Annotated in this window: 57 protein-coding genes (2 of these 57 only partly in view); 23 read left to right on the top strand and 34 right to left on the bottom strand. The window is 73.5% G+C overall.

Annotated features, from left to right (window positions below; translation table 11 throughout):
* The 17 genes from O2W15_RS03085 to O2W15_RS03005 all read right to left on the bottom strand — a co-directional run.
* Positions 1-325: the beginning of a flagellar hook-length control protein FliK gene (locus O2W15_RS03085; RefSeq protein ID WP_269178328.1), read on the bottom strand. 1,121 nt of this gene lie to the left of the window's left edge; 325 of the gene's 1,446 nt are visible here — the first part of the coding sequence; the start codon lies at positions 323-325; the stop codon falls past the left edge of the window.
* On the bottom strand, positions 322-1,272 hold the full coding sequence (locus tag O2W15_RS03080; protein ID WP_269178327.1) for a transglycosylase SLT domain-containing protein: 951 nt from the start codon (positions 1,270-1,272) through the stop codon (positions 322-324). The genes O2W15_RS03085 and O2W15_RS03080 overlap by 4 nt, the downstream gene beginning before the upstream one ends.
* Positions 1,260-1,715: a flagellar export protein FliJ gene (locus tag O2W15_RS03075; RefSeq protein WP_269161654.1), complete on the bottom strand. Its 456-nt coding sequence runs from the start codon at positions 1,713-1,715 to the stop codon at positions 1,260-1,262. The genes O2W15_RS03080 and O2W15_RS03075 overlap by 13 nt, the downstream gene beginning before the upstream one ends.
* 10 nt (positions 1,716-1,725) lie before the next feature.
* The gene (locus tag O2W15_RS03070; RefSeq protein ID WP_269178326.1) at positions 1,726-3,054 is read right to left on the bottom strand and encodes a FliI/YscN family ATPase; all 1,329 of its coding nucleotides are present in this window, start codon (positions 3,052-3,054) and stop codon (positions 1,726-1,728) included.
* Positions 3,051-3,920, bottom strand: a complete 870-nt coding sequence (locus tag O2W15_RS03065; protein ID WP_269178325.1) for a FliH/SctL family protein — start codon at positions 3,918-3,920, stop codon at positions 3,051-3,053. Before O2W15_RS03065 ends, O2W15_RS03070 begins: the two co-directional genes overlap by 4 nt.
* A complete protein-coding gene (gene fliG, locus O2W15_RS03060) occupies positions 3,904-4,980 on the bottom strand; it encodes a flagellar motor switch protein FliG (RefSeq protein WP_269161657.1) in 1,077 nt (358 codons plus the stop codon). The genes O2W15_RS03065 and fliG overlap by 17 nt, the downstream gene beginning before the upstream one ends.
* 148 nt (positions 4,981-5,128) lie before the next feature.
* Complete coding sequence (fliF, locus tag O2W15_RS03055; RefSeq protein ID WP_269178324.1) at positions 5,129-6,682, bottom strand: flagellar basal-body MS-ring/collar protein FliF; 1,554 nt, start codon at positions 6,680-6,682, stop codon at positions 5,129-5,131.
* Positions 6,682-7,008: a flagellar hook-basal body complex protein FliE gene (locus tag O2W15_RS03050; protein ID WP_269161659.1), complete on the bottom strand. Its 327-nt coding sequence runs from the start codon at positions 7,006-7,008 to the stop codon at positions 6,682-6,684. The genes fliF and O2W15_RS03050 overlap by 1 nt, the downstream gene beginning before the upstream one ends.
* Positions 7,009-7,010: 2 nt before the next feature.
* On the bottom strand, positions 7,011-7,415 hold the full coding sequence (locus tag O2W15_RS03045) for a flagellar basal body rod protein FlgC (protein ID WP_269161660.1): 405 nt from the start codon (positions 7,413-7,415) through the stop codon (positions 7,011-7,013).
* Positions 7,415-7,744, bottom strand: a complete 330-nt coding sequence (locus O2W15_RS03040) for a flagellar basal body rod protein FlgB (RefSeq protein WP_269161661.1) — start codon at positions 7,742-7,744, stop codon at positions 7,415-7,417. Before O2W15_RS03040 ends, O2W15_RS03045 begins: the two co-directional genes overlap by 1 nt.
* A gap of 280 nt (positions 7,745-8,024) precedes the next feature.
* Positions 8,025-8,402, bottom strand: a complete 378-nt coding sequence (locus O2W15_RS03035; RefSeq protein WP_269161662.1) for a hypothetical protein — start codon at positions 8,400-8,402, stop codon at positions 8,025-8,027.
* The gene (gene fliS, locus O2W15_RS03030) at positions 8,399-8,785 is read right to left on the bottom strand and encodes a flagellar export chaperone FliS (RefSeq protein ID WP_269161663.1); all 387 of its coding nucleotides are present in this window, start codon (positions 8,783-8,785) and stop codon (positions 8,399-8,401) included. Before fliS ends, O2W15_RS03035 begins: the two co-directional genes overlap by 4 nt.
* 41 nt (positions 8,786-8,826) lie before the next feature.
* Positions 8,827-10,185 carry a flagellar filament capping protein FliD gene (gene fliD, locus O2W15_RS03025; protein WP_269161664.1) on the bottom strand — a complete coding sequence of 453 codons (1,359 nt, stop codon included), beginning with the start codon at positions 10,183-10,185 and terminating at the stop codon, positions 8,827-8,829.
* A 109-nt stretch (positions 10,186-10,294) separates the two neighbouring features.
* Positions 10,295-11,464: a flagellin N-terminal helical domain-containing protein gene (locus tag O2W15_RS03020; RefSeq protein WP_269161665.1), complete on the bottom strand. Its 1,170-nt coding sequence runs from the start codon at positions 11,462-11,464 to the stop codon at positions 10,295-10,297.
* 224 nt (positions 11,465-11,688) lie between these two features.
* The gene (locus O2W15_RS03015) at positions 11,689-12,858 is read right to left on the bottom strand and encodes a flagellin N-terminal helical domain-containing protein (protein WP_269178323.1); all 1,170 of its coding nucleotides are present in this window, start codon (positions 12,856-12,858) and stop codon (positions 11,689-11,691) included.
* A gap of 129 nt (positions 12,859-12,987) precedes the next feature.
* Positions 12,988-13,809 carry a flagellin N-terminal helical domain-containing protein gene (locus tag O2W15_RS03010; RefSeq protein WP_269178322.1) on the bottom strand — a complete coding sequence of 274 codons (822 nt, stop codon included), beginning with the start codon at positions 13,807-13,809 and terminating at the stop codon, positions 12,988-12,990.
* 134 nt (positions 13,810-13,943) lie between these two features.
* Complete coding sequence (locus O2W15_RS03005) at positions 13,944-14,867, bottom strand: sigma-70 family RNA polymerase sigma factor (protein WP_269178321.1); 924 nt, start codon at positions 14,865-14,867, stop codon at positions 13,944-13,946.
* Positions 14,868-15,052: 185 nt separating this feature from the next.
* Here O2W15_RS03005 and O2W15_RS03000 point away from each other — a divergent pair, with 185 nt between their 5' ends.
* From O2W15_RS03000 to O2W15_RS02965, 8 genes are all read left to right on the top strand, one after another.
* Complete coding sequence (locus O2W15_RS03000; protein WP_269161669.1) at positions 15,053-15,541, top strand: flagellar protein FlgN; 489 nt, start codon at positions 15,053-15,055, stop codon at positions 15,539-15,541.
* On the top strand, positions 15,538-16,962 hold the full coding sequence (gene flgK / locus O2W15_RS02995) for a flagellar hook-associated protein FlgK (protein WP_269161670.1): 1,425 nt from the start codon (positions 15,538-15,540) through the stop codon (positions 16,960-16,962). Before O2W15_RS03000 ends, flgK begins: the two co-directional genes overlap by 4 nt.
* Before the next feature lie 4 nt (positions 16,963-16,966).
* Complete coding sequence (gene flgL / locus O2W15_RS02990) at positions 16,967-17,878, top strand: flagellar hook-associated protein FlgL (RefSeq protein WP_269178320.1); 912 nt, start codon at positions 16,967-16,969, stop codon at positions 17,876-17,878.
* A gap of 142 nt (positions 17,879-18,020) precedes the next feature.
* Entirely contained in the window at positions 18,021-18,269 is a 249-nt protein-coding gene (gene csrA, locus O2W15_RS02985; RefSeq protein ID WP_269161672.1) for a carbon storage regulator CsrA, read from the top strand.
* A 142-nt stretch (positions 18,270-18,411) separates the two neighbouring features.
* Positions 18,412-18,999, top strand: coding sequence for a hypothetical protein (locus tag O2W15_RS02980; RefSeq protein WP_269178319.1), 588 nt, complete (start codon positions 18,412-18,414; stop codon positions 18,997-18,999).
* A gap of 104 nt (positions 19,000-19,103) precedes the next feature.
* Entirely contained in the window at positions 19,104-20,201 is a 1,098-nt protein-coding gene (locus tag O2W15_RS02975; RefSeq protein WP_269161674.1) for a flagellar biosynthesis protein FliA, read from the top strand.
* Positions 20,202-20,398: 197 nt separating this feature from the next.
* A complete protein-coding gene (locus O2W15_RS02970) occupies positions 20,399-20,746 on the top strand; it encodes a hypothetical protein (RefSeq protein WP_036332933.1) in 348 nt (115 codons plus the stop codon).
* Positions 20,743-21,504 (top strand): hypothetical protein, encoded by a 762-nt coding sequence (locus O2W15_RS02965; RefSeq protein WP_269178318.1) that lies wholly within the window; start codon positions 20,743-20,745, stop codon positions 21,502-21,504. Before O2W15_RS02970 ends, O2W15_RS02965 begins: the two co-directional genes overlap by 4 nt.
* 25 nt (positions 21,505-21,529) lie before the next feature.
* On the opposite strand, the gene O2W15_RS02960 is transcribed toward O2W15_RS02965, so the two are convergent.
* The 3 genes from O2W15_RS02960 to O2W15_RS02950 all read right to left on the bottom strand — a co-directional run bounded on the left by O2W15_RS02960 (position 21,530) and on the right by O2W15_RS02950 (position 26,440).
* Positions 21,530-23,440: an NlpC/P60 family protein gene (locus O2W15_RS02960; RefSeq protein ID WP_269178317.1), complete on the bottom strand. Its 1,911-nt coding sequence runs from the start codon at positions 23,438-23,440 to the stop codon at positions 21,530-21,532.
* 191 nt (positions 23,441-23,631) lie between these two features.
* Positions 23,632-24,933, bottom strand: coding sequence for a citrate synthase (locus O2W15_RS02955; RefSeq protein WP_269161678.1), 1,302 nt, complete (start codon positions 24,931-24,933; stop codon positions 23,632-23,634).
* Between the two features lie 103 nt (positions 24,934-25,036).
* Entirely contained in the window at positions 25,037-26,440 is a 1,404-nt protein-coding gene (locus O2W15_RS02950) for a class II fumarate hydratase (protein ID WP_036332927.1), read from the bottom strand.
* An 89-nt stretch (positions 26,441-26,529) separates the two neighbouring features.
* On the opposite strand from O2W15_RS02950, the gene O2W15_RS02945 reads away from it, so the two are divergent.
* On the top strand, positions 26,530-27,189 hold the full coding sequence (locus tag O2W15_RS02945; protein WP_269178316.1) for a DUF1707 SHOCT-like domain-containing protein: 660 nt from the start codon (positions 26,530-26,532) through the stop codon (positions 27,187-27,189).
* 24 nt (positions 27,190-27,213) lie between these two features.
* Here the strand turns inward: O2W15_RS02945 and glpX are convergent, their stop codons facing one another.
* Positions 27,214-28,269 carry a class II fructose-bisphosphatase gene (glpX, locus tag O2W15_RS02940; protein ID WP_269161681.1) on the bottom strand — a complete coding sequence of 352 codons (1,056 nt, stop codon included), beginning with the start codon at positions 28,267-28,269 and terminating at the stop codon, positions 27,214-27,216.
* 70 nt (positions 28,270-28,339) lie between these two features.
* Between glpX and O2W15_RS02935 the strand changes: the two genes are divergently transcribed.
* Positions 28,340-29,002 (top strand): DUF4245 domain-containing protein, encoded by a 663-nt coding sequence (locus O2W15_RS02935; RefSeq protein WP_269178315.1) that lies wholly within the window; start codon positions 28,340-28,342, stop codon positions 29,000-29,002.
* Here the strand turns inward: O2W15_RS02935 and O2W15_RS02930 are convergent.
* From O2W15_RS02930 to O2W15_RS02915, 4 genes are all read right to left on the bottom strand, one after another.
* Positions 28,999-29,220, bottom strand: a complete 222-nt coding sequence (locus O2W15_RS02930; RefSeq protein ID WP_036332921.1) for an exodeoxyribonuclease VII small subunit — start codon at positions 29,218-29,220, stop codon at positions 28,999-29,001. The two genes, O2W15_RS02935 and O2W15_RS02930, sit on opposite strands and share 4 nt — an antisense overlap.
* A complete protein-coding gene (xseA, locus tag O2W15_RS02925) occupies positions 29,217-30,452 on the bottom strand; it encodes an exodeoxyribonuclease VII large subunit (RefSeq protein WP_269178314.1) in 1,236 nt (411 codons plus the stop codon). Before xseA ends, O2W15_RS02930 begins: the two co-directional genes overlap by 4 nt.
* 79 nt (positions 30,453-30,531) lie before the next feature.
* On the bottom strand, positions 30,532-31,176 hold the full coding sequence (locus tag O2W15_RS02920) for a M15 family metallopeptidase (RefSeq protein ID WP_269178313.1): 645 nt from the start codon (positions 31,174-31,176) through the stop codon (positions 30,532-30,534).
* Positions 31,177-31,423: 247 nt separating this feature from the next.
* Entirely contained in the window at positions 31,424-32,569 is a 1,146-nt protein-coding gene (locus O2W15_RS02915; protein ID WP_269161685.1) for a lipid droplet-associated protein, read from the bottom strand.
* A gap of 155 nt (positions 32,570-32,724) precedes the next feature.
* Between O2W15_RS02915 and O2W15_RS02910 the strand changes: the two genes are divergently transcribed.
* Positions 32,725-33,696 (top strand): 4-hydroxy-3-methylbut-2-enyl diphosphate reductase, encoded by a 972-nt coding sequence (locus O2W15_RS02910; RefSeq protein WP_269165996.1) that lies wholly within the window; start codon positions 32,725-32,727, stop codon positions 33,694-33,696.
* Between the two features lie 85 nt (positions 33,697-33,781).
* Here O2W15_RS02910 and O2W15_RS02905 read toward each other — a convergent pair whose 3' ends face one another.
* Positions 33,782-34,363 carry a DUF6542 domain-containing protein gene (locus O2W15_RS02905; protein ID WP_269178312.1) on the bottom strand — a complete coding sequence of 194 codons (582 nt, stop codon included), beginning with the start codon at positions 34,361-34,363 and terminating at the stop codon, positions 33,782-33,784.
* 403 nt (positions 34,364-34,766) lie between these two features.
* Here O2W15_RS02905 and O2W15_RS02900 point away from each other — a divergent pair, with 403 nt between their 5' ends.
* The gene (locus O2W15_RS02900) at positions 34,767-35,762 is read left to right on the top strand and encodes a YihY/virulence factor BrkB family protein (RefSeq protein WP_269178311.1); all 996 of its coding nucleotides are present in this window, start codon (positions 34,767-34,769) and stop codon (positions 35,760-35,762) included.
* Positions 35,763-35,790: 28 nt separating this feature from the next.
* Here the strand turns inward: O2W15_RS02900 and O2W15_RS02895 are convergent, their stop codons facing one another.
* The 4 genes from O2W15_RS02895 to O2W15_RS02880 all read right to left on the bottom strand — a co-directional run bounded on the left by O2W15_RS02895 (position 35,791) and on the right by O2W15_RS02880 (position 39,804).
* Entirely contained in the window at positions 35,791-36,861 is a 1,071-nt protein-coding gene (locus O2W15_RS02895; protein WP_269161689.1) for a DNA recombination protein RmuC, read from the bottom strand.
* Positions 36,862-36,918: 57 nt separating this feature from the next.
* A complete protein-coding gene (locus O2W15_RS02890) occupies positions 36,919-37,452 on the bottom strand; it encodes a methylated-DNA--[protein]-cysteine S-methyltransferase (protein ID WP_269178310.1) in 534 nt (177 codons plus the stop codon).
* A complete protein-coding gene (locus O2W15_RS02885; protein WP_269178309.1) occupies positions 37,449-38,951 on the bottom strand; it encodes an Ada metal-binding domain-containing protein in 1,503 nt (500 codons plus the stop codon). The genes O2W15_RS02890 and O2W15_RS02885 overlap by 4 nt, the downstream gene beginning before the upstream one ends.
* Before the next feature lie 79 nt (positions 38,952-39,030).
* A complete protein-coding gene (locus tag O2W15_RS02880; protein WP_269178308.1) occupies positions 39,031-39,804 on the bottom strand; it encodes a TetR/AcrR family transcriptional regulator in 774 nt (257 codons plus the stop codon).
* 103 nt (positions 39,805-39,907) lie between these two features.
* Here O2W15_RS02880 and O2W15_RS02875 point away from each other — a divergent pair, with 103 nt between their 5' ends.
* The 7 genes from O2W15_RS02875 (at position 39,908) to O2W15_RS02845 (ending at position 46,791) form a co-directional block, all read left to right on the top strand.
* Complete coding sequence (locus O2W15_RS02875; RefSeq protein WP_269178307.1) at positions 39,908-40,873, top strand: ABC transporter ATP-binding protein; 966 nt, start codon at positions 39,908-39,910, stop codon at positions 40,871-40,873.
* A complete protein-coding gene (locus tag O2W15_RS02870; RefSeq protein WP_269178306.1) occupies positions 40,870-41,697 on the top strand; it encodes an ABC transporter permease in 828 nt (275 codons plus the stop codon). Before O2W15_RS02875 ends, O2W15_RS02870 begins: the two co-directional genes overlap by 4 nt.
* Positions 41,698-41,796: 99 nt before the next feature.
* On the top strand, positions 41,797-42,699 hold the full coding sequence (locus O2W15_RS02865) for an ABC transporter ATP-binding protein (protein WP_269178305.1): 903 nt from the start codon (positions 41,797-41,799) through the stop codon (positions 42,697-42,699).
* Complete coding sequence (locus tag O2W15_RS02860) at positions 42,696-43,520, top strand: ABC transporter permease (protein WP_269178304.1); 825 nt, start codon at positions 42,696-42,698, stop codon at positions 43,518-43,520. The genes O2W15_RS02865 and O2W15_RS02860 overlap by 4 nt, the downstream gene beginning before the upstream one ends.
* The gene (locus tag O2W15_RS02855; protein ID WP_269178303.1) at positions 43,517-44,755 is read left to right on the top strand and encodes a sensor histidine kinase; all 1,239 of its coding nucleotides are present in this window, start codon (positions 43,517-43,519) and stop codon (positions 44,753-44,755) included. The genes O2W15_RS02860 and O2W15_RS02855 overlap by 4 nt, the downstream gene beginning before the upstream one ends.
* 82 nt (positions 44,756-44,837) lie before the next feature.
* Entirely contained in the window at positions 44,838-45,458 is a 621-nt protein-coding gene (locus O2W15_RS02850; RefSeq protein ID WP_442928854.1) for a response regulator, read from the top strand.
* A gap of 133 nt (positions 45,459-45,591) precedes the next feature.
* Positions 45,592-46,791, top strand: a complete 1,200-nt coding sequence (locus O2W15_RS02845; protein WP_269178302.1) for an HNH endonuclease signature motif containing protein — start codon at positions 45,592-45,594, stop codon at positions 46,789-46,791.
* A 42-nt stretch (positions 46,792-46,833) separates the two neighbouring features.
* Here the strand turns inward: O2W15_RS02845 and O2W15_RS02840 are convergent, their stop codons facing one another.
* Entirely contained in the window at positions 46,834-47,193 is a 360-nt protein-coding gene (locus tag O2W15_RS02840; RefSeq protein WP_269178301.1) for a cupin domain-containing protein, read from the bottom strand.
* A gap of 132 nt (positions 47,194-47,325) precedes the next feature.
* Here O2W15_RS02840 and ychF point away from each other — a divergent pair, with 132 nt between their 5' ends.
* On the top strand, positions 47,326-48,399 hold the full coding sequence (ychF, locus tag O2W15_RS02835; protein ID WP_269164978.1) for a redox-regulated ATPase YchF: 1,074 nt from the start codon (positions 47,326-47,328) through the stop codon (positions 48,397-48,399).
* Between the two features lie 129 nt (positions 48,400-48,528).
* A complete protein-coding gene (locus O2W15_RS02830) occupies positions 48,529-49,872 on the top strand; it encodes a GntP family permease (protein ID WP_269164977.1) in 1,344 nt (447 codons plus the stop codon).
* Between the two features lie 123 nt (positions 49,873-49,995).
* Here the strand turns inward: O2W15_RS02830 and O2W15_RS02825 are convergent, their stop codons facing one another.
* Positions 49,996-50,478: a hypothetical protein gene (locus O2W15_RS02825; protein WP_269164975.1), complete on the bottom strand. Its 483-nt coding sequence runs from the start codon at positions 50,476-50,478 to the stop codon at positions 49,996-49,998.
* Between the two features lie 139 nt (positions 50,479-50,617).
* On the opposite strand from O2W15_RS02825, the gene O2W15_RS02820 reads away from it, so the two are divergent.
* The gene (locus O2W15_RS02820) at positions 50,618-51,469 is read left to right on the top strand and encodes a mechanosensitive ion channel family protein (protein ID WP_269178300.1); all 852 of its coding nucleotides are present in this window, start codon (positions 50,618-50,620) and stop codon (positions 51,467-51,469) included.
* 13 nt (positions 51,470-51,482) lie between these two features.
* On the opposite strand, the gene O2W15_RS02815 is transcribed toward O2W15_RS02820, so the two are convergent.
* Together O2W15_RS02815 and O2W15_RS02810 are read right to left on the bottom strand one after the other, a co-directional pair.
* Positions 51,483-52,289 (bottom strand): LmeA family phospholipid-binding protein, encoded by an 807-nt coding sequence (locus O2W15_RS02815; protein ID WP_269178299.1) that lies wholly within the window; start codon positions 52,287-52,289, stop codon positions 51,483-51,485.
* Positions 52,286-54,676, bottom strand: a complete 2,391-nt coding sequence (locus tag O2W15_RS02810; RefSeq protein ID WP_269164972.1) for an MMPL family transporter — start codon at positions 54,674-54,676, stop codon at positions 52,286-52,288. The genes O2W15_RS02815 and O2W15_RS02810 overlap by 4 nt, the downstream gene beginning before the upstream one ends.
* 93 nt (positions 54,677-54,769) lie before the next feature.
* Here O2W15_RS02810 and O2W15_RS02805 point away from each other — a divergent pair, with 93 nt between their 5' ends.
* Positions 54,770-55,283, top strand: the 5' portion of a protein-coding gene (locus tag O2W15_RS02805) for a hypothetical protein (protein ID WP_269178298.1). The gene runs 29 nt beyond the window's last position; only the first 514 of its 543 coding nucleotides appear in the window; it begins with the start codon at positions 54,770-54,772; the stop codon falls past the right edge of the window.

The following is a 55,283-nucleotide window of genomic DNA, read 5'->3' as shown; positions in this document are numbered from 1 at the left end:
CAGCGTCGGCCGCCGGTGCGTCGACGTCGGCGGCCGGCGCCTCGGACGGCCGGTCGGGGCGGTCGACGGCCGGGCGGTCGGGCCGGTCGACGGTCGGGCGGTCGGGCGACCGGACGGCGGACCGGTCCGAGGCGCGCTCGGCCGCGCGGTCGGCGGCCCGCTGGGACGACCGGGACGGTGCGCGCTCGCTGCCGAGCGCGTCGTCGAGGGCGCTGGCGAACGCCGGTGCCCGGTCGCTGCCGGAGGACCGGCCGGTGGAGCCGTGGGTGGCGGCACCGGAGCGGGCCGGGGCCGAGATCACCGGCAGGGTGGTCGTGCTGGTCATGCGTAGGCCTCCGCGGCTCTGGTGACCTTCTGGACGTAGGACTGCGTCTCGGCGTAGGGCGGGATGCCGCCGTGGCGCTGCACCGTGCCCGGGCCGGCGTTGTAGGCGGCGAGCGCCAGCTCGGTGGAGCCGAACTGCTTGGTCAGCTGGCTCAGGTAGCGGGCGGCGCCGTCGATCGAGGACGCCGGGTCGGTGGCGTTCACGCCGAGCCCCTTGGCGGTGGCGGGCATGAACTGCATCAGCCCGGTGGCGCCCGCGGACGACACGGCGGAGCTGTTGAAACCGGACTCGGTCTTGGCGACCGCGGCCAGGAGGGCGGGGGAGACCCCGTGCCGGGCGCCGGCCTGGGTGAACAGGTCGGCGTACGGCACCCCGGCGAGGCCGCCGCCGGCAGCTGCCGTGACCGGCGAGGTGGTCGTGCTCTCCGGCAGCACCCGGCGGATGAGGGTCGGCTTGCCGACGTCCTGCACCTTGACCACGTCGCCCTCCTGCGGGGCGGCGATCATCTTGCCGCCGCCGATGTAGAGCCCGACGTGGTCGATGCCCGGCCGGGAGGGCGTGTTGTCGAAGAACACCAGGTCGCCGGGCTGGGCCTCGGCCAGGGAGGCGACCGGCCGGCCGGCGGTGGCCTGCTGGGACGACGTGCGCGGGATGCTGATGCCGAGGTCGGCATAGACGCGCTGGGTGAAGCCCGAGCAGTCCAGGCCGGTCGCCGGGTCGGTGCCGCCCCACTTGTAGGGGACGCCGAGGTACTTGGTGGCCGCGCCGACCACCTCGGCACCGGTGCCGGTCGCTGCGGTGGTCGCCGCGGTGGCGCTCGTGGGGCTGCTGCCGGTGAGGCCGGCGGCGGAGGCCGCGCTGGTCCAGGCGGCGTTCTGGGTCACCGGGGGCGCGAAACGCGCCTGGATCTGCCCGATCCGGCTGTGCACCGCGGTCAGTCCGTCCACGTCGTCTCCTCCTCCCTGCTCGTCCTGGTGCTGTGCTGGCGGGTGACCAGGTCGTCGACCACCCGTTCCTCGGCGGCGTCGGCCGCTGCCTGCAGGGCCGCCACGTGCCGCTCGCGCAGCCGTTCGAGTCCCTTGGTGCGCTGTGCGGCGGCGGTCCACCGGGCGCGGACCAGTTCCGCCTGCTCGGCGCGTGCGACGGCCACTGACCGTGCAGCAGACACATCGGCAGCCGCGGCGGCCGATGCGACCATCGCGGCGATGAAGGCCGCGCCGGTCGGGTGCCCGGGCAGCGCGCGCTGGGTCAGTGCGGCGACGTCGCGCTCGACGCGCTCGGCCGCCTCGGTCGCCTCGCGGGCGGCCTGGGCCGAGGCGAGTGCGGCGGCCCGCTCCTCGGTCCGGCGCAGCTTCAGCACCGGTTCCAGCCGGAAGGCCGGCTGCTTCACCGCGGGTCGCTCACGCCGTGGTGGCGATCGCGTGCAGTCGGGCGAACGCCTCGGGGGCCGAGGTCGGGTCGTCCACGGCCTGCCGCAGGAAGGCGTCGATCTGCGGCACCAGCCGGCGGGCCCGGTCGACGAGCGGGTCGGAACCGCTCTGGTAGGCGCCGATCTCGATCAGCTCCCGCACGTCGCGCAGCGCCGCCATCATCCGGCGGACCTCCCGGGCGTCGGTCATCTGCGGCGACGGGACGATCGTGGTGGCGACCCGGGAGATCGACTCCAGCACGTCGATGGCCGGGAAGTGCCCGGCGGTGGCGAGCTTGCGGGTGAGCACGACGTGCCCGTCGAGGATCGACCGGGCGGTGTCGGCGATCGGCTCGTTGTGGTCGTCACCCTCCACCAGCACGGTGTAGAGGCCGGTGATCGAGCCGGTGGTGGACGTGCCCGCCTTCTCCAGCAGCTTCGGCATCATCGCGAAGACGCTCGGCGGGTACCCGCGGGTGGCCGGTGGCTCGCCGGCGGAGAGCCCGACCTCCCGCTGCGCCATCGCCGTGCGGGTGATCGAGTCCATCATCAGCAGCACGTCGCGGCCCTGGTCGCGGAAGCCCTCGGCGATCCGGGTGGCGACGAACGCCGCCTTCAACCGCACCAGCGGTGGCTCGTCGGAGGTGGCGACGACGACGACGGTGTTCGCCATCCCCTCCGGGCCGAGGTCCTCCTCGAGGAACTCCCGGACCTCGCGGCCGCGCTCACCGATCAGCCCGATCACGCGTACGTCGGCGTCGGTGCCCCGGGTGATCTGGCTCATCAGCGTCGACTTGCCGACGCCGGACCCGGCGAAGATGCCCAGCCGCTGGCCGCGGCCGACCGGGACGAGGGTGTCCAGTGCCCGGACGCCGGTGGCGAGCTGCCGGCTCACCCGCGCCCGGGTCAGCGCGTTGGGCGTCTGGCTGGTGAGGTCGACGTACCGGATTGCGTTGCCCAGTGGCGGGCCGCCGTCCATCGGCCGGCCGAGCCCGTCGAGCACCCGGCCGAGCAGTGCCTCGCCCACCGGAACCTGCAGGGGCATGCCGGTGGCCCGCACCCGGGCGCCGGAGCGGACACCGGAGAGGTCGCCCAGCGGCATGCAGGTGAGCCGGTCCCGCTGCACGGCGACCACCTCGGCCAGCAGCGGCTGGGGGCCGGTGCGGACCTCGACCAGGTCGCCGACGGCGGCCGAGACGCCCTCGACGCTGAGGGTGAGCCCCATCGCGCCGGTGACGATGCCGGTCAGCTGGGGACGGGCGGCAGCGCGCGCCCGGTCGATCAAGTCGTTGCTGTCCAGGGCGTCGACGGCGGTCCTCACGAGCGGAGCACCTCGCGGACGCGGTCCAGCGCCGCACTCAGCTGGGCGTCGACCCGCTGGGTGCCGGCCTCGGCCACCGCGCCGGCCCGCTCGACGGCGTCGTCACCGCGGACGGTGACCGACGCGGGCAGCTGGGCCAGCGCCTCGGCCGGGACCTCGGCGAGGTCGTCGGGGTGCAGCCGGACGACGACCGGCACGTCGTCGGGGCACAGGGTCATGGCCCGGCGCAACGCGTCCAGGCCGGGCTCGGCGGCCACGGCCAGTTCTCGGCCGAACAGGTCGCCGACCAGGATGACGACGGCGTCCAGGATGCTGTCCCGCAGCTCGTCGACCACCGGGGCGGCGGTGCCGTCCAGGCGCTCGACGGCGGCGCCCATGGCCGCGGTGGCCGAGGCCAGCCGACGCTCCCAGCGGGCCTGCACCTCGGCGAGCCGCTCCTCGGCGGCCTGCTCGGCCGCGCGGACGACCTGCTCGGCGGCGAGCACGCCCTCGGCGTGGCCGGCCGCCCAGCCCTCCCGGCGGGCCTCCGCCCGCAGTCGGGCCAGCTGCTCGGCGTAGACCTCGCCCAGCCGGAGCCCGACCCGGGTGGTGGCGGCCTGGTCGCTGTGCGCCGCCGTCGGGTGCGCCGTCCCGGGGTCGACCGAAGCGGCGGGGGGGACGACGGAGGGCGCCCGGGGCGCCCGAGGTGGGGGGACCGGTGCAGCCGGGGCTGGTGCAACGGCGTCCTGCGCGGCGGGGCGCACCGCCGACGGCCGTCCCCACACCGGCGCACCCTGGGGCACGCGCTGGTAGGGGACGGCGCCGGCCGCCGGCGCCCCGCGCAGCAGCAACGTCTCCCGTCCGCTGCCGTCAGGCGACGAAGTCATCCTCACCGCCCCGCGAGATGGTCAGTGCGCCCTGCTCCTCGAGGGTGCGGATGACCGCCACGATCTTGGCCTGGGCCTCCTCGACCGTCCGGGTGCGGACCGGGCCGAGCAGCTCGATCTCCTCGAGCAGGTTCTCCCCGGCACGCTCGGAGAGGTTGCGGACCACCTTGTCCCGGACGTCCTGCTTGACGCCCTTGAGCGCGGTGGCCAGGTCGTTGGCCTCGACGTCGCGCAGCACCAGCTGCAGCGACCGGTCGTCGATGGTGACGATGTCTTCAAAGACGAACATCTGCGAGCGGATCCGCTCGGCCAGCTCCGGGTCGCTGTTCTCCAGCCACTCCAGGATCGAGCGCTCGGTGGGCCGCGAGGAGCGGTTGATGATCTCCACCAGCGTCTCCACGCCACCGACCGTGGCCATGTCCTGGTAGGCCAGCAGCGACCCCATCCGGCGGCCGAGCTCCTCCTCGACCATCCGGACCATCTCCGGGGCGGTGCGGTCCATCAGCGCGATGCGGTAGGCGACGTCGGCCTGCTGGTCCGGCGGGAAGCCCGAGAGCACCTCGGCCGACTGCGGTGCGGGCAGGTGCGCCAGCACCAGGGCGACCACCTGCGGGTGCTCGTCCTTGAGGAAGGTGACCAGCTGCCGGACGTCGCTGTTGCGCAGCGAGGCGAAGGGCAGCTCGGTGTAGACGACGTTGAGCCGGGAGAGGATGCCGTCGGCCTTCTCCTCGCCCAGCCCGGCGGCGAGCACCTCGCGGGCGAACTCGATGCCGCCGGTGCCGACGAAGCGGCGGGCCTGCATGAGGGTGTGGAACTCCCCGAGCACGTCGTCGACGTCGGTGCCACTGACCCGCTGCAGGCCCATGAGCTCGCCGGTCAGCTTCTCGACCTCGGAGGGGCGCATCTGGGCGAGCACGGCCCCGGCCTCCTCCTTGGTCAGCTGGGCCAGGAACACCGCGGCCTTGCGCAGCCCCGGCAGCTCCTTGCGGGGCTTGGCGAGCTGGGCGGGCGACGTCGTCGCCGGTACCCCGACGAGCTGTTCGACGCTGGCGATGCTCACTGCTCAGCTCCCTTCGCGATGCTCACGGCAGTCCTCTTGTCCCTGGACGCCACCGGCGTCCACCCCCTGCATCGGCAGTCCGGGGCCCCACCCGGCAGGGCTCCCGGGAGTGTCCGGGCCCCGCCGGGGGAGGCCCCGGACCGTGTGCTCACTTGGCGTCGGCGAACCAGCCGCGCAGCATCGTGGCGACCTCGTCGGGACGGTCGCTGACCATCTCCGAGATCTCGCCCCGCACGCGCTCACGCTGCTGGGCCTCGATCAGCGCCGCCCGGTCGTCGAGGGCCGCGTCCCGGACGCTCTCGACCTGGATGCGCTCGTCGACCTCGTCGTCCTCGTACTCCTCGTACTCCTCGCGGTTGCGCCGCGAGCGCAGCCACACGATGAGCACCAGCAGGGCGATGCCGAGGGCGATGCCACCGGTCTTGATCATCGACCACATCTGGGCGGTCTTCTCCGCCTCCTGGGCGGTCGCCAGGTCGGCGGCAGCCTGCTCGGCGGCGGTCTGGTCGAAGGCCATCGCGGCGACCGTGATGGCGTCACCGCGGGCGACGTCGAGGCCGACCGCGTTGCCGATCAGGTCCTGGACCTGCGCCTGGTTCAGCGCGCCGGCCGCGGCCTGGTCCATCACCACGGAGACGGTCAGCCGCTCGACGGCACCGGGCGCCCCGGCGACCGTCTCCACGGTCTTGTCCACGGCGTTGTTCCGGGTGGCGGTCTCCTTGTCGTACGCGGACTCGCCGTTGCCGTTGACCCCGAGGTCCTCGGCGCCCAGCACCCCGCCGACGGCTGCGCCGGCGCCGGTGTAGCTCTCGACGGTGGTGCTCTCCGACAGCGCCGGGGTGTCGGCGTTGTAGTCGTAGCTCTCGATCGTGGTGTCCCGCTTGGAGAAGTCCAGGTCAGCACGGACGGAGACGACGGCGTTGCCCGGGCCAGCGACCCGGTCGAGGATCTGCTGGGCGTTGGCCGCCAGCCGCCCCTCGAACTCCTGCTCCATCTGCGACTGGGCGTCCCCGGCGGCGGAGGAGGCGCCCTCCCCGGCGGCGGAGAGGACCGCGCCGGTGGAGTCGGCGACCGTGACGTCGGCCGGGTCCATCTTCTCGATGCTGGAGGAGACCAGGTGGGTGACCGCCTGCACCTGCTCGCCGGCGAGGCTGGTGCCGGGGGCGAGGTCCAGCAGGACCGAGGCGGTCGGCTTGCCCTCCTCGGTGGCGAAGACGTCGTCCTTGGGCAGCGCGACGTGCACCACTGCGGACCGGACGCCGTCCAGCGCCTTGAGGGTGGTGGCGAGCTCCCCCTCCAGCGCACGCTGGTAGGAGACCTGCTGCTGGAACTCGCTGGTGGTGATGCCCTGCTCGTCGAGCAGGGAGTAGCCGGTCTCGTCGCCGGCCGGCAGGCCCTGGCCGCTCATCGCCAGACGCAGGTCGTAGACGGCGTCCTTGGCCACCATGATCGTCTGGCCGCCGTCGGTGAGCTCGTAGGCGACGCCCTGGGCGTTGAGCTCCTCCACGATCGCCGAGGCGTCGGTGGAGGCCAGGTTGCTGAACAGCGGCGACAGCGTGGGCGCGGTGACCCACCGGGTGAAGAAGAAGCCGCCGAGCAGCAGCCCGGCCAGGAGCAGACCGATGACGATCTTCTGGCCGGCGCTGATCGTGGCCAGCAGCGTGCGGACCCGCTCGAGCGGGCCGTTGAGCGCGGCGGGCATCAGATCTGCATCCGCATGATCTCGGTGAACGCCGCGACCGCGGAGTTCTTCAGGGTCACCACGGTGTCAGTGGCCAGCCGGGCCTCGGTGCTGGCGATCGTGTAGTCGTGCGCGTCCTGCAGGTCGCCGGTGGCGGCCTGCAGCGCGAGGGCGTCCGCCTTGCCCTGCACGGCGTTCAGCGAGTCGATCGAGCCGCTGAGGACGGCGGCGAAGCCACCGTCGCCGGAGACCGACCGGGGTGCGGCGGCCGAGGCGGCACCGGAGACCCCGGTGACGTCGGTGATCCCGGGCATCCCGATGGAGATGCCGGCGATGGGTGAGGTCATGGTCAGCCCTTCCCGAGCTGGAGGGCCTGCTGGTAGGCCTCGGTGGCGCTCCTGATGGTGGCCAGGTTGGCCTGGTAGCCGCGCTGGGCCATGAGCAGCTGGGTCATCTGGTCGCCGAGGTCGATGTCCGGGTAGCGGACGTAGCCCTCGTCGTCGGCCAGGGGGTTGGTCGGCTCGTAGACCAGCCGGCCCTCGGCGCTGCCGAGCTCGGTGCCGGCGACGCGCACGCCGCCCTGGCCGGAGCCGTACTGGACCGCCTCGGCGACGATCATGCGTTCCCGGAAGGCGTCCTCGCCCGGGGCGTTGACCGTGTTGATGTTGGCCATGTTGTCCGCGACGGCGTCCATCCACTTGCGGTGGACGAACAGCGACGAGCCGCCGATGCGCAGCGTGTCGAAGACCGCCATCACTGGGTCCGCAGGGCGGAGCGCAGCAGGGCGTACTTGCCGTCCAGGGCGCTGATCGACAGCTGGTAGCGCAGCCCGGTCTCGGTCGCCATGACCGTCTCGGTGTCCAGGTTGACGTTGTTGCCGTCGGTCCGGGTCGGGTCCATCGAGCGGGTGACGGTGCGCTGGCCGCCCGCCGGGACCTGACCGTTGACGATCTCGGCCTGCAGGGTGGACTCGAAGTCGACCCGGCCGGCGAGGAAGCCCGGCGTCTGGATGTTGGCGATGTTGTCGGCGGTCACCCGCTGGCGCTGCTGCAGCCCGGTGAGGGATGCGTGCAGCGCCGTCATGGTCGAGTCGGTGATCACCGGACGCCCAGCAGGGAGCGACGGAGCACGAGGTACCTCCGGGTACGGCGAGTTGCGCGCACAGGCGATGCCTGCGAGCGAAGGGGCCGCCGATCCGTGGCGAGGTGGTGCATTCCGTGCAGTTCTGTCATCGGCAGTCAGCGCCGCGTTGATGACCATGTGCACTCGATCGAGCGCACGAGGTGACAGAACGCGAACGTCCCCCGGGGCCGAAGTCGCGACTTCGGTCCCGGGGGACGGGGAGTGCGGTGGTGCTGCGGGGCTAGAGCACCCGGTCGATGAAGGAGGCGACCGGCCGGGTCGGTGCGTAGGACATCCGGGCGGCGACGTCCCGCTGCTTCTGCGACTGGGTGATCCGCTCGACCAGCGCCTCGGCGACCGCCAGTTGGTGCTGCAGCAGCCGGGCGGCCCGCTCGCGGAGGTCGTCGGGCAGCGGGCCCAGGTTGCTCGGCGGGATCCAGTCGGTCGACCGTCGTCCCCAGGCCGCGATCTCCTCGGCCCGGCCGCGGGCGAGGGTCTCCTCGGCCTGGTAGACGTCGCCCTCGAGCGCGTCGAGCACCGCCGGCCAGTTCCGGGCCTCGCCGACCAGCGCGGGGACGTCCCCGACCCGGTTGCGCCCGGCGGCCGGGCCGCCGGTCATGCGGGAGCCGCTGCGAGGGAGGCCGCGGCCTCCCGCCACGCGTCGCGCAACGGCTCGACGATCTTGCGGCAGTCGGCGACCCGGCGGAGGTCGCCCTTCACGATCGCGGAGCCGAGCTCGGTGATCAGCCAGTTGTAGAGGGCGGCCAGCCGGGGAGCGCCCTCCCAGGCGTCGACCTGCAGGCTCTCCAGCAGACCGAAGACGACGTCCTGGGCGTGCTGCAGCTGCTCGGTCGCCGCCTCGCGGTCGCCGGCGGTCAGGGCGGTGTGGCCGCGCTCCAGGTCCAGGGCGAGTCGGTCGTACAGCATCACCAGCAGTCGCTGCGGGGAAGCGGTCGTGACCGTGTCACCCAGGTAGCGGGCGCGGAGGGAAGCGGTGCTCATCGGTTCGGGGCTCCAGGGGAAGACGCGGCGGCGGGTCGGGACTACTTGGAGGAGGACCAGGAGGGCAGCCCGGCGATCTGTGAACTGAGCCAGGCCGCCTGGTTCTGCATCGAGCTCAGTGCGGTCTCCATCGCGGTGAACTGTCGGGTCAGCGTGGTCTTGCGCATCTCGAGCCGGATGTCCCAGGCGGCGATCCGGTCCTCGAGGTCCTTGGCGAGGGAGTCCCCGCTCTTGGCGAGCAGCACCAGCGACCCGGTGGTGCTGTCGCTGGCGCCCTTGGCCAGCACCTCCAGCTGTGCGGCGAAGCCGACCGGGGAGGTGACGTCGTCGGCGTTGCCGCTGATCCCGTCGGTGCCGGCGCTGACGATCTTCTTCTCGCTGAGCAGCGCCTGCGTCGCGGCCGGGTCGCTGCTCAGTGCCTTGGTGAAGACCGCCTTGTCGAAGGTGAGCTGGCCGTCGCGGGTCAGCTCGATGCCGACCGTCGACGCCGACTTCCCGCCGACGGCGCTGGAGACGACGCTGAGGATCTGGGTCGACAGGCCGCGCAGCGTGCTGTCGCCCTTGAGGATCGCCGAGGTGCTCTCCGCGTCGGTGTAGGAGGAGACCGCGGAGAGCAGGGAGTTGGCCGCATCGACGAGGCTCTGCACCTTGGTGGCCGTCGCATCCGGGTCCTTGGCCACCGTCACGGTGGCTGCGGCGTCCTTCTTGCTGACCGTGAACGTGCTCCCGGGGAGCACGTCGGTGAAGGTGTTCGTCGACGAGGTCACGTCGTAGCCCGCGGTCGCGTCCCCGACCCGGAGCTTGGCGTCGGCGCCGGTGGTGAGCGCCGTGACGGCGACGTCCCCGGTCACGGTGAAGGTCCCGGCCGCACCCGAGGTCTTGGAGGTGAGCTGGAGCCGGACGCCGGCGCCGGTGTCGACGGCCACGGCGGTGACGCCCGCGGTGGAGGCGTTGATGGCCTTGACGGCGTCGTTGACCGTCTGGCCGGCGGTCAGCGTGACGCCGACCCCGGCGATGGTCAGGGTGGTCGGGCCGGTCGGGTTCAACGCGGTGTCGGCGGTGGCCCAGCTGCCGGTGCTGTAGACGGAGTGGGTCGCCGCCAGGCTCGTGACGGTGAAGCTCAGCGACCCGGTGGCCGCGCCGGTGGAGGCGGTCGCGGTCACGGAGGGGTCCGAGCTGCTCGCCTTGGTCGAGGTCCAGGCGGTGGCGTCGGTGAGCGCGGCTGCGGCGGTGCGCAGGGCGTCGAACCGGGTGTTGACCGCGCGGTAGGCGGCGGCGTCGGACTGGGTGGCGGACAGCTGCTGCCTGAGCAGCGTCTGCGGGTTCGCCTCCACCTTCATCAGCTCGCTGATCATCGTCTTGTAGTCGATGCCCGAGATGAGGCCCGTGCTCACGCTCATGCCCGCCATGCCGGTACCTCCGTGGTTCGGGGATCAGGGGTGGAACGCCAGTGAGGGGGGAGGCCCGAGGGCCTCCCCCCTCACCGGGTGTTCAGGTGGTGCGGGTGGATCAGCCCAGCAGCTTCAGGATGCCCTGGGGCGCCTGGTTGGCCTGGGCCAGCATCGCGGTGCCGGCCTGGGTCAGGATCTGCGTGCGGGTGAAGTTGGTCATCTCCTGAGCCATGTCCGTGTCGCGGATCCGGCTCTCCGACGCCGACAGGTTCTCGACGGCGACGTTGAGGTTGTTGACCGTGTGCTCGAACCGGTTCTGGATGGCACCCAGGTCGGCGCGAGTGGTGGAGACCGACTTGATGGCCTCGTCGATCTTGCCGATCGCCTCGGAGGCGCCCGAGGCGACGGTGAAGGACACCGTCGCGTCGGCCAGGTCCTGGGCGGTCGGGGTGGCGCCGGGGTCGGTGCCGGTGAAGGTGACGCCGGTGCCGCCGTCGGCCACGGTCACCGCGCCGGTGCCGAAGGTGGCGTCGGCGGCGGTCTGCAGCCGGGCCAGGGACTGGGCCGCGGACTCGGCGGCGTCGTACTTGACCGAGGCCAGGTCCAGGCTCTTGCCGCCGTAGGAGATCGACCCGTTGAGGGCGTCGAAGTCCGCGGTGGTCAGCGCAGCGGTGGCCGTGAGGGTGGCCACCGATGCCTGGTTGGCAGCGGCGGCGGTCGTGGTCGAGCCGGCGGTGCCACCGGTGCTGGCCGCCGACACGTCGACACCGTCGACGCCCAGACCCTGGGCGCCCATGGCGGTGCCGATGCTGACGCCGATGGTCTCCCCGGCGTTGGCACCCACCTGGAAGGTGGTGTTGTACTTGCCGTCCAGCAGCTGCTTGCCGTTGAAGTTCGTCGTGGACGCGATGCGGTCCAGCTCGGACTTGAGCTGGCCGATCTCGGACTGGATGTTCTTCTTGGCGTCGCCGTTCAGCGAGCCCTCGTTGGAGGCCTGGACGGACAGGTCGCGCATGCGCTGCAGGATCTTGTGCGTCTCGGTGAGCGCACCTTCAGCGGTCTGCACGACCGAGATGCCGTCCTGGGTGTTGCGGACGGCCATCTTGAGGCCGCCGATCTGCGAGCGGAGGCCCTCGGAGATGGCCAGGCCCGCTGCGTCGTCGGCGGCGCGGTTGATGCGGAAGCCGGAGGAGAGCTTCTCCAGCGACTTGCTCATCTGACTGTCGGTGACCGACAGGTTGCGGTACGAGTTCATCGCCGCGATGTTGTTGTTGACGCTCAGACCCATGGTGTTCCTCCGTGGAAGTGGGTTTCAGGAGATCCGCTGCATCCGTGCTGCGGGGTGTTGCAGTGCCAGGATCGGCGGGTGCGGGGCCGGTCTTGACCTGAAACCGGGAGGAACTTCCGGAGGGCACGGGTCGGGTCCGTCGTGCTGCCGAGTGCCCGGGCAGCAGTGAGGGGGGAGGCAGGGCCTCCCCCCTCACCGGGTGCTGCTCAGGTGCTGCGGGTGGGTCAGCCCAGCAGGCGCAGGATGCCCTGGGGTGCCTGGTTGGCCTGGGCCAGCATCGCGGTGCCGGCCTGGGTCAGGATCTGGGCGCGGGTGAAGTTGGTCATCTCCGACGCCATGTCCGTGTCGCGGATCCGGCTCTCCGACGCGGTCAGGTTCTCGACGGCGACGTTGAGGTTGTTGACCGTGTGCTCGAACCGGTTCTGGATGGCACCCAGGTCGGCGCGGGTGGTGGAGACCGTCTTGATGGCCTCGTCGATCTTGCCGATCGCCACGGAGGCGCCCGAGGCGACGGTGAAGGACACCGTCGCGTCGGCCAGCTGCTGGGCGGTCGGGGTGGCGCCGGGGGCGACGCCGGTGAAGGTGACACCGGTGCCGCCGTCGGCCACGTCCACCGCGCCGGTGCCGAAGGTGGCGTCGGCGGCGGACTGCAGCCGGGCCAGGGACTGGCCCGCGGTCTCGGTGCTGTCGTACTTGACCGAGGCCAGGTCCAGGCTCTTGCCGTTGTAGGAGATCGAGCCGTTGAGGGCGTCGAAGTCCGCGGTGGTGAGGGCAGCGGTGGCCGTGAGGGTGGCCACCGAGGCGGTGCTGGCCGCAGCAGCGGTCGTGGTGGAGCCGGCGGTGCCGCCGGTGGCAGGCGCCGAGACGTCCACGCCGTCGACGCCCAGGCCCTGGGCACCCATGTTGGTGCTGATGCTGACGCCGATGGTCTCCCCGGCGTTGGCACCGACCTGGAAGCTGGTGTTGTACTTGCCGTCCAGCAGGCTCTTGCCGTTGAAGCTCGTCGTGGACGCGATCCGGTCCAGCTCGCTCTTGAGCTGGCCCACCTCGGACTGGATGTTCTTCTTGGCGTCGGCGTTGAGCGAGCCCTCGTTGGAGGCCTGGACGGACAGGTCGCGCATCCGCTGCAGGATCTTGTGCGTCTCGGTGAGCGCACCTTCCGCGGTCTGCACGACCGAGATGCCGTCCTGGGTGTTGCGGACGGCGACCTTCACGCCACCGATCTGCGAGCGGAGGCCCTCGGAGATGGCCAGACCGGCAGCGTCGTCGGCGGCGCGGTTGATGCGGAAGCCGGAGGAGAGCTTCTCCAGCGACTTGCTCATCTGGCTGTCGGTGACCGACAGGTTGCGGTACGAGTTCAGCGCCGCGATGTTGTTGTTCACGGTCAGACCCATGAGGGGTTCCTCCTTGGAAGGGGTGACCGCGGCATCCGTGCCGCGGTCGTCGTACCCCTGTCAACGGAGTGGCCCGGCGGGTCCTTGAGGGCCTCCCGGCGATGTCCCCCGAACGGGTGGGTCACCCGTTCAGCGCAGCAGTTGCAGCACCCCACGCGGCGACTGGTTCGCCTGGGCCGCCATCGCCGTGCCGGCCTGGGTGAGGATCGACGCCCGGCTCATCGTGGTCGTCTCCGCGGCGATGTCGGCGTCCCGGATCCGGCTCTCCGAGGCCGTGGTGTTGTCCAGCGCCACCCCGACCTTGGCGATGTTGTGCTCGAACCGGTTCTGCACGGCGCCCAGGTCAGCGCGGGCCGTGGAGACCTGCCCGATCGCGGCGTCGATCGCCGCCAGCGCCGTGGACGGTCCGGTGGGAGAGGTGACGTCCACGCCGGCGACGCCCAGGCCGGCGGCGTCCATCGCCGGCCCGAAGCCGACGGTGATCGTGTGTCCCACGTCCGCGCCGACCTGGAAGACCCCGCGGTAGCTGCCGTCCAGGAGCTCCTGGCCGTTGAAGGACGTCGTCCCCGCGATCCGGTCGAGCTCGGCCCGCAGCTGCCCCATCTCGGTCTGCACGTTCGCCCGGGCGGCGTCGTCCAGGCCACCGGTGTTCGCCGCCTGGACGGCGAGGTCCCGCATCCGGTGCAGCAGTGAGTGGGCCTCGGTGAGCGCGCCCTCGGCGGTCTGCAGCACCGAGATGCCGTCCTGGCTGTTGCGCAGCGCGACCCTGAGCCCGCCGATCTGGGTGCGCAGGCCCTCGGCGATCCCGAGGCTGGCGGCGTCGTCGGCGGCGCGGTTGATCCGCGAGCCGGAGGAGAGCCGCTCGATCGACGTGGTCAGTTGTCGGTCGGCGACGCCGAGTGTCCGGGCGGAGTTCAGCCCGGCGATGTTGCTGTTGACGACCAGGCTCATGCGGGCCCTCCGTGGACCGGGAACGAGAAGGAACCGCCGCAGCCGTGCGGCGGGATCGATCTCTTCTACGGTCCGGCGGGTCGGGTCTCAACCCGAACGGGTGAGGTCCGCGGTGCGGATGTGACTCAGGTGGCTCAGGCGGGCAGGGCGGCCGCGCCGCGTTCGGGGACCACCCAGTCGTGCCGGGCCCGGCCGCGCGGCTGGGGCACCGGGAACGGGGGAGGGGTCGGCGTGGCCCGGCCGGCGGTCTGCCGGGCGGCGACCCGCTCGACGTAGGCGCGCTGCTGGTTGCGGGCGCGCACCCCACCGTCGGCGGCGACGGCGGTGCCGTCCCACACCTCGCTCATCGCGGCGTGCAGCAGGGTGAGTGCCCGGGCCCGCATCTGCGAGACGCGGGAGAGGGTGACGCCGAGGGAGTCGGCGATGTCGGTGAGCGACTCGTCGCCGAAGAAGTTCCGCTCCACCACCTCGTCGAGCCGGTCGGGGAGGGCGCGGATCGCCTCGTGCAGGTGCCGGGCTCGCTCGCCGCGCAGCAGTGCGCGCTCCGGGGAGTCGCCGGTGTCGGGCAGGTCCAGGGACCCGCCCTCGGTGCCGGTCTCGGCGTCCATGCTGACCATCACGGCGCGGTGCACGTCGATCTGCAGCGAGTCCAGCTCTGAGCGCTGGACGCCCAGGCTGGTGGCCAGCTCCTCCTTCGTCGGCGGCCGGCCCAGGCTGATCGTCAGGGCGTCGGTCGCCGCGTCCGTGCGTCGCGCTGCGGCCCGGACCGAGCGGCTGGCCCAGTCGCCGGAGCGCAGCTCGTCCAGGACGGCGCCCTGCAGGCGCGGCAGTGCATAGGTGGCGAAGGTGGCGCCGGCGGCCGGGTCGAAGCGGCGGGCGACCTCGACCAGCGCGACGCTGGCGCAGGAGAGCAGGTCGTCCCGGCTGACGTGGCTGGGCAGGGAGATGCGGGAGGCCACCGCGTTCACCGCGAACTGGGCCAGCGGCAGATGGGTGGTCACCATCGCGTCGACGTCGGCGGGGCGGCGCTCACTCACGGCGGGGCGGGCTGCGGTCACGTCCCCCTTCTCGGCTGACCGTGCACCGCGTGGCACCGCCATCGACACATTTCCCGCCGGCCTCGAGCCATCTCGGCTTGACCGGGCCCGGCCGGGTGCCGAAGTGGAGATCGACAGCGCCCGCCGGTCCCGGTGGGCGCCGGCCTGCACGACGGGCCGCACACGACGACGGAAAGGCGGCCGGCATGGACCACCAGCACCTGTCGACGTTGCTCTGGCGAGAGCAGGAACTGCTGGACCTCCTGCTCTTCAAGGCGGAGGAGAAGCAGTACCTGATCGTCACCGGCAAGAGCCGATGGCTGGCCCGGATCGCCCACGAGATCGAGGTGGTCCTGGAGCAGTTGCGGACCCTCGAGATCGAGCGGGCAGCGGCCACCGAGCAGATCGCCGGCCGACTGGGCCTGGAGGTCAACCCGTCGCTGCGCCAGCTCGCCGACTCGGCCCCCGCCCCGTGGGACGACCTCTACGCCAAGCACCACGAGGCGCTCCTGCTCATGGTGGCCGAGCTGCGCGGGCTCTCCGACGCCAACAAGGAGCTCATCGAGAGCGGCCTGGCCGTCATCAACGACGCGCTGGCCACCAGCCAGCCGCCCACCGCAGCCGGCACGTACACCCAGACCGGCCGGGCTGCCGGCAACGCCTACCGCTCGGTCACGCTGGACGGTGCGCTGTGAGCTCCTTCAGTGGCCTGAACACGGCGACGACGGCCCTGTGGGCGCAGCAGCGCGGGCTGGACGTCACCGGGCAGAACATCGCCAACGTCAACACCGCGGGGTACTCGCGGCAGCGGGCAGAGCTGCAGTCGATCGGCGGCAACGCCGTCCCGGCGATGTACGCGATCAGCAACCGGGTCGGCCAGGGTGTCGACGCCGACAAGGTGATCCGCATCCGGGACGCCTTCCTCGAGGGCCGGGCCCAGATCGAGTCCGCCTCGACCGCCCGGATGACCGCCCAGGACGCCACCCTCGCCCAGATCGAGCAGGCGTTCCGCGAACCCGGCGAGACCGGCATCCAGGCCAAGCTCACCGCCGTCTTCACCGCGTGGGGCGACGTGGCCAACCACCCGACCGAGGACGGCGCCCGGACGGCCGTGCTGCAGAAGACCGCCACGCTCGTCGCGGAGCTGCACACCACGAGCAGCAACCTGGACAAGCAGTGGACCCAGACCCGGGACAGCCTGGACACGCTGGCGCAGGACGTGAACGCCAAGACCCAGTCGATCGCCGACCTGAACCGGGCGATCAAGCGCGCGACCCAGGCGGGCCTGCCGGTCAACGAGCTGGCCGACAAGCGTGACGCCCTGGTGATGGACCTGGCCACCTCGATCGGTGCCACCTCCAGCCCCGGGGACGACGGGCAGGTGAACGTCTCCGTCGCCGGCGCGACGCTGGTCTCCGGCACCGACGCGATCGGGATCAGGGCCGTGGGCACCGCGGTCCCGGCCGAGGCCACGGCGACGGACCCCTCGTTCGTCACCGACCCGGGCGGCACCCGGCTCGCCCTCGGCGGCAAGGCGGGCGGTGCGCTGACGGCGCTGAGCCAGACGATCCCGAAGTACCAGCAGCAGCTGGACGGCGTGGCGCAGCGGCTGGCCGACCAGGTCAACGCCGTGCACGCCGGCCCGCCGCTGGCCTACGACAAGAACGGCGCCCCGGGTGGACCGATGTTCGGGTCGGGCACCGTGCCGGCCGAGCCGATCACCGCAGCCAACATCACCCTGCTGATCACCGACCCGGCGAAGCTCGCCGCCGCGTCGTACGCCCCGATCGCCGGGAACGCGTCGGCCGACGCCGGCAACGCCGCGAAGCTCGCCGCCATGGCCAAGTCGGACACCGGCGTGGCCGTCGCCTACCGGCAGCTGATCGTCGACCTCGGGGTCGAGGCGTCGGTGGCCACGAGCAACCTGCAGACCCAGACGGTGGTCGCCGCGCAGGTGGACGCGTCCCGCGAGTCCGTCTCGGGGGTCAACCTCGACGAGGAGATGACGAACATGCTGCGGTTCCAGCACGCCTACTCCGCCGCCGCGCGGATGATCACCACCATCGACGAGACGCTCGACGTGCTGATCAACCGCACCGGCCGAGTGGGGCTGTGACCTGATGCGGATCACCCAGCGCGCGCTCTCCGTCACCGCCCTGCAGGGCCTCAACCGGAACCAGGAGGCCATCGCCAAGCTGCAGGCGCAGCTGACCTCGGGCAAGACGATCAACAAGCCCTCGGACGACCCGACCGGCACGAACGCCGCGATGCAGACCCGCCAGGAGCTCGCCGGTGCCGCGCAGTACGCCCGGAACATCAACGACGGGATCGGCCTGCTCGACGCGACGGACTCCGCCCTGCAGAACATGATCAAGCAGGTGCAGAACGTGCGGGCGCTGACCGTCAAGGGCCTCAACGCCGGCACGCTGTCCGATGCCTCGGCGACGGCGATCTCGACCGAGGTCTCCGGGATCCGGGCGAGCCTGCTCGGGCTGGCCAACAGCACGGTCCAGGGAAAGCCCGTCTTCGGCGGCGTCACCAGTGGCTCGATCGCCTACGACGCCGCCACCGGTGGCTACCAGGGCTTCGGTGGCACCTCCGTGCCGCCGATGCCGGTCATCCCGGTCAACCGACAGGTGTCCGACGCCGACGCGATCCGGGTCGACCTCACCGGGCCGGAGGCCTTCGGGGACCCGGCGACCGGTGATCTCTTCGCGATCGTCCAGGCGATCGCCACCGACGTGGTCGCCGACCCGGCGGCACTGGCCGGGCACCTGGAGGACCTGGACGTCGCGCTGAACCGGATGCTGGCGGCGGTCGCCGACATCGGTACGCGGACCAACCGGATCGAGACGGCACAGCAGGTGAACAAGGACCTGCAGCTCTCGCTCACCAGCCGGTCGTCGGTCATCGAGAACGTCGACCTGCCGAAGACGATCATGAACCTGCAGATGCAGCAGGTCGGTTACGAGGCCGCGCTGGGGGCCACCGCGAAGGCCATCCAGCCGACTCTGCTGGACTTCCTGCGGTGACACCGCGGCAGGTGGCCCTTTCCCGGGGCCGCCTGCCGAGAAAGCAGGAGCAGGGAGCGTCCACCCGGGTGGAGGCTCCCGGTCCCGCCGACCGGCGGGGCGATGCCACGGACGGCCCACACGAACCCATGGAGGGGTACCCATGCTCACTCTCACCCGCAGCGTCGGCGAGAGCATCCGGATCGGCGAGGACATCGAGGTCTACGTCGTCGAGGTCCGCGGCGGCACCGTGCGACTGGGCTTCAAGGCCCCGCGCGAGGTGACGATCCACCGCGAAGAGGTCTACAAGCAGATCGCCGAGGCCCAGAGCCTGGCCGCCGAGGTGGCCGCCGACGCGCTGGGCGCCTTGTCGGCATTTGCACCAGGACCGGATCAGCCGACTAGCAAGTAATGCCATAGGGTCGCCCGATACGGGCCAATAACAGCTCACCTCAGCCGTCACAGTAGTCACAGGGCGGCGAGTCTCGCCGTCCGAGGCTCCGATCGTGCGCAAGTCTTCTCCCAACGCACCACGGTTACAGGGGGAGACGAACATGGAACTCAGCGCACTCGCATCGGGCCCGGCAGTCGACATCGAGCTGTCCGTCGACCTGCGCGTCGGGCCGTCCGGCGCCGACGACCTGCGTCTGTGTGGTGCCGTCGACGGCTCGCTCGACGAGCCGGTCCCCGCCGCCTGGTCGGAGACGGTCGTGGTGCACGTCCAGCTGCGTCCCCGCCGGTCGGCCACCCGCCGGTGCCTCGCCGCCCTCGCGGAGCTGGCCGCCCGGCACGACTCGGTGGCCTTCGCCCTCACCGGGCTCAGCGGCGACGACCGCGCCGTCCGGGTCACCGTCGGCGTCGAGCTCGGCCCGCGTGAGCTGATCGCGAAGTTCTCCGACCAGGCGCAGGCCGCCTACGCCTTCGTCGACGGGCTCTTCACCGACCTCTACGACTTCATGCCGGTGTACGTCGCCGAGCCGAACGAGGTCGAGCGGGCAGCAGCCGCCGGTGTGCTCGAGGCCGTCGAGAACCCCCGGCCGCGGGCGCCGCGGGTCCCGAGCCCGCGCATCCCCTCGCCGCGCCGTCCCTCTGCGGACAGCGTCCACACCTCCGCTCGCCGCGGGGTGCCCGCCCTCGTCTGAGGCCGGAGGTGGTGGGCCCACGAGGGCCGCGTCCCACCCGTTGCAGCAGCAACACCCCAGGCACGCCCCACCCAGCCCACCTGCACTTCCCCTCAGGAGGACCGGTGTCCCAGGACATGCTCACCACCCAGCTCGCCACCGACCCCGCCCGCACCCGTGAACCGCTGGTCTTCGGTGGGCTCACCGAGGCCGAGGGCTGGGCGCTGGCCCCCATCACCCCCCGCGACCGGGTGCACTTCCGCACCGACCGCGAGCTGCCGCTCACCGAGTTCCGGGCCGCCCTGCCGGCCGGGGTCACGGTGACCTACGACGAGGGCGACGGCCTGTACCGGGTCGATGGCGACACCGGGACGGGCGAGGCGCTCGCCGGCCTGATCCGCGCCTGGTGCGCCGCCGAGGGTTACGCCACGGTCGGGCTGCGGCCGGAGGCCGGCGTGCGCCGCCGGGCCCCCCGCGACCTGCCCGCCGCGTTCCTGGACGGCCTGTGCCGGCACTACTGCCGGGTGAGCCTCAAGCGCCTGCAGCGGAACATGAGCACGATCCGGCTGCACCTGCCCGACAACGACGACGTCGACCAGCAGGTCGCCGAGTGGGTGTTGAAGGCGGTCAGCCAGTACGACGAGACCAAGTCCGTCCCCTTCGGGGCCTTCCTGGCCACCCAGCTCTCCAAGTGGGTGCACGACCTGGGCCGCAACGCCTACGGCCGGACCGCCGCCGACACGGAGAACAAGCAGCAGAAGGCGGTCGCCGCCTTCACCGCGGAGAACCAGCGCCGGCCCAGCGAGAAGGAGCTGGCCGCCTACATGGGCCAGAGCGTGGCCACGCTGCGCCGCAACTCCCAGACGGTCGCCACCCTCAACGGCCTGCGCAACCTGCAGTCCCTGGACGGCGGTACCGACACGGTCGAGTTCGTGGTCCCGGACAGCGCCGAGGTGCCCGACGAGATCATGGGCGAGGCCGAGCAGAGCCTGCTGTCGCACGCCCTGACCGCCGCCTGTGCGCCCGACCCGACCGCCCGCCGGGACCAGCGCGCCGCGCAGCCGAACGTGCTGGGCTGGGCGACCTGGTACCTGACCACCTGGGGCGGGCAGACCAAGACCCAGCTGTCGGCCGACCTGGGCACGTCGGTGCGCAACATGAACGTGCACGCCGACCGCGCCGAGAAGGCCCTCAAGGAGCGGCTCACCGAGCTCGGCGGCTGAGCTCCGCCAGCCTCTCCGCACGTGCGGCGGCCCGGTGTCCCGGAACTGACCAGAGCGGGCGGAAAAGGTTGCGATCCGGGTCCATCGGGCCTCTCACCTGCCGATATCCAAGTCGTGACCGCGCCGGAGCCCCCTCGCCACAGTGCGGGGGAAGGTCCTCCAGTCGGGTCCGGAGCCCGTCGTCCGGCGGTGGGGGAGTGAGCGGCCCGCCCGCCGGGGACCCGGCCCAGGCGGTGCTCGTCCCGCACTGGTTGAGCAGCCCGGACCGGCTCGAGGTCGAGCGGGCCGTGCAGGCTGCGCTCGACGGAGGGCCGCTGCACCCGGTGGTCGCCGTCCACCTGGGCGAGGTGCTCACCGAACTGCACGTCGCCGCCGCCCGCGAGGTCGTCTGGCCCGCGCCCACCGCGCGCGTCCGCCGGGCCACCGGCTGGTCGGACGACGTGGTCCCGGTGCGGCTGTCCGCCGTCGAACTGGCGAGTGTGTTGTCCCTGCCCGGTCTGCCGACCGTGGCCCGAGAAGCCCTGACCGGAGGACGCAGCGCATGACCGGAGCGCTCTTCGGTACCCCGGGCGGTCTCCTCCAGCGACTGAACCGGGCCGAGGTCCGGGTGAACGACGTGCGGGCCGCCGTGGAGCTGCTGGCCGACCGGGGGGTCGACCCGGACCTGGAGCTCGGCGTCCTCGACGGCGCGGGCCGCGGCCCGATGCTGGTGCTGGACGACACCGGTCGCCGCACCCGCGTCCTGCTCGCCGAGCTCGCCGAGCAGATGACCCGGGCCCGGGTGCCCGTGGCGGCCGAGTCGGTCGCCACCGCGCTGGACGCCTGGCTCGCGCGCCGCCCGGTGCCCGACCCGATCGCGCTGGCCGCCGGCATCGCCGTCCTGGACTGGTCCGACGCCCGGCAGACCGCGCTCGGCTGGCGGGTGGTGGTCGCGCGCGACCAGCTGGTCGTGCCCTGGCGGCCGTCCCGCACTGCGTCCGTGCCCCTGGTCCACCAGGCGCGCTCGGCTGCGCTGGGCCGGGCCGCCGTCGTCCGGACCGCGCTGCGGGTCGAGGGTCCGCTGGCGCTGTGGACCTCGGCCGGCGTGCCCGGCGTGGACACCGCGGTGCTGGTCCGCCCCGAGGAGCTGCTCGTCGAGATGGCCGCGGCCGGGCTGCGGCTGCACGACATGCACGTCGTGGTCACCCCCGGCCGGCCGGTCGCCTGCGCGGACGCCGCCGTGGCGCGCCGGCTGGTGGCCGAGGCGACCGACGCCTGCGCGACCCTGCCGTGGCGGGAGCTCGCCGACCTCGGCTGGGCCTGACCCGCCGCGCCCTCTCCTCAGCCGGTCAGCTCAGGACGCCGTACTCCCAGTGCCACGGCTCCGGGTTCTGCCCGCCGGCCTGCGCCCAGTCCGGCTGCAGCCACCCGTAGTGCCCGGCGTTGAGCTGCATCCACGCCGTCTGCGCGGTGCCGGAGCGGTTGATGCCGCCGCACAGGTCGACCGCCAGGGCCCAGCCGTGGTTCGAGGTGCCCGGCACCGCGGTGATCCGCGGCTTCCGGTGGTGGACGTCGACCTGCGCGCCCAGCGAGCGGTAGGAGTCGGTGATGCACAGCGGGGCGCCGAACGTCTGCGCGTAGGCCGCGGCCATCGCCTGGTAGGCGGCCGCCGCGTCACAGCGCAACCGGTGCCCGCTGCTGATCGAGCAGAGCTGGTCGGCCGGGATCTGCCCGTTGGCCCAGCCACCCCACGCGCCGGTCGCCGGCCCGGTGGTGCTGCCCGGGGCGGGCAGCGGTGCGCTGCACGTCGCCGGGACGGGGCCGCTGACCGGCAGCGGTGCGGGCGTGGCCGGCGGCACGGTCACCCGGACGGCGGTGCTCAGGTCGGCCAGCTCGCGCACCGCCACCTGCCGGCGGTCGGCGGAGGCGGAGAGCACGCTCGTGCCGCCCAGGTACAGGCCGACGTCGTCCAGGCCGCTGCGCGGGTCGGTGCGGAACACCAGGTCGCCGACCTGGAGCTGCCCGGCCGGGACGGGGGTGCCCTGGGCCCACTGGCCGGGCAGGTCGGCGGGCAGGCCGATGCCGCCCTGCGCCCATGCCGTCGCGGTGAGCCCACCGCAGTCGTAGCCGTCGGGTCCGTGCTGCCCGACCAGGTAGGGCTTGCCGAGCTGGGCGAACGCGGCGCTGACCGCGGCGACGGTCTCGGCGGGGAGCACGGTCAGCGTGCCGCCGGCGGCGTAGGTGGTGGCCACGCCGGGCACCGGCGCACCCGTGGCGTCGCGCAGCGGGGCCAGCCCGGCCGGCAGTGCACCCGGGTCGGTCAGGGTCGCGGCGGGGGGCGGGGTGACCCCGGCCGCGGCCAACCGTCCCAGGTGGTCCTGCCAGCTGGTCAGCGCGGCGGCGTTGCGGGCCTGCTGGTCGGCAGCGGCGGCGCTGGTCGACAGTGCGGCCCACTGGGCGCTGACGGTCGGGTCGAGCTCGGCGACGATCTCGCGGATCTCGACGAGCACCTCGGCGGCCCGGCTGCGCGCCTGGGCCGCGGCCGCGTCGGCCGCGGCGGCGGTGTCGGTGTGCTGCGCCGCGTGCACGGCGGCCAGCGCGGCCCGGGCGACCGAGGCGTCCTGCTGCTCGGTCAGCTGCTCGGCCAGGCCCTGCGCGTGCAGGACGGCGGGCGTCGAGCCGGGGGAGTGCAGGGAGAGCTGCGCCAGCGGCCAGCGCTCGTCCGGGCTGCGCCGGTAGGCGGCGGCGGCATGGGCGCCCACGGCAGCCCGGTCGGCGGCGACGACGGCCAGCGCGGCCGCGCCGGCGTCCCGGGCCTGCTGCGCCTGGGCGGTGAGGCTCTCGGCCTCGGACAGGGCGGCCCGGTGGCGGGCGGCGGCGTCGGCGAGGGTGGCGGCGGTGGCCTCGGCCTGGCCGGCGACGGCGGCCGGTGTGGAGACCTGGCCGGCCTCGGTGGGCGGCTGGGCGGTGACGGCGAGGACGGCGATCAGGGCCAGGGTGGCGCCGCTGACGACGGCCAGGCGGTGCCACCAGCGCTGGGCGGCACCGGGGGTGCGGGTGCGCCGCGGTGCGGGACGGCGGCTGCCGGGGGCCGGACGCCGGCCGGCCGGGGTACGCGGGGCGGGCTTCCTCCCCGCAGGCTGCCGGACCGGCGCCTTCCGGGTGGCGGGCTTCCTGGCGGGTGGCTTCGGGGTGGACCGGCCGGCGGCGGACTGTGCACGGGGCCGCGGCGCAGGAGCTTGCGCGCGTGGTGCGGGCACCTTCGTCCCCCCAGCTGCGTCGGATCGGCCCGGCCGCCAGGCGGCGTCCGGTGTCCTGATCCCATCGACGTGCCCCCCGGGGTGGTGGAGGTCCCTCACCGGTTCGGGGGGTGCAGCTCACCCCTTCGGGGGGAGACGACGAGGCCCCGCCGTCCAGGTGGACGGCGGGGCCTCAGAACGTGCTGGGTCGATCAGCGGTTGGCGATCTCCACGAAGGAGCGCTCGGCCGGGCCGGTGTAGACCTGCCGCGGTCGGCCGATCTTCGTGGCCGGGTCCTCGATCATCTCCCGCCACTGGGCGATCCAGCCCGGCAGCCGGCCGATGGCGAAGAGCACGGTGAACATCCGGGTCGGGAAGCCCATCGCCCGGTAGATGAGGCCGGTGTAGAAGTCGACGTTCGGGTAGAGCTTGCGCTCGACGAAGTAGTCGTCGGAGAGGGCGATCTCCTCGAGCTGGCGGGCCAGGTCGAGCAGCTCGTTGTTGCCGCCCAGCTTGTCCAGCACCGTGTCGGCGGTCGCCTTCACCAGGGCCGCGCGCGGGTCGTAGTTCTTGTAGACCCGGTGCCCGAAGCCCATCAGCTTGACGCCGGGCTCCTTGTCCTTGACCCGCGTGACGAAGCGGTTGATGTCGCCGCCGTCGGCCTTGATGCCCTCCAGCATCTCCAGCACCGACTGGTTCGCCCCGCCGTGCAGCGGGCCGAACAGCGCGTTGATGCCGGCCGAGACCGAGGCGAACATGTTGGCGTGCGAGCTGCCGACCAGCCGCACCGTGGAGGTGGAGCAGTTCTGCTCGTGGTCGGCGTGCAGGACGAAGAGCATGTCCAGCGCCTTGACCAGCTCCGGGTCGGCCTCGTACGGCTCGGCCGGGAAGCCGAAGGTCATCCGCAGGAAGTTCTCCACCAGGCCCAGCGAGTTGTCCGGGTAGAGGAAGGGCTGCCCGATCGACTTCTTGTACGCGTAGGCGGCGATGGTCGGCAGCTTGGCGAGCAGCCGCACGGTCGACAGCTCGACCTGCTGCTGGTTGAAGGGGTCGAGCGAGTCCTGGTAGAAGGTCGACAGCGCGCTGACCGCCGAGGACAGCACCGGCATCGGGTGCGCGTCGCGCGGGAAGCCGTTGAAGAACCCCTTGAGGTCCTCGTGCAGCAGGGTGTGCCGGCGGATCCGCTGGTCGAACGCCGCCAGCTCGTCGGCCGTCGGCAGCTCGCCGTAGATCAGCAGGTAGGAGACCTCCAGGAAGCTCGCCTTGCCGGCCAGCTGGTCGATCGGGTAACCGCGGTACCGCAGGATCCCCTGGTCACCGTCGATGTAGGTGATCTCCGAGGTGCAGGACGCGGTGTTCACGAACCCGATGTCCAGGGCGACCTGGCCGGTGGTGGCCAACAGCTTGCTCGTGTCGATTCCCTCGGACCCCTCGGTCGCGGGGACGACCCGGAGCGGCAGTTCGCCGCCGGGCCAGCGCAGGGCTACGTCTGGGGTGTTCGCTGTCTCGCTCATCAGGTCTGGACGCTACTCAGTTCTCGTGAGGATGCGACACGGCCCCGCCGCAGAGTTCTGCGACGGGGCCGTGGACGCCTCGCGGAGGCCGCTCTGCAGGGCCTTACGGGTGGGTCATCGACAGCACGTCGAGGGCGGCGTCCAGCTGCTCCTCGGTGAGCTTCCCCTGCTCCACGTACCCGCGCTCCACCACGACCTGGCGGATGGTCTTCTGCTCGGCCAGCGACTGCTTGGCGACCTTGGCCGCCTCCTCGTAGCCGATGTACTTGTTCAGCGGCGTGACGATCGAGGGGGAGGACTCGGCGTAGGTGCGGCACTGCTCGACGTTGGCGGTGACGCCGTCGACGCAGCGGTCGGCCAGCAGCCGGCTGACGTTGGCCAGCAGCCGGATCGACTCCAGCACGTTGCGAGCCATCAGCGGCAGCGTCACGTTGAGCTCGAACACGCCGGTGGTGCCGGCGTAGGTGACGGCGGCGTCGTTGCCGATCACCTGCGCACCGACCTGGATCACCGCCTCGGGAATCACCGGGTTCACCTTGCCCGGCATGATCGAGCTGCCCGGCTGCAGGTCGGGCAGGGCGATCTCGCCCAGGCCGGTGCGCGGGCCCGAGCCCATCCAGCGCAGGTCGTTGGCGATCTTGATCAGGCCGACGGCGATCGTCTTGAGCTGACCGGACCCCTCGACCAGGGCGTCCCGGGAGCTCTGCGCCTCGAAGTGGTCACGGGCCTCCGACAGCGGCAGGTCCAGCTCGCCGGCCAGGCGCTCGATGATCGCGGCGGCGAAACCGGGCGGGGTGTTGATGCCGGTGCCGACGGCGGTGCCGCCCAGCGGGAGCTCGCCGATCCGGGGGAGCGAGGCGTGCAGCCGCTCGATGCCGTAGCGGACGGCGGCCGCGTAGCCGCCGAACTCCTGTCCCAGGGTCACCGGGGTGGCGTCCATCAGGTGCGTGCGGCCGCTCTTGACGACCTCGGCGAACTCGGTGGCCTTGCGCTCGAGGGAGCCGGCCAGGTGCTCCAGCGCGGGGACCAGGTCGCGCACGATGGCGCCGGTGGCAGCGACGTGGATGGCGGAGGGGAAGACGTCGTTGGACGACTGCGAGGCGTTGACGTGGTCGTTCGGGTGCACCGGTGAGCCGAGCGCCTCGGTGGCCAGGGTGGCGATGACCTCGTTGGTGTTCATGTTGCTCGACGTGCCCGACCCGGTCTGGAAGACGTCGATCGGGAAGTGCGCGTCCCAGTCACCCCGGGCGACGGTCGCCGCGGCCTCGGTGACGGCGTCGGCGACGTCCTGCGGCAGCACGCCGAGGGAGGCGTTCACCCCGGCGGCAGCACCCTTGATCGCCGCCAGCGCACCGATCAGCTCACGCTCGATGGGCGTGCCGGAGATCGGGAAGTTCTCCACGGCCCGCTGGGTCTGGGCGCGCCACTTCGCCCACGAGGGGACGCGGACCTCCCCCATGGAGTCGTGCTCGATGCGGTAATCCCCGCCGTCGGTCTCGGTGGCCACGCTGCGCTCCCCGGGTGTGATGTGTGCTGATGGTCCTGCGGGAGCGACCCTAGACACCACGGGCGGGCGCCGCGGCTAGGGTCCGGCGCATGAGCCAGCAGCAGGCCGGGGAGCCCGACCCGGTGCCCGTCGTCCGTGCCTCCGACGCCGAGCGCGATGCGGTGGTGACCCGGCTGCAGACCGCCCTCGGCGAGGGCCGGATCAGCGTGGACGAGTTCACCCAGCGGGCCGACGTCGCCTACGCCGCGGTGACGACGGCCGACCTCGACCAGTTGCTCACCGACCTCCCCGCGCCGGCGTCGGCCGTCCCGGCGGTCGGGGAGATCGTCGGCGAACGGACGACAGGGACGATCGCCACCGTCTTCGGCGACGTGAAGCTGACCGCGACCACCAGCGTGCCGGAGCGGGCGAGCACCGTCTTCGGCGACGTCCGCATCGACCTCCGCGGCCTGCGGACCTCCGAGGAGGTGGTGGCGCTGCAGCTGGGCACGGTCTTCGGCGACGTCGAGGTGATCGTCAGCGAGGGCGTCGCCGCCGAGATCGAGGGCTGGACCGTCTTCGGTGACCGCAAGACCGAGCTCGCGCCGGTGCCGCGGCTCCCGGGCACCCCGCGGGTCGTCGTCCGGGGGCGGACGGTGTTCGGTGACCTGAAGCTGCGCAGCCTGGCGCCGGGGGAGTCGCCCAGCCGGTGGCGGGCCGTCCTGGACCGGCTGGCCGAGCGCCGGTCGGCCCCGCCGCCCGCGAGCTGAGCCGGGGCGGCGCGGGCCGACGGTTCAGGCGTCGTCCTCGCCGAAGGGGACGGCGGAGTACTGGTTGAGCTTCTCCAGCGAGTGCAGGCTCTCGATCGAGCGGATCGTGCCCGAGCGCGAGCGCATCACCAACGACTGGGTGGTCGCCCCGCCGGCGCGGTACCGCACCCCCCGCAGCAGCTCGCCGTCGGTGATGCCGGTGGCGACGAAGAAGACGTCGCCGCGCACCAGGTCGTCGATCACGAGCACCCGGTCCAGGTCGTGGCCGGCGTCCAGGGCGCGCTGCCGTTCCGCGTCGTCCTTGGGCCACAGCCGGCCCTGCAGCGCGCCGCCCATGCACTTCAGGGCGCAGGCGGTGATGATCCCCTCCGGCGTGCCGCCGATGCCCATCAGCAGGTCGACACCGGTGCCCTCCTGGGCGGCGGCGATCGCCCCGGCGACGTCGCCGTCGGTGATGAACTTGATCCGGGCGCCGGCCTCGCGGACCTCCCGGACCAGGGTCTCGTGCCGCGGCCGGTCCAGGATGCAGACGGTCACGTCGCCCACCGAGCTGCTCTTGGCCTTCGCCACCTTGCGGATGTTGTCCGCCACCGGTGCGGTGATGTCGACGACGTCGGCGGCGGCCGGCCCCGTGGCGATCTTGTCCATGTAGAAGACGGCGGACGGGTCGTACATCGCCCCCCGGTCGGCCACCGCCATCACCGCGATCGCGTTGGGCATGCCCTTGGCCATCAGCGTCGTGCCGTCGATCGGGTCCACCGCGACGTCGTAGTCGTTGCCCCAGCCGTCGCCGACGTGCTCGCCGTTGTAGAGCATCGGGGCCTCGTCCTTCTCGCCCTCCCCGATCACCACGACGCCGCGCATGTGCACCGTGCCGATGAGCGCGCGCATCGCGTCGACCGCGGCGCCGTCGCCACCGTTCTTGTCACCCCGGCCGACCCAGCGGCCGGCGGCCAGCGCGGCGGCCTCGGTGACCCGGACCAGTTCCAGGGCCAGGTTGCGGTCCGGCGCCGGTCGGTCGGCGCGCAGGGTGGAGGCCGGCCTGGCCTGCAGCGGGCCGTCGGGCAGGGGAAGGGACACAGGACCTCCTGAGAGCCGTCGGGCGACGCTGCCCAGCGGGGTGGTGGAGCGGTGCTGCGATCCTAGGGGCATGCCCGACACCGGCCAGGACGGCGAGCAGCCCCGGCCCGCCCAGCCCTCCGTCACCGCGACCGACACCGCGACCGGCGCGTTGCCCGACGCCGGCGGCCCGGCCCCCGCAGCCTCCCCGGCCGAGGACCGGATGCACCGCTTCACCTCGGCCAACATGATCCGGTCGCTGCTGCCGCTGCTGGTCATCTGCCTGGTGATCGTGGGCGTCACCGCCCTGCGGCAGAACCCCACCGACCCGGTCCGCGACGTCGACCCCGCGAGCGCGCAGCGGGCGGCCGCCGAGCGGGCCGACTACGAGCTGCTGGTGCCGACCGACCTCCCCGACGGGTGGCGGTCGACGAGCGTGCGCACCAACGCCGGTTCGGTGCAGGCCGGCGCCCCGGTCACCCTGGAGATCGGCTGGTTCACCCCCAGCGAGGAGTACGCCGGGTACGTGGTCAGCGACGACCCGGGCGCACCTGCGCTCGCCGACGTCCTGGACGGCGCGACCGCCGACGGCACCGAGCAGGTCGACGGACAGACGTGGGAGCGGCTCGACACCCAGCGCGGGGAGACGGCGCTGACCCGGACCGCGGACGGCGCCACCCTGGTGGTCAGCGGTTCGGCGTCGGACGAGGAGCTGGCGACCCTGGCCGGCTCCCTGGAGCCGTACGCCCCCTAGTCCTGCCCGGTGGGGGCGGCGGCGGCCAGGCGCTCGCGGGCCCGGTCGAGCCAGTGCTGGCACAGCTCGGCCAGCTGCTCGCCGCGCTCCCAGAGCGCCAGCGACTCCTCCAGGGTGAGGCCGCCGGCCTCCAGCCGACGCACCACGTCGGCGAGCTCCTCGCGGGCCTGCTCGTAGGTCTGGGTCGGCTCGACGGCCTGCTCGGGCTGTTCGGTCACGGTTCCCCATCCTCCCCGGCGGGTGTGCGGTCGACCCGCACCGGTAGCCGGCCGCCGGCGACCCGCACCTGCAGCCGCTCGCCGTCGTCCACCCCGGCAGGGTCGCGGACCAGCGCGCCGTCGGCCCGCTGGACCACCGCGTAGCCGCGCTCCAGCGTCGCCGCGGGGGACAGTGCGGCGACCCGGGCGCGGGCGTGCACGAGGTCGCGTTCGGCGCCCTCCACCCGGTGGGTCAGCGTGCGGGTGGCCCGGGTGCGCAGCGCGCTGACGTCGTCGGCGCGGCCGGCCAGCAGCCGCTGGGGATCGGCGAGCACCGGGCGGCTGCGCACCGACTCCAGCCAGCGTTCCTGCTGCTCCAGCCGGCTGCCCAGCAGGTGCCGGGCCCGGGCGCGCAGGCCCTCGACCAGCCGCGTCTGCTCACCGATCTCCGGGACGACCCGGTGCGCGGCGTCGGTGGGGGTGGCCGCCCGGACGTCGGCCACGTGGTCGACCAGCGTGGTGTCGGTCTCGTGCCCGACGGCGGTGACGACGGGCGTGCGGCTGGCCGCGATCGCCCGCACCAGGCCCTCGTCGGAGAACGGCAGCAGGTCCTCGACCGAACCGCCACCGCGGGCGATTACGATCACCTCCACCGTCGGGTCGGCGTCCAGCCGCTGCAGCCCGGCGATCACCGACTCGGCCGCCGTCGGACCCTGGACGGCGCAGTTGTGCATCGCGAAGCGAACCGCCGGCCAGCGACGCCGGGCGGTGACCAGCACGTCGCGCTCAGCGGCGCTGTCCCGCCCGGTGATCACGCCGACGACGGCCGGGGCGAAGGGCAGCGGACGCTTGCGGGCGACGTCGAACAGGCCCTCGGCCGCCAGCAGCCGGCGGATCCGCTCGATCCGGGCCAGCAGCTCGCCGAGGCCGACCGCCCGGATCTCGGTGGCGCGCAGCGAGAAGGACCCACGGGCGACGTAGTAGTCGGGGCGGGCGCGGACGATGACCCGGGCGCCCTCGGTGAGCTCCAGGCCCGGCCGGTCGGCGACGTCCCGGTGGCAGGTGACCGGTACCGAGAGGTCGGCGGCGGGGTCGCGCAGGGTGAGGAAGACGGTCGCTGCGTTGCCGCGCCGGGACAGCTGGGCGACCTGTCCCTCGACCCACACCTCGCCGAGCCGGCCGATCCACTCGGCCACCTTGCGCGCCACGGTGCGGACCGGCCAGGGCGACTCGGGGGACGACGGGCTGGTCACCCGCCCGAGCCTGCCAGACGGCGGACCCGCTCCTCCGCGAGCCCGGCGAGCCCGGGGCGGGCCCCGGGAGGAGGCCGTCTCAGCCGGGGTAAGCCGGGGCCGGGGGCAGCCCGAAGAACTCCTCCATGGTCGCTGCCCCGGTGCGCTGCATCTCGGTGGCCAGCGGGGCGCCCACGTACCGGACGTGCCACGGCTCGTACTTGAACCCGGTCACGTTCTGGCCGCCCTCGGGGTACCGCACGAGCCAGCCGAACTCGGCGGCGTGGGCGGCCACCCACTGGCCCTCGGCCGTGGTGGCGAAGCAGCTCTCGATGTCGCAGCCGCCGCCACCGACGTCGGCCGCCAGCCCGGTCTGGTGCTCGCTGTGGCCGGGCCGGGCCACCTGGATCTCGGCTCGGTCCTCGCCGAAGCGGCTGACCTGGGCGCTGAACAGCGCCACCTGGTACTCGTAGGGCCGGTAGGCGCTCTGCACGCTCAGGTCCAGGCCCTGGGCCGCGGCGGCGCCGATCATCGCGTCCATCGCCTGCGCCGCCTCCGCGCGCAGCTGGTAGCCGTTCCCGATCGGGACCAGGTCGGCCGGGGCCCAGTCGATCGGGCTGAGCGGGCGGGCCTTGTTGACGACCACCCAGGTGCTGGCCGGGTCGGTGAGCGACTGCTGGGTGCGGTCGAAGGTCGGCGTGGGCGTGGGCGTGGGCGTGGGCGTCGGCGTGGGGCTCGGGGTCACGGCCGACGCGGTGGTGGCGGGACCCCCGACAGCCGTCGGGGTCGGGTCGTCGTCCGCCCCACCCCGCAGCCAGACGGCCGCCCCGACCGCGACGACCAGCACGGTGACCAGCGCGAGCAGCAGGACGAGCCGTCGACGTCCCCCCGTGGCGGTGCCCCTCGTGTGCCCGGTGCCGCTCGTGTGCCTGGTGCCCCTCGTGTCCGCGCTGCCCACCGTCTCCGCTGCCTGCCTCGTCCCTGCCGCCGGCTCAGCCGCGGTCGGCGCTGAGCTTCTCCAGCCGGTTCTGCAGCAGCGTCACGTAGGGCGCGCGGGCGCGGGTGGCCCGCTCGTAGTCGAGCAGGTCGGCCACGGTCTCGGTCGGGTAGGCGCGCAGGTGCCCGCGCAACGCCGGGATGCTGAAGGAGTCGTAGCCCTCGACCGGGCTGACCGGTGCCCCGTCGGCGTCCGGCCCGGTCGCGTCGGCCGGCGTGTCGGAGGGGACCAGCGGGTCGCTGGCGGCGCTGTCGGTGACCGCACTGCCGGGCGTGACGCTCTCCGCCGCCTCCGGTCCGCCGAGGTCGACCAGCTCCTCGGTCGCGTCGTCGAGCGCGGGGACGTCGGGCACCGCGTCGTCGACGATCCGGGTCTGCCCGGGCACCTGCTCGGGGGAGATGTCCTCCAGCGTCGACACCCCGGCCCCGAGGACCTCCGCGGGCGGGGTGCCGGGCACCGCGGGCTCGGCGACGAGCTCGTCGGCGACCGCCGCCTCGATCTCGGCCTCGTCCTCGGCGATGTCCGCGACGGTGTCGGCGGTGAGCTCCTCGAGCACCTCGTCCGGGACGGCGTCGGGCGCCTCCACCGCCACCTCGTCGGCGACCTCGGCAGCCAGTTCGTCGACGACCGCGGTCACCGCGTCGGCCTCGGGGTCGTCCGGCAGCGCGGCGACCTCGGCAGGGGAGAGGTCGGCGACGGTGTCGTCGGAGCTGGCCGCCAGCACGGCTGCCACCTCGTCGGAGAGGTCGTCGGGGTCGACCACCGGCAGGTCGGCGGCGGCGAGGTCGTCGGCCAGCGTGTCGGCGAGCTCCTCGGCCGTGGGGTCGTCGTCGAGGTCCACGACCCGGTCGAAGGCGGAGCCGCGCCCGGCGGAGGCCGGCCGAGGAGCGGGGGCCTCGTCCTCCTCGTCGAAGGTGGCCAGCCCTGGTCCGGCGTCGCCGCGCAGGCTGGTGAGCACCTCGTCGCCGCGGGCCACGAGCCCGGAGTACTGCTGCTGCAGCTGCAGCGAGGTCTGCAGGGCCTGTCCGATCAGCCGGACCGGGAGCCCCGGCAACGTCGTGGGGAGCTTGCGTGCTTCGTCGAGCACGGTGGCGGCCAGTCCGGCTGCCGCGCGGACCACCTCGGGGATCTCTCGAGCCATGGGGCCCAGGGTGCCGCACGTGGCGATCACCGGCAGCCCGACCGCGTGGGCCGTCCCCCGTCCGGGCGCACTCCTGCCGCCCCAGCGTGTCCAGCGCCACCCGTTCCGGGCCGCAGCGGCGGGTCCTGTGCGGTGCGCGCACCTACAGTGGGGGCATGGCTGAACCGCGCGGACGCGTCCTGCTGGCCGACCCCCGGGGGTACTGCGCCGGCGTCGACCGGGCGGTCATCGCCGTCGAACGGGCGCTGGAGATCCACGGCGCCCCGGTCTACGTCCGGAAGCAGATCGTGCACAACAAGCACGTCGTGGCGACCCTCGAGCGCCGGGGTGCGGTGTTCGTGGAGGAGACCGACGAGGTGCCCGAGGGCGCGGTCGTCGTCTTCAGTGCCCACGGCGTCTCCCCGGCGGTGAAGGCCGAGGCGGAGCAGCGGTCGCTGCGGACGATCGACGCCACCTGCCCCCTGGTGAGCAAGGTGCACATGGAGGCCAAGCGCTTCGCCAAGGACGACTACGACATCCTGCTGATCGGGCACCGCGGGCACGAGGAGGTCGAGGGCACGATGGGCGAGGCGCCGTCGAACACCCAGCTCGTCGACGGCGCGGAGGACATCGCCAACGTCCAGGTGCGCGACCCGGAGAAGGTCGTCTGGCTGTCCCAGACCACGCTGTCGGTCGACGAGACGCTGGCGACGGTCGACTCGTTGAAGAACCGCTTCCCCGGTCTGCAGAGCCCGCCCAGCGACGACATCTGCTACGCCACGCAGAACCGTCAGCAGGCGGTCAAGCAGATGGCCGCCGAGTGCGACCTCGTGCTGGTGGTCGGCTCCACCAACTCGTCGAACTCGGTGCGGCTGGTCGAGGTGGCACTGGAGGCCGGCGCCCGCGACTCGCACCTGGTCGACTTCGCCTCCGAGGTGGACGAGGCCTGGCTGGACGGCGTCGGCACGGTCGGGGTCACCAGCGGCGCGTCGGTGCCGGAGATCCTGGTCAGCGAGGTGCTCGACTGGCTGGCGGCTCGCGGGTACGCCGACGTCGAGACGGTCAAGGCCGCCGAGGAGCGGCTGGTGTTCGCCCTGCCGCACGAGCTGAAGCCGCGTCGCGAGGCGCTCGCGGTCGAGACCGACTGACGGACCCGCCCTGCGCAGACGCAGGGCGGGACGCGAGAGGGCCGGCACCCATCGGGGTGCCGGCCCTCTCGCGTGTCCGGGTGGCTCAGCGGCGGGCGGCCAGCCGCCCGAGGGTGATCACGAGCGCGGCGCCGGTGGCCAGGCCCATGGCCGGGAACCCGCGCACGAGCAGCGTCGCCAGCGTGGGGAGGTTCAGGCTGGCCGATGGCGCCAGGCCGATGTTCAGCAGGGCCACCGCCACGAACACCAGGGGCGGGGCGACCAGGACGCTCAGCAGGTCGCTCCGTCGGGTGACCAGGGCGGCCCCGATGGTCCCGGCGGTGAGCGCCACCAGCGTGATCGTGCCGAGGCCGAGGCCGATGTAGGAGTCGGCCGCAGCGGCGATCAGGGTGATCAGGAAGACGCCGGCGATCGCGAGGGCGCCGCGGATCCCGGTGCTCTGGGTGCGGCTGCCGTACGCAGAGGAGCCGCTCCGTCCTCCGTCGCGTGGTGCAGCGGAGGGCGCGGGGCGGCGGACCTCGTCGGGGTGGCGGCCGCCGCGACCGGCGGCACGCGGGTCGGGGGCACGACGCTCGGGGGCGCGGCCGGGGGGCGCGCCACCGGCCGCCCGGGGCGACGGGTAGCCGCGGCCTGCGGCTCGGCCGGCGTCGCTGCGTTCTGCACGCACGGCGTCCTCCCGCCTGTCTCGAACTCGGGCATCGACAGTGACCGGAGCGATGGTGCACCTCCTCGTCGGCAGCGGAGGGCCGAGGCCGCCCCACTGGTCGGGCCACGGTATCGGCCCTTCCTGAGTGAACGCTGGACCCGGCCGGGAGTGGCGGGTCAGAACTCGCCGGTGTCGTCCCACCGAGGTGGCGCATTGTGGGCACGAGGGCCTCACTCGCCCCACGTGTCCCCGAGGCCACCCGAACGGCTGAGGAGGACGTGGCGGTTCGGTGACGATCCCGACACGCTGGGCATGAACGGAGGGGCGTCGGGGGATCGACCACAGGCTGGTCGACGCCGAGGGGTGGTTGCCGGCGGTGCGGGCATCGCGTCCGTCCACGACCCGTCCAGGAGGACCTGCCCGCATGAGCTCGGTGAGCTTGGTCCCCGAGGTCGCCGCGCGGGACGGCGATCGGCTGACCGCCCGCGATGCGTGGGTGACCCTGCGCAGCTGCCGGGTCGTCGAGCTGTGGCGGGCCTCCTGGTCGCGGTTCCGCTACGGCGACGGCTTCTCGCACGCCCGGGCACTCGGGCTGCAACTGTCGCTGGCCGCAGTGCCGCTGTTGATCGCCGCGATCGGCCTGAGCAACCTGCTCAAGACGCCGTCGCTGCGGTTGCTGGTCGACCGGACGGTGCTGCAGCTCTCGCCCAGCGCCTCGGACGAGATGGTCCAGCGGGTGCTGTCGCCGTGGAGCGACCAGCCGGACGGGATCCCGATCGCCACCGCGCTGGGGCTGGCTGCGGCGACGCTCGCGCTGGCGACCGCCATGGGCCAGCTCGAGCGCGGGGCCAACCGCATCTACGGCATCCAGCGGGACCGGCCCACCGTCGAGAAGTACCGCCGCGCGCTGGTGCTGGCCGGCATCGCGGGGGTGCCGCTGATGGTGGGGTCGGTGCTGGTGACCACGCTCGTGGCCGCAGCCGAGGCGATGGACGACGTGTACGGCATCGACGAGGAGGTGGTCGTGCTGGTGGTCGGCCCGGTCGCCGTGGGGCTGCTGCTCGCCGCGATCACCCTGATGCTCCGCCGGGCTCCGTACCGTCGCCAGCCCGGCTGGTCGTTGCTGGTGCTGGGGAGCACCCTGGCCCTGGGACTGTGGACCGGGCTCACCCTGTTGCTGGCGGGGGCACTGAACCTGATCAGCTACCTGGGCTCGGCCTACGGACCGCTGACCGGCGTGATCGCCCTGCTCTTCTGGGCGCAGCTGACCTCGGGTGCGATCTTCCTGGCCTTCGCGGTCTCCGCCGAGCTGGAGCTGACGGCCATCCGGGTGGCGGAGGCCCGGCTCGCGCAGGCCGGTGCTGCGGCCCCCGATCGTCCGCTGCCGGGCGGATCGACGACCGCAGGCGCGCGCACCTGACCGATCCAGGTCGAGCCCGGGCTCCGGGTCAGCCGGTGGTGCCGTCGCGCTCCTCGAACCCGGGCAGCTCCGGGGACGGCGGCCGCAGCGCGCGGACCGTGCCCTCGACCGGTGCCGGGGTGGGCACCGGGGCGGCGGCGACGCCGAGGTCGTCGAACCGGCGGGTGGCCACCAGTACCGATCGCTCGTAGGAGCCGACCGTCTCGTTGTACCGGGTCAGCGCCGATCCCAGGGCCGAGCCGAGGCGGGTCAGGTGCCCGGACAGGGTGCTCAACCGGGCGTGCACGGTGCGCCCGGCCTCGAGCACGGCGGCGGCGTCGTGCGCCAGCCGCTCCTGTCGCCAGGAGTAGGCGACGGTGCGCAGCAGGGCCAGCAGGGTGCTCGGGGTGGCGATGATGACGTCGCGGCCGAAGCCGTGCTCGAGCAGCGCCGGCTCGGCCTCCAGCGCCGTGGTGAGGAAGCCGTCGGAGGGGACGAACAGCACCGTGAAGGGCGCGGCGGTGCCGAAGGCGGTCGGGTACCGGCGGGCGGCGAGGATGTCGACGTGGGCGCGCAGCTGCCGCGCGTGGTCGGCGACCCGCTGGGCACGCACCGCCGGGTCGGTGGCCTGGACCGCCTCGATGTACCCGGTGAACGGCACCTTCGCGTCGACGATCACCTGCCGGCCGTCGGCCAGGGTGACGACCAGGTCGGGGCGCACGCCGGACCCCTGGTCGGTGGTGCCGGACGGCTGCTCGACGAAGTCGCAGTGCTCCAGCAGCCCGGCCACCTCCACCACCCGGCGCAGCTGCAGCTCGCCCCAGCGCCCGCGCACGTGCGGTGTGCGCAGTGCGGTGACCAGGGCGGCGGTCTCCTGGCGCAGCAGGGCGGAGGTCTGGCCGATGGTGCCGACCTGCTCCCGCAGCTCACCGTGGGCGGTGGCCCGGTCGCGCTCGATGCCGGCCAGCAGCCGGTGCAGGTGGTCCAGCGACTCGTGCACCGGCTCGAGGGCCTCCGGCGCCGCACCGGCCCGCCCGCGGACGGCCACCAGCCCGAGGGTGACGGCGGCGGCCAGGAGCGCACCGATGAGGAGCCCGACGAGCAGGGAGGCGGCGTCCATGCCGGTCAGGCTGCCCGACGGGTCCGACACTTCCGGTGAACCGGCCGGGCGCGCCGGTCAGGCGGCGACGGGGGCGTGCTCGGCCTCGTGGTCCAGCAGCCAGCGCTTCACCGGCGTGCCCCAGCGGAAGCCGCCCAGGCCGCCGCCGGTGGACAGCACCCGGTGGCAGGGGACGAACAGCGCCGCGGCGTTGCGCGCGCACGCCCCCGCCGCGGCCCGGACGGCCGACGGGCGGCCGCAGCGCTCGGCGAAGGAGGCGTAGGTGTCCGGCCGGCCCGCGGGGACGGTGCGCAGCACCTCCCAGGCGTCGGTGAGGAAGGGGCCCGAACGCTGGCGCACGGGTACGGCGTCGATCGCGGTCACGTCCCCGGCGGTGAAGGCGGCGACGACGTCGAGCACCGGCAGCTCGTCGGCGTGCTCCACCCAGGTCGGCCGCAGCGAGCGGTGTACGACGGGCAGCAGCTCGCCGACGTCGTCGGTCCAGCCGCTGGCCAGCACGACGTCGGTGCCGTCGGGGTCGGTGGTGACGAGCACGGTGAACGGTCCGGGCGGGGTCGCCACGCAGGCGTAGCGGGCGGGGGCGGTGGTCATGACGGGCTCCGATCGGGAGTGGTGCCGCGGGTGAACAGGGACGGGACGGCCAGCGCCCACAGGTGCATCACGGCGTAGGAGCGCCACGGCCGCCAGCGGGCCGCGGCGTCGGCGTCGGAGCTGCCGAGCGCGGCGAGACTGCGCCGCAGCGCCAGGTCACCGGGGAGCCAGACGTCGGGGTCGGCCAGCCCGCGCAACCCGACCAGGGCCGCCGTCCACGGGCCGATGCCGGGCAGGGCCAGCAGCTGACGGCGGGCCTCGTCGCGGTCGGCGCCGGGGTCGAGGGGGACGCTGCCGGTGGCCAGCGCTGCGGCCAGGGTGTGCACCGTGCGCCGGCGGGCCCCGGTCAGGCCGACCGCGGACAGGTCGGCGTCGACCAGGGCGTCGGCGCGGGGGAAGGCGTGGGTGAGGGTGCCGACCGGCTCGGCCAGCGGCCGGCCCGCCGCGGTGACCACGCGGGCGGTGAGCGTCCGGGCGCCGGCCACCGAGACCTGCTGGCCGAGCACCGCACGGACCGCCAGCTCCTCCGCGTCGGGGGCGGCCGGGACCCGCCGTCCCGGGGCACCGGTCACCAGCGGGGCGAGCGCCGGGTCGGCGCCGAGCAGCGCGTCGACGGCGGCGGGGTCGGCGTCCAGGTCCAGCAGCCGCCGGCACCGGGAGACGGCCACGCCGAGGTCCCGCAGCTCGGTCAGCCGCAGCCGGGCCAGCACCGCCGGTCCGCCGTCCGGGGCGGGGGAGAGCCGGACGACGGCGGGGCCGTGCGGGAGGTCCAGGACCCGGGAGAACGTCGTCCCGTCCCACTCCTCCAGGCCCGGGGTGGCGTGCGCGCCGAGGAAGAGCAGCACCTCGTCGGCGGCGAACGGCGCGCGGGCGGCCAGCCGCAGGGTCAGCCAGCCCGGCGTGCCGCCGTCGCTGCGCGGGGTGGCCGGGCGGAGCGCGGAGGGCGTCGTCCCGAACACCGACCGCACCGTGTCGTTGAACTGCCGGATGCTGGCGAAGCCGGCCGCGAACGCGACGTCGGCCATCGGCAGCAGGGTGGTCTCGATCAGCAGTCGGGCGGTCTGGGCGCGCTGCGCGCGGGCCAGCGCCAGCGGGCCGACCCCCAGCTCGGTGGTGAGCAGCCGGTGCAGCTGGCGCTCGGAGTAGCCCAGCCGTGCCGCCAGCCCGCCGACCCCGCCGCGCTCGACCTCGCCGTCGGCGATCAGCCGCATCGCCCGGGCGACGACGTCGGCGCGCACGTCCCACTCCGGTGACCCGGGGACGGCGTCCGGGCGGCAGCGGCGGCAGGCGCGGAAGCCGGCCGCCTGGGCCGAGGCCGCGGTGGTGTGGAAGGAGACGTTGTGCTCCAGCGGCGTGCGTGCCGGGCAGGACGGGCGGCAGTAGATCCCGGTCGTGTGCACCGCGGTGACGAACCACCCGTCGAAGCGGGGGTCGCGGCTGGTGACGGCGCGGTAGCAGTGCTCCACGTCGAGCCGTCCCCGTTCCAGCACCTCGGTCATGACACGAGCATGGCACCGTCCGGCCCGGCCGACTGGCGGCTTTCGGACACCACGGTGAGTGACGGGGACGCCGTCCCGGTCAGCCCGTGGGGTCGCTGATCAGCACGCCGATGCCGTCGAGCAGCCGCTCCAGCCCGAACTCGAACGACCGGTGCGGGTCGCCGGCGCCGAGCTCCTCGCCGGCGACCGGACCGACCCGGGCGGCGGTGGGGAAGCGCTCGCCGTCGAAGACCTGGGCGACATAGGGCTCGGTCGCCGCCCACCACTGGTCCTCGGTCACCCCGGTCGCGCGCTCGACGTCGGCCTTCTCGTGGACGCCGCTGACCGTGCCGCGGACGAAGCCGTTCACCAGCGTGACCAGGAGGTCCATCTGCACCTCCCGCAGGCCCAGCCCGTCGACGGCCCGCAGCTCCAGTTCGTACTTCCGCATGAGGTGGGGGCCCAGCGGCGGGCGACCGGTGGCCAGGTGCAGCGCCCAGGGGTGCCGGACGAAGAAGTCCCAGTTGGCCCGGGCCACGGCGGTCAGGCGGGCTCGCCAGCTCCCCGAGGTGACCACCGCGTCGTCGGGGTACAGCTCACCGAGGGCCGCGTCGAGCATGAGGTCGACCAGCTCGCCCTTGCCGGGCACGTGGCCGTAGAGGGTCATCGCCCCGACGCCGAGCTCGGTGGCCACCCGGCGCATGGAGAGCGCGGCGAGCCCCTCGGCGTCCGCCAGGTGGACGGCCGCGGTCACGATCCGGTCGACGTCCAGGGACGGCTTCGGTCCCGGGCGTGCGGTGTCGGCAGGAGGCGTGCGCCAGAGCAGCGACATGCTGCGCGCCGGGTCTCCGGTGCCGGTGAACTCGGTCGCCATGTCCCTCACTCTCCCGCACTGCACGATCGGGCCTGGCGCCGTGTCTCCGTACGGCGTACGGTGCCGGTCTGACCAGTTGTCGTACAGCGTACGGAGGTAGTCCGTGACGAGCGCGATCTCGATGGTGGGGCTCACCAAGAGGTACGGGGAGAAGGTGGTCCTGGAGGGCATGGACCTGGAGGTCCCGTCCGGGACGGTCTGTGCCCTGCTCGGTCCGAACGGGGCGGGTAAGACGACGGCGGTACGGGTCATGGCCACCCTGGTCCGCCCCGACGGCGGCCGCGTCGAGGTGGCCGGCATCGACGTGAGCCGGCACCCGCGGGCGGTCCGGCGCCGGATCGGTCTGATCGGCCAGCAGCCGGCTGTCGACGACGTCCTCGGCGCGCGGCAGAACCTGGTCCTCTTCGCCCGGCTGCACCACCTGGACCGGCGCACCGCCCGCACCCGCGCGGACGAACTGCTCGCGCAGGTCGGACTCCTCGGCACCGGGACGAAGCCGGTGCGCGACTTCTCCGGTGGGATGCGCCGCAGGCTGGACATCGCCGCCGGGCTGGTGCTGGCCCCGGAGGTGCTCTTCCTCGACGAGCCGACCACCGGGCTCGACCCGGCCGGGCGGCGCGACGTCTGGGGCTCGATCCGGGCGCTGGTGGCGGGTGGCACCACCGTCCTGCTCACCACCCAGTACCTGGAGGAGGCCGAGCAGCTGGCCGACGACGTCTGCGTCCTGGACGGCGGGCGGGTGGTCGCGCAGGGCACGCCCGACGAGCTGACCTCGGCGATCGGCGGCGACCGGCTCGAGCTCGTCGTGGCCGATCCGGGGCGGGCAGCGGAGGCGGCCCGACTGGCCGAGCGGGTCGCGGGTCCGGCGCCGCGGTCGACGTCCGCCGGGGGAGGGGAGCGGGTCGTCGTGCCCGTGGCCCGGCGGCAGGGCGTCGTCGGGGCGGTGGTCCGCGCGCTGGACGAGGCGGGGATCGACGTCGACGACGTCGTCCTGCGCCCGACCACCCTGGACGAGGCCTACCTGCGGATCACCGGCCGGGACGCCGAGCGCACGGAGGTGCCGGCATGACCGCGCTGCAGGCGCCCCCGGTCGAGCCCGGTCCGGCCGAACGGGCGCGGTGGGCCGTCGCCGATGCGCTGGCCGTCGCCGGACGGGACGTGGCGCACTGGCGTCGGCAACCGGCCGCCGTCCTGGTGGGTGCGCTGTTCCCGGTGCTCCTGCTGCTGATGTTCACCTACCTGCTGGGCGGCGGCATGGTGGTCCCCGGCGGGGGCGACTACCGCGACTTCCTGGTGCCCGGGATGCTCGCCCTGGCCATGGTCTTCGGGGTCGAGGCGACGATGACCGCCCTCGTCACCGACACCGCACGCGGCATCACCGACCGGTTCCGGTCACTGCCGATGGCCTCGTCGGCCGTCGTCGCCGGCCGCTGCCTGGCGGACCTGGGGTCCTCGCTCGTCGGGCTGGCCGTGCTGATGGTGGCGGCGCTGGCGGTCGGGTGGCGGCCGGCCGGGGCCGTGCCCGCGCTCGCCGCCGTCGGGTTGCTGGTGCTGCTGCGGCTGGCCTTCCTGTGGATCGGGATCTACCTGGGGCTGCTCGCCCGGGACCCATCGATGGTCGTCGCGGTGCAGATCCTGGTGTGGCCGTTCGCCTTCCTCTCCAACGCCTTCGTCGCGGCGTCGTCCATGCCAGGGTGGCTGGCCACGGTGGCGGAGTGGAACCCGGTGGCGGGCACGGTGACCGCCGTCCGGGAGCTGTTCGGCGCCCCGGTGGGCGCCGGCGGGGGCTGGGCGACCGAGCACGCCCTGCTGCTCGCGGTGGGGTGGCCACTGGTGCTCACGGTCGTGTTCGCGGCGCTCAGCATCCGCCGGTTCCAGGGGCTGTCGCGGTGAACAGTCTCGGATGACCGGGTCCGCCGTCCACCGATCGGTGGACGGCGGACCCACGCTCCGGTGGTCCCGGCGAGCCCGGTGCGGCGACAGGGTCAGGGCATGACGACGACGGAGGCAGCGCCCCTGCCGACCACGACCGGCGGGCTCACCCCGGCCGTCGAGGTCCGCGGGCTGCGGAAGAGCTACGGGGGGAAGGCCGTCCTCGACGGGCTGGACCTCGAGGTGCGGCGCGGGGAGTGCTTCGCGCTGCTCGGGCCCAACGGCGCGGGCAAGACCACGACGATCGAGGTGCTCGAGGGCGTCCGGCGGCGCGACGCCGGCCAGGTCGCGGTGCTGGGGGAGGACCCGGCCACCGCGGGTCGCGCCTGGCGGGCCCGGATCGGGGTGGTGAGCCAGGGCGAGGGCGCCGGCCAGGCACTGAGCGTGCGGGAGACCCTCGACCACTTCGCCCGGTACACCTCCACACCGCGGCCCACCGACGAGCTGCTCGCGGCGGTCGGTCTGGAGGAGAAGGCCGACACCCGGGTGGGGCGCCTCTCCGGCGGCCAGCGGCGCCGGCTCGCGGTCGCCCTCGGGGTGCAGGGCCGGCCCGAGCTGGTCTTCCTCGACGAACCGACCACCGGGATGGACCCGGTGGCCCGCCGGCAGTTCTGGCAGCTCGTGCGTGACCTGCGGGCCGGTGGGACGACGGTGCTGCTGACCACCCACTACCTGGACGAGGCCGCCGAGCTCGCCGACCGGGTCGGGGTGATCGCCGGTGGCCGGCTGGTCGAGGTCGCCCCGCCGGCCGAGCTCGGTGCGCCGCTGCGCCGGCAGGCCACGGTGCGCTGGCGGGAGGACGGCGGCTGGCGCGCGGTGCCCACCGAGACCCCCGCCGCAGTCCTGCGCGACCTGCTCGCCGCCTCCCCGCACGGCGAGGTCCCCGGTCTGACCGTCACCCGCCCCGACCTGGAGGACGTCTACCTCCAGCTGGTCGGCACCCCCGGAGGAGAGCCCCGATGACCGTCCTGACCACTGCCCGCCCCGCACCGCCCTCGACCGCCCACATCGCGCTGGCCCGGGTCGGCGTGGAGCTGCGGCTGTTCGCCCGGGAGCGCCAGCAGGTGGTGTTCTCCTTCGCCTACCCGGTCGTGATGATGGTCGTCTTCGGCTCGGTGCTCGGCGGTGACGTGCTGCCCGGCGGGGTGCCGTTCCCGCAGTACTTCCTGGCCGGGATCGCGGCCACCGGCATCATGCTGACCAGCTTCCAGGCGGTCGGGACGGCGATCGCCGACGAACGCGAGGCCAGCCAGCTGGAGCGGCTGCAGCTGCTGGGGACGCCGCCGGCGGCCTACTTCGCCGGCAAGGCCGGGCAGGTGCTGGTGACCACCGCGGCGCAGCTGGCGCTGCTGCTGCCGGTGGCCCGCTACGGCTACGACGTGCCGCTGCCGGTCGACCTCGGGCACTGGCTGACGTTCCTCTGGGTCGCCGCGCTCGGCGCGCTCGCCGGCACGGTGCTCGGCATCGCGGTCTCGGCGCTGCCGGGCAGTGCGAGCTCGCTGACCACCTCGATCTCGGCGTTCGCGATCGTGCTGCAGTTCTTCTCCGGCGTCTTCTTCGCCTTCCCCGAGCTGCCGGGCTGGATGCAGCAGGTCGCGGCGGTGTTCCCGCTGAAGTGGCTGACCCAGGGGATGCGCTCGGCGTTCCTGCCCGAGCAGGCGGCCGCCTTCGAGGTCGCCGGCGGGTGGGAGCACGGGATGACCGCCCTGGTGCTGGTGGCATGGGTGATCATCGGCGTCATGGTGTGCGTGCGCACGTTCCGCTGGCGCCGGGCCGACGGATGACCGTCGGCTCCCGGCTCCGCGCCGCCGTCGTCCCCGCCCGTGGTGGGGACGACGGCGGCGCGCCGCTGTCCGACCACGCCTGGCGCGCCACGGTGGTCGGCCTCCACGTCGTCTTCGTGGTGATGATCGGCGTCGCCGTGCTGGCCACCTTCGTGGCTCGGGTGGAGGGGTCGCGCACGGTCACCCTCGGCGCCCTCGGGGTGCTGGTGGTCGCCTACTCGGTGCTCGGCGCCCCGGCCATCGGCGACGACCACTCTCGGCGCGCGGTCGGCTACCTCGCTGTCCTGGTGGCGGTCTTCACCGTGCTCGGCTGGCACGCACCTGAGCTGCTGTTCCTGCTCTTCCTGGCCTACTCGCAGGTGTGGTTCCTCGTCGAGTCGGCCCGGCCGGGCGTCACCTGGACGGTGCTCCTCGCGCTGGCCAGCACGGCCGGGCCGGCGGTCTCCTGGAGCCGCGGCACCGAGCCGCTGTCGGGCGTCGTGCAGACCTCGGTCGGTCTGGTGTTCAGCCTGGCGTTGGGCCTGTGGCTGAGCCGCGTGCTGGCGCAGAGTCGCGAGCGAGCGTCGCTGATCCAGGAGCTGGAGGCGACCCGCGCCGAACTCGCCGCGGCGCACCGTGAGCAGGGCGTCGCCGCGGAGCGGGAGCGATGGGCCCGCGAGGTGCACGACACCCTCGCGCAGGGCTACACGAGCATCGTCGTCCTGGCCCAGACCGCCGCCGGGCAGCTGCCCGGCGACCCGGGTGCGGCCGCGGAGCGGGTGGCGCTGATCGAGGAGGTCGCCCGGGAGAACCTGGCCGAGGCCCGGGCGATGGTCGCCGCCTTCGCGCCGGTGGCGCTGGACTCCTCGACGTTGCGGGAGGCGCTGGAACGGCTCGCCGAACGGTTCGGCCGGGAGACCGGCCTGCCCACCCGGCTGGACACCGCTGCGCTGGCGGACGACGCCGGCCTGACCCGGGCGGAGGAGATCGTGCTGCTGCGGGGAGCGCAGGAGGCGCTGGCCAACGTCCGCCGGCACGCCGCGGCCAGCGCGGTGGTGCTGCGGATCGGGGTGGGGGAGGCGGGGCAGGTGTCGGTGCACGTCTCCGACGACGGGGTGGGCTTCGACCCGGCCGCGGGGGACGGCGTCGGGCTGGCCGGGCTGCGGGACCGGGCCGAGCAGGTGGGTGGCGCGGTCGACGTCGTCTCGGCCCCGGGGGAGGGCACCCGGGTCACGGTGCAGGTGCCGGCGCGATGACCACCGCGGAGACGCACGTCGAGCGCGCACCCCGGGGAACGCCGGCGACCGGAACGGAGCGAGGGTGATCAGGATCCTGGTGGTGGACGACCACCCTGTCGTGCGCGGCGGGCTGGTCGGCTGGCTGGCCGCCCAGCCGGACCTGGAGGTCGTGGGGGAGGCCGGCGACGGGCTGGCTGCGCTCGCGGCGGTCGCCGAGCAACAGCCGGACGTCGTCCTGATGGACCTGCGGATGCCGCGGATGGACGGCGTCACGGCGACCGGCCGGATCTCCGCCGCACACCCGGGTGTGCGGGTGCTGGTGCTGACCACCTACGACACCGACGCCGACATCGTGCGCGCGGTGGAGGCCGGGGCCACCGGCTACCTGCTCAAGGACACGCCGTTGGCGCAGTTGGCCGACGCGGTGCGGGCAGCGGCCCGTGGGGAGACCGTGCTGGCGCCGCCGGTCGCGGCCCGGCTGGTGTCCCGGCTGCGGGCGCCGGCGGCCGAGGCGCCGACGGCCCGGGAGCTGCAGGTGCTGTCCGGGGTGGCGCGCGGGCTGACCAACGCCGACATCGGCCGGGAGCTGTTCATCGGTGAGGCGACGGTGAAGACGCACCTGCTCCGGGTGTTCGCCAAGCTCGGGGTCGACGACCGCACGCGGGCGGTCCTGGTCGCGGTCGAGCGCGGCCTGCTGGCGGGCCCCGGCTCGGCCGGCTGACCGTGACTGGAGCGGGTCTGTCAAGAGCCTGCTCGCATCTGTGGACAGGCTCCTGACCTGGGGATTCGTGTTGCCCGGGGTCCTCGACGGCGGTAGTATTCGTACACACGTTCGAATACGTCGGGAGGTGTCCGTGAGCGAGTTGATGTCAGCTCTGGACGCCTTGGCGGCCGAGGAGCTGCACGGGTTGACGGACGGCGGCGTGCTGGACCGGGTCGCGGAGTTGGTGGCCGTGCAGAACCGGGTCGCCGCGGAGCTCACCCGCACCGTGCGCCGCGCGGACACCACCCAGGCCGCCGAGCACGACGGGTTGAAGTCGATGCGGTCGTGGTTGATCGGGCATGCGCGGCTGTCGGCGAGCGACGCGTCGCGGGTCCTGCGGTCGGGTCGGGCGTTGGAGCACTTCCCGGCGCTGGCGGCCGGGTTCGCCGAGGGTGCGGTGACGGCGGCGCAGATGGACGTGGTCGCCGCTGCGGTGGGGGAGCGGGAGCGGGCTCGAGCCGAGGAGCAGGCGATCGACCTTGCCGCGTTCGATCGGGTGTGGGCGCAGGTAGCGGCCGAGTCGCCGCACCAGTCGTTGGTGGCTGCGGTGCAGGCGTTCGAGGACGCGCTGGACCCCGACGGTCCGGAGCCCGACCCCACCGAGGGTCGCCGGCTCACGATCGCGAAGCACGCCGACGGCAGCGTCACCGGCCGGTTCGACCTTGATGCCGTGGGTGGGGAGAAGGTGCAGGCGGCGATCGAGTCGATCGTGCAGGCCGACCGCCCCCAGGGCGATGCGCGGACCCGGGCTCAGCAGAACGCCGACGCCCTCGTGCAGCTGTGTGACAACCAGTTGGCCAGCGGGGACCTGCCGATCCTGCGGACGGTGAAGCCGCACGTGGTGGTGGGCATCGACCTGGACGACCTGGTCGACCCGGCCACCGGCCCGGGGGCGGCGAGCACCGGCTTCGGGGCGACGATCTCCGCGGCGCGGGCCCGCTGGATCGCCTGCGACGCCAGCGTCTCCCGCATCGTCATGGGCCCCGACGGGGTCCCGCTGGACCTGGGGAGAGACCACCGGGTGGTCACCCCCGGGCTGCGCAAGGCGGTCGAGCGGCGGGACAAGTCCTGCGTGTTCGCCGGCTGCGGCGCCCCGTCCTGGTGGTGCGACGTGCACCACCTCATCCACTGGCTGCACGGCGGCGAGACCAACCTGCAGAACTCAGCGCTTCTCTGCGAACGCCACCACACCAAGGTGCATCACGGCTTCCGGGTGGAACGCCCACCGGACGGGCGATGGCGCACCTACCGCCCTGACGGCACCGAGATCCTCATCGGTCCGCTGCTGTAGCGGCCTGCACTCGAACGGTCCTGCACTCGGACGGACCGCTCCTCAGACGACCCTGCGCTCGGCGGTCAGCTCGCTGGGGGTGTCGCCGGTGTTGACCGTCGCGCTCGGCTCGATCAGGAGCACCTGGGCGCCGTCCGGGCTGTACGGCTGGTGCGGGGTGCCCTTCGGCACGACGTGCAGCTGACCCGGGCCGAGGGTGACGTCGCCGTCGTCCATCCGGATCGTCAGCGAGCCGGAGAGGACGAGGAACACCTCGTCGGTCTCCGGGTGGCTGTGCCGGGTGAACTCGCCGCGGGTGTGCACGACGCGCAGGTCGTAGTCGTTCAGCACGGCGACGGTGCGGGGTGACCACGGCTGGTCGACGGTGCTGAGGACGGCGGCGAGATCCACGGGTTCGGGCACCTGCTCATCCTCGCCCACCGGGGGAGCGCGTCAACGCCCGTAAGGTGGTCCTGCCCGAGCGAGCTTGCGAGCTCGGCCAATGCACACAGCAGTCCGGACGAACGCGGACGACGAGCGAAGCGAGGAGTACGCGTGAGTCTCACCATCGGGATCGTCGGCCTGCCCAACGTCGGCAAGTCGACCCTCTTCAACGCCCTGACCAAGAACGACGTGCTCGCGGCGAACTACCCGTTCGCGACGATCGAGCCCAACGTCGGCGTGGTCGGCGTCCCCGACCCGCGGCTGGCGAAGCTGGCCGAGGTCTTCGGCTCGCAGAAGATCATCCCGGCGACGGTGTCCTTCGTGGACATCGCCGGCATCGTGCGCGGCGCCAGCGAGGGGCAGGGCCTGGGCAACAAGTTCCTGGCCAACATCCGGGAGAGCGACGCGATCTGCCAGGTGATCCGGGTGTTCACCGACCCGGACGTGGTGCACGTCGAGGGCAAGGTCTCCCCGTCCGACGACATCGAGACGATCAACACCGAGCTGATCCTCGCCGACATGCAGACGCTGGAGAAGGCGATCCCGCGGCTGGAGAAGGAGTCGCGCAAGGAGAAGGACCGCAAGGTCCTGCACGACGCCGCCGTCGCGGCGCAGGAGGTGCTCGACAGCGGCAAGACGCTGTTCGCCGCCGGTGTCGACGCGGAGCCGCTGCGTGAGCTGACCCTGCTGACCACCAAGCCGTTCCTGTACGTCTTCAACGTCGACGCCGACGAGCTGGCCAACAGTGAGGTGCTCGACGAGCTGCGGGCCCTGGTCGCCCCGGCGGAGGCGATCTTCCTCGACGCGCAGACCGAGTCCGAGCTGATCGAGCTGCCCGACGACGAGGCCGCCGAGCTGCTGGCCTCCATCGGCCAGGACGAGCCGGGGCTGGACCAGCTGGCCTCTGTCGGCTTCCGCACGTTGGGCCTGCAGACCTACCTGACCGCCGGGCCCAAGGAGTCGCGGGCCTGGACGATCCCGGTCGGCGCCACCGCCCCCGAGGCGGCCGGCGTCATCCACACCGACTTCCAGCGCGGCTTCATCAAGGCCGAGATCGTCGGCTTCGACCAGCTGATGGAGGCCGGCTCGATGGCCGAGGCCAAGTCCAAGGGCTGGGTGCGGATCGAGGGCAAGGACTACGTCATGGCCGACGGCGACGTCGTGGAGTTCCGCTTCAACGTCTAGCCATCGCTGGGTGCTCTGCCCCCGACCGTGCGCCAGCCCGCGGCTGCGGACGATCGGTGCCAAGGTGAGCACTCAACGTGGCGACGGCGGTGGTGACCGCGCCACTCCCCGTACCCGGAGGACCTGTTCATGGTCGTGGCGCACACCGCGATAGCGATCGCCGTCATCGTCCTGCTCATCATCAAGGCCAAGGTCGACCCGGTCATCTCGCTGATCATCGGGTCGCTCTACCTCGGCCTCGCGACGGGTGTCGGCTTCGCGGCGACGCTGGTGGCGATCGCGACCGGCTTCGGCGAGATCATGGCCGAGGTCGGCCTGCTCATCGGCTTCGGCGTGCTCATCGGGGCACTGCTCCACGCGGTGGGCGCCTTCCGGAAGATGGTGGCGCTGCTCGTCAGCCGGGTCGGCGCGCAGCGGCTCCCGTACGCGTTGACGGCGGCGATGTCGACGGTCTTCCCGTCGATCTACGTGGACGTGCAGGTCGTGCTGGCCTCGCCTGTGGCGCGGTCGACGGCGCCGTTCATCGGCCGGACCGGCCTGCCCCTCATGGCCGGTGCGCTCGGGGCCGGGATCTTCGCCGGCTACGTCTTCGTGATCCCGGGACTGGCCGCGATCTCCATCGCGGGCCTGCTCGACGTCCCACTCGGGACCTGGCTGGTCTACGGCTTCGTGCTGGGGCCGTTGACCGCGATCGTGACGACGATCGTCCTCCGGCTGCTCCTGCGTGGCCGCTACTGGAACTCGGCCACGGACGAGCAGGTGGACGAGGCCATGGCCGAGCAGGAGAGCGCTGAGCTGGTCGAGGAGGAGAGGTCGACGCCTCCGCTGCTCGTGAGCCTGCTGCCGATCCTCGTGCCGCTGGTGCTGATCGCGTTCGGCGCGTTCGCGGAGCTCCTGGAGTTCTCCAACGACTTCATCGCCTTCCTCGGCGACGCGAACTTCGCCCTGTTCCTCGGCCTGGTCGGGGCCTATGTGCTCTGCCGGCGCACGCTGGGCTCGGCGGGCACGGAGACCGCGATGAGCGAGGGCTTCCACACCACCGGCGCGATCCTGCTCATCACCGGCATCGGCGGGTCCCTAGGGGCCGTCATCGGGGAGACCGGGCTCGACACGATCCTGGCCGGTCTCTTCGCTGCCGACGCCGCGGCGCCGGTCGTCCTCAGCATCCTGCTCGCCTGGCTGATCGCGGCGGTGCTGCACCTGGCGATCGGGTCGGTGTCGGTGGCGGCGATCGCGGCCGCCGGGATCATCGGCCCGGTGCTCGGGTCGATCGACGTGGCACCGATCGTCATCGGTCTCGCCATCGCCTCGGGTGCGATGTTCGCGCTGCAGGTCAACAGCAACTTCTTCTGGATGTACAAATCACTGCTGGGGCTGTCGACCCAGGGGACCTTCAAGACCCTGACCATGGGCACCTCCATCGCCTCGGTCGTCTCGCTGCCGATGGTCATGGCGGTGGCGCTCATCGCCTAGCGGGTCCAGCGAGGCCTGCCTAGGGGCTCCCGGACGACGTGCAGCTCGTCCTGCACGTCGTCCAGGAGCTGGTCGAGGAGCTGGAGCTGGTCGCCACGGGTCGCCCGGACGAGGCGGGGCGGGTCAGCCCAGGGTCGCGGTCATGACGACGTTCTCGGGCGTGACGGTCGTGCACTCGAGGTTGAGCGGCCCGGCCGACACGCTCTCGCCCTCGCTGCAGGAGACCTCCTGGCCGGCGATGCCGACGGTGGCCCGGCCGTCCTGGACCTGCCCGAGGGTCACGGTCGTGCCGAGCACGTCCACCTCGGTGCCGTCGCCGGAGAGCGTGACCACGCAGGAGCTCCCGGAGCACTCCACGCCGGACTCGGTGCTCGTGGCGCCCCCGGTCTCGGTCGCCATGGCGTCGGTCTCGGTGGCGGTGGCGGAGTCGTCCGTCATCGTCGGCTCGCTCGTCTCCCCCTCGGCTGGGGTCTCGGTCGCGGTGTCCAGTGCGCTCGTGGCATCGTCCACGGGCTCGTCAGAGCAGGCAGAGAGCGGGACGAGCAGCAGGCCGGCGGCGGCGAGGCCGGACGCCAGGCGGCGGGTGCGGGTGGGAGTAGTGGCCATGCCGGGAGCGTAATGTGATCCAGATCACTTCGCGCCCGGTGCGGGGAAAGCTTCACGTCAGCGTGACCTGCCCGCCACCCACGGCCCGAGGGCGCGGCGCGGATGACTGATCCGCGGCCTCCTGGAGCATCCTCCTCGCATGCCGGTCGACTTGCACCTGCTCGACGTCCTGGCTGCGGCCGCGGTCGAGGACGTCGACGTCGTCGTCGAGGACGACATCGCGGTCAGCGAGGTCCTCCAGGCGCTGGCGGTCTTCCTCGCCTCCATCCTGCTCGCGGTGCTGCTGCGGCGGCTGCTGGTCCGCGCCCTCGACCGCGACGCGAACCGGCACGTCGGGCTCGTCGCCGGTCGCTTCCTCGGCCTGGTCGCGGTCGCCGTCGGCATCGTCTACGCCCTGGACCTGCTCGGTGTGCAGATCGGCCCGCTGCTCGGCGCCCTCGGCGTGGGCGGCATCGCCATCGCGTTCGCCGCCCAGGACATGCTGCAGAACCTGATCGCCGGGGTGATGTTGCAGATCCGCCGTCCCCTGCGGCTGGGCGACCAGGTCGCCAGCGGCGACTTCGAGGGCGTCGTCACCGACGTCAACCTCCGGACGACGGTGCTGCAGACCTACGACGGCCTGATCGTGTACCTGCCCAACGCCGAGGTGCTCAAGAACCCGATCATCAACTACACCAGCACCCCGCTGAACCGGACGACGCTGACCGTCGGGCTGGCCTACGACACGGACCTGGTCCGCGCTCGGGAGGTGCTGCTGGCCGCCTGCGCCGCCGCGGACGGGGTCGCGGACACCCCGCCGCCGGAGGTGTGGGTGGAGGAGTTCGGCGACTCCTCGATCAACCTCGCGGTGCGCTGGTGGCACCCCGCGGACATCGCCAGCCGCTGGCGGGTGCGCAGCGGCGTCGCCATCTCCGTGAAGTCCGCGCTGGACCAGGCCGGCATGACCATCCCGTTCCCCCAGCGGGTCCTCTGGTCCGGGGAGCAGGACTGACCGGCGCCCGGGGTCAGGGCCGGATGACGACGTCGGTGCCCCGGGCGCGCACCACCAGCCCCTCCGCCGCACCCTCGATCGCGGTGAGCTCCTGGCCGAAGGGCAACGGGTCCAGCGGCACCCGCAGCGAGAACCGCTGCCCGAGCAGCAGCCGGCTGGCCGGGGCGAGGTCGGACTCGGTGTCCAGTGCGGTCGGGGCGATCGACAGCGCCCCGCCCTGCGGCGACAGCTGGGCCAGTGTGGAGGCCGACACGGACTGGCCGAGGAGGTCGACCGTCCCGGTCAGCTGCACCTCCTCCCCGGGTGCCGGCCCGAGGCTGACCGGGCGCCCGGTGACCTCGAGGTAGCGGTTGAGGTCGTCGTAGCCCAGGAACGCCTCCCCAACCGACCGCTCGATCCACACCGGCGCGGGCTCCTGGGTGAGGAGGTCGTGGAAGGAGATGTGCACGCCGGAGAGCCGGGCGTACACCGCGTCGACCGACATCGGCCCCGACGACACCTCGCGGATGCTGACCTCGACGTCGTCGTAGCGGCCGTCCACCGCCTGGAGCAGGAAGAACGCGCCGTGCACCTGGACCTGCGGACGGTCGGCGACGCCGGTCGCCTGCTGGATGTCGCGCGCCAGGAGCGACTCGGCCCCCCACCGGGCCAGCCGGTCGGTGCCCCACAGCAGCAGCAGCGTGCCCACCACCACGGCCACCCCCACGACCACGGTCCGCAGTGCCGGCCGAGGGCGTGGTGCGGTCTTCCCGTGGGCGGTCGCCCCGCCGACGTCCGAGTCGACCCAGCCGTCGTGCGCGGGCTCGCCGCCAGCGGTCACCGTCGTCCCACCTCCGCGCCGGCGGGCAGGCTCTCGCGTGCCTCGTCGTCCCGTACCTGGTCCTCCAGCGACTCGTCCCGCACCACCTCCGGGCCCCCGCTCCGGGCTCCCGCGGCCCCGGTGCGGCGCAGCTCGTCGACCGGCACCGACTCGGTGCGGATCCGCTTGCTGGGCCAGCTGGCCGCCCGCCCCATCAGGGTGAGCACCGCCGGGGTGAGCACCGGGCGGATCAGGAACGTGTCGATGAGCAACCCGGCGGCCATGGTGAACGCGACCTGCCGGAACGTCTGCAGCGGGATGATCGCCACCATCCCGAAGGTGGCCGCGAGGATGAGGCCGGCCGCGCTGATCGCCCGGGACGTGGCCGGCATCGCCAGCATGATCGCCTTGCTCAGCGGATGTCGGGTGGCCGCCTCCCAGATGGAGCCGACGGCGAACACGTTGTAGTCCGACCCCAGCGCCAGCAGCAGCACGGCGGTCGCGAACGGGACGTAGAAGGCCAGCCCGGGGTCGCCGAGCACCACCTGGAAGAGCAGGACGCTCAGCCCGAGCGCCGCCGCGACGCCCAGCGCGCTGCAGGCCATCAGCACCAGCGGGGCGCAGAGTGCGCGCAGGTACACGATCAGGATCAGCAGCTCCACCAGCAGCACCGCGGTCAGCGTGATCTGGAGGTTCTCCCGGGTGATCGCGGCGAGCTCAGCGGCGATCGCGGTCTGCCCGGTCACCGCCACCTCGGCGTCCTGCAGCCCGGCCTCTGCGGCCAGGGTGTCCAGCTGGTCGGTGAGCCCGCGCAGGTCGCTGATCGCCGGTGCGGCAAGGGGGTCGCTGTCCAGGATCACGACGAAGCGGGCGGCGTCGCCGTCGGGGGAGAAGACGACGCCGAAGCCGTCGGGGAGCGGGTTCTGGGCCGGGCCGAGCACCTCGGCCACCCCCGGCTGGGCCGCGATGGCCTGCTGCAGCTCCTCCAGCTCCGCCCGCTGCTCGATGACCGCGTCGCCCTCGACGATCACCTCGGTGGGGGCGATGACCCCCCGGATCCCGGAGTCCTCGAGCACCGCCGCGCCCCGGCTCACCGGGTCGTCGGCCGGCAGGCCCGAGGTGAAGGACAGGTCCAGGCGCATCTGCAGCAGCGGCGCCGCGGCCAGGAGCAGCACACCGGTGGCCAGCAGCGTCGCCACCGTCGCGCCGCGCCGGTCGACGACGATCCGGAGCAGCCAGCTGTTCCCGCGCCGGCTCGGGGGGCGGCGTGAGGTGCGCAGGGTCCCCAGCCCGAAGAGCCGCTCGCCCAGGATCGCCATCAGGGCCGGCACCAGGGTCAGCGACACCAGCACCCCGATGACGACGGTCAGCGACAGCGCCGGCCCGAAGGCCTGGAACAGCTCGAAGTCCGCGGCCAGCAGGGCCGCGGTGCCGGCCGCGACCGTGATCCCGGCGACGGCGATGATCGGCGCGTTGGTGCGCACCGCCCGCCGGGTCGCCTCCAGCCGCGGGAGCCCCCGGTCCAGCTGCTGCCGGAGGCCGGCGAAGAACAGCACGCAGTAGTCGGTGACCACCCCGATCAACAGCGCGGCGATCAGCGGCTGCAGCTGGTCGGGGAGCGCGAAGCCCAGCGCCGCGGCGAGCACCCCGAGGCTGCGGATGGCGACCAGGTACCCCAGCCCGGCGGCCAGCAGGACGACGAAGGGCGCCACGACCGAGCGGAAGGTGAGCCCGACGACGAGGGCGATCAGCACCAGGGTCGCGACCTCGAACAGGTGCAGCCGGGACTCGAGGTAGTCAGCCTGGGCGACCTGGGCCGGCACCACACCGGCGACGTAGGTCTGCACCGAGCTCTGGTTGTGGAAGTGGGCGGCGTACTCGCGGGCCAGGTCCCTGGTCCGTTCCAGCGACGTGTAGTTGGAGACGTACAGGTAGGTGACCGAGGTCTCCGGCGTCGAGGTGGGCAGCGGGACGGCGGCGACGATCTGTCCGCGCCCGGGCGGCACGTTGCCGTCGATGTACGCCTGCGTGTGGGTGGCCGCCCACAGCGCGATGTCGGCCTGGGTGAGGACGCTGAGGCCGTCGGGGTCGTGCACCACCACGGAGGTCTGGGAGAGCACCGGCACCCGGAACAGCTCCAGGGACCGTTCCTGGACGGCGGCCGCCGGGCTGCCCTCCGGCAGCAGGTTGCCGATGTCGGCGCCGCCCCCGCCGCCGGCGGTGGGGAGGGACGTCGACACCACCACGGTCAGCAGGAGCCACCCCACCACCACGAACCAGCGGGCCTTGACGACGGCGTCCCGGTAGGCGCGGGCGGCCCGCCGCAGCGCGTACCGGGCTGGTCGGGTCGCCCATCGGACGGCGGCGGCCAGCGCGGTGAGCCAACGCGGGACGGCCGTGGCTGGCACCGGGGCCTCCAGCCTCGCGGTCCTACCGGATGGGCTCAGCAGCCGTAGGCTACCGGCGGTTGTGCGCCCGCGCTCGACGGTGAGAGGACGACCATGACCGACCCCGAGACCGATGCCGGGACCAGCTCCCCGGACCCTGACGAGCGGTCCGGCCGTGCGGTGCGGTGGTGGCTGGCCGCGGCCACCTTCGTGCTCGGCGTCTTCGTCGGCGGGCTCGTCGTCGGGTTGCTGGACGACGGGTCGGCGCCGGTCCCGGCCGCCACCCCGGCCGGGCCCGCGACCGACGTGGGTGTTCCGCTGCCGGGCGCCCCGCCCACGGGGGAGACCGCCGAGGTGGTCGTCAACGCCGCCTGCCTGCGCGCGGTCAACGGGGCACAGGACGTCGTCGCCGCCATCGACGAGCTGGGTGAGGCGGTCGGCGAGTTCAACGCGGCCCGGCTGGACGAGGTCATCCGGCAGCTGCAGCCCCTGCAGGGGCGGCTGAGCGGCGACATCGCCGGCTGCCAGGTCGTCAGCGAGGTCGCGGAGGCGACCCCCACGGGGACACCCACGGGGACGGCCCCCGGGACGCCCACGGTCACGTCGCCCGCGAGCCCGGCGCCGCCGC

This window comes from Modestobacter sp. VKM Ac-2979, assembly GCF_026967995.1.
Classification (GTDB): domain Bacteria; phylum Actinomycetota; class Actinomycetes; order Mycobacteriales; family Geodermatophilaceae; genus Modestobacter.
This window is presented reverse-complemented; position numbering and strand designations above follow the sequence as displayed.

Excerpts from the sequence above, each read along its gene's own strand:
- O2W15_RS03065 (WP_269178325.1), bottom strand. The coding sequence starts at position 3,920 with ATGACTTCGTCGCCTGACGGCAGCGGACGGGAGACGTTGCTGCTGCGC.
- fliF (WP_269178324.1), bottom strand. The coding sequence starts at position 6,682 with ATGCCCGCCGCGCTCAACGGCCCGCTCGAGCGGGTCCGCACGCTGCTG.
- O2W15_RS03050 (WP_269161659.1), bottom strand. The coding sequence starts at position 7,008 with ATGACCTCACCCATCGCCGGCATCTCCATCGGGATGCCCGGGATCACC.
- O2W15_RS03045 (WP_269161660.1), bottom strand. The coding sequence starts at position 7,415 with ATGGCGGTCTTCGACACGCTGCGCATCGGCGGCTCGTCGCTGTTCGTC.
- O2W15_RS03040 (WP_269161661.1), bottom strand. The coding sequence starts at position 7,744 with ATGACGGCGCTGCACGCATCCCTCACCGGGCTGCAGCAGCGCCAGCGG.
- O2W15_RS03035 (WP_269161662.1), bottom strand. The coding sequence starts at position 8,402 with ATGACCGGCGGCCCGGCCGCCGGGCGCAACCGGGTCGGGGACGTCCCC.
- fliS (WP_269161663.1), bottom strand. The coding sequence starts at position 8,785 with ATGAGCACCGCTTCCCTCCGCGCCCGCTACCTGGGTGACACGGTCACG.
- fliD (WP_269161664.1), bottom strand. The coding sequence starts at position 10,185 with ATGAGCGTGAGCACGGGCCTCATCTCGGGCATCGACTACAAGACGATG.
- O2W15_RS03020 (WP_269161665.1), bottom strand. The coding sequence starts at position 11,464 with ATGGGTCTGAGCGTCAACAACAACATCGCGGCGATGAACTCGTACCGC.
- O2W15_RS03015 (WP_269178323.1), bottom strand. The coding sequence starts at position 12,858 with ATGGGTCTGACCGTGAACAACAACATCGCGGCGCTGAACTCGTACCGC.
- O2W15_RS03010 (WP_269178322.1), bottom strand. The coding sequence starts at position 13,809 with ATGAGCCTGGTCGTCAACAGCAACATCGCCGGGCTGAACTCCGCCCGG.
- O2W15_RS03000 (WP_269161669.1), top strand. The coding sequence starts at position 15,053 with ATGGACCACCAGCACCTGTCGACGTTGCTCTGGCGAGAGCAGGAACTG.
- flgL (WP_269178320.1), top strand. The coding sequence starts at position 16,967 with ATGCGGATCACCCAGCGCGCGCTCTCCGTCACCGCCCTGCAGGGCCTC.
- csrA (WP_269161672.1), top strand. The coding sequence starts at position 18,021 with ATGCTCACTCTCACCCGCAGCGTCGGCGAGAGCATCCGGATCGGCGAG.
- O2W15_RS02980 (WP_269178319.1), top strand. The coding sequence starts at position 18,412 with ATGGAACTCAGCGCACTCGCATCGGGCCCGGCAGTCGACATCGAGCTG.
- O2W15_RS02965 (WP_269178318.1), top strand. The coding sequence starts at position 20,743 with ATGACCGGAGCGCTCTTCGGTACCCCGGGCGGTCTCCTCCAGCGACTG.
- O2W15_RS02955 (WP_269161678.1), bottom strand. The coding sequence starts at position 24,933 with ATGAGCGAGACAGCGAACACCCCAGACGTAGCCCTGCGCTGGCCCGGC.
- O2W15_RS02945 (WP_269178316.1), top strand. The coding sequence starts at position 26,530 with ATGAGCCAGCAGCAGGCCGGGGAGCCCGACCCGGTGCCCGTCGTCCGT.
- O2W15_RS02935 (WP_269178315.1), top strand. The coding sequence starts at position 28,340 with ATGCCCGACACCGGCCAGGACGGCGAGCAGCCCCGGCCCGCCCAGCCC.
- O2W15_RS02915 (WP_269161685.1), bottom strand. The coding sequence starts at position 32,569 with ATGGCTCGAGAGATCCCCGAGGTGGTCCGCGCGGCAGCCGGACTGGCC.
- O2W15_RS02910 (WP_269165996.1), top strand. The coding sequence starts at position 32,725 with ATGGCTGAACCGCGCGGACGCGTCCTGCTGGCCGACCCCCGGGGGTAC.
- O2W15_RS02900 (WP_269178311.1), top strand. The coding sequence starts at position 34,767 with ATGAGCTCGGTGAGCTTGGTCCCCGAGGTCGCCGCGCGGGACGGCGAT.
- O2W15_RS02895 (WP_269161689.1), bottom strand. The coding sequence starts at position 36,861 with ATGGACGCCGCCTCCCTGCTCGTCGGGCTCCTCATCGGTGCGCTCCTG.
- O2W15_RS02890 (WP_269178310.1), bottom strand. The coding sequence starts at position 37,452 with ATGACCACCGCCCCCGCCCGCTACGCCTGCGTGGCGACCCCGCCCGGA.
- O2W15_RS02885 (WP_269178309.1), bottom strand. The coding sequence starts at position 38,951 with ATGACCGAGGTGCTGGAACGGGGACGGCTCGACGTGGAGCACTGCTAC.
- O2W15_RS02880 (WP_269178308.1), bottom strand. The coding sequence starts at position 39,804 with ATGGCGACCGAGTTCACCGGCACCGGAGACCCGGCGCGCAGCATGTCG.
- O2W15_RS02870 (WP_269178306.1), top strand. The coding sequence starts at position 40,870 with ATGACCGCGCTGCAGGCGCCCCCGGTCGAGCCCGGTCCGGCCGAACGG.
- O2W15_RS02865 (WP_269178305.1), top strand. The coding sequence starts at position 41,797 with ATGACGACGACGGAGGCAGCGCCCCTGCCGACCACGACCGGCGGGCTC.
- O2W15_RS02860 (WP_269178304.1), top strand. The coding sequence starts at position 42,696 with ATGACCGTCCTGACCACTGCCCGCCCCGCACCGCCCTCGACCGCCCAC.
- O2W15_RS02855 (WP_269178303.1), top strand. The coding sequence starts at position 43,517 with ATGACCGTCGGCTCCCGGCTCCGCGCCGCCGTCGTCCCCGCCCGTGGT.
- O2W15_RS02830 (WP_269164977.1), top strand. The coding sequence starts at position 48,529 with ATGGTCGTGGCGCACACCGCGATAGCGATCGCCGTCATCGTCCTGCTC.
- O2W15_RS02825 (WP_269164975.1), bottom strand. The coding sequence starts at position 50,478 with ATGGCCACTACTCCCACCCGCACCCGCCGCCTGGCGTCCGGCCTCGCC.
- O2W15_RS02820 (WP_269178300.1), top strand. The coding sequence starts at position 50,618 with ATGCCGGTCGACTTGCACCTGCTCGACGTCCTGGCTGCGGCCGCGGTC.